Genomic DNA, 57,671 nt, shown 5'->3' on the forward strand with positions numbered 1-57,671 from the left:
GCGGAGGACCCTGAATTTGAGACGTTCTACACGAAGAACATCTTGCTGAACGAGGGCATCCGCGCTTGGATGGCACCTCAAGATCAGCCACACGAAAACTTTGTCTTCCCTGAAGAAGTACTACCTCGTGGTAATGCTCTGTAATTGTGTTTCTGAATGCTAGCTGAGCCGTTTTTGGTCTAGCTAAACCGAAGCCCTTATCTTTAATTAGATAAGGGCTTTTTTGTAGACACACATCTCTGAATTCGTGTGTTATCTTAGCTAAAGGTGAATGCACCCAGAGCTTTAAGCTCTGCCTTCTAAGAATTAATCCGCTTAGGGACCAAAGGAGGTGATGCCCATGCAAGATAGTAGTAAATGCCTGGGTCGTCAGGTTGAAGTTAGCCGGCTGCGTGCCGGGGCTGTTCTCTAACAGTTAGCCACAGTTGATCTAGTCTCTAGAAAAACTGAGTAACTTTAAGTTACTAGGCTGACAGGGAGTCCCTCCCGGCAGTCTGGTTTCAATCTGAAGACCCGCTACACCGCTCTCAGTCTACGGCTGCAATGAGTTTCTCAAAGCGCCTACCTAGTGAGAGCGGATAGTTTTTTAAATGGTTATTTAATTTCTTAGATCTAAGTTTTTGCGATCGCAGCTTAGTATTGCAAAGTTCGGAACCCCAGCGACACATCAACCCAACTTTGCTGAAGTAAATCTTTTGTCTAACTTGTCTAAAATCTTAGAGCGGTTTTATTGAAAACCATCAGATTTCTCATTACGAGGAGTTAGGTATGGCTCCACTACTAAGCCAAGCAGAGATTCAAGCACAGGCTCATCTACTTTCTGGTTGGGCCGTTGAGGGAAAAACTCTTCAGTCTGTTCGTAAGTTCAAAAATTTCGTTGAGGCGATCGCTTTTGTCAATAAATTGGTTGAGCCTGCTGAAACAGCGGGTCATCATCCAGACCTGGAAATCTCCTACAACAAAGTCATAATCACCCTAACAACTCATGACTCAGGTGGACTGACTCAGAAGGATTTTGATCTAGCTCAACAGATTTCTCACATTTAATCTACCGTCTTAACTGCTTATATTTTTTAGTAGTAATTCATAGCAGCCTAGGCGTCTTTCCATATCAAGTTAGGAAATCTTCAAAAGTTCTCGACAATTTTCGGCTGATAAAGTTAACGTTGAATTGAAGAATCCGCTGGTTTTTGCTAAAACTGTAAGCTAAGACACACGATCGTGGTCCTTGTTCAACCATTTTGAGAGATCTGGTAGATCTAATTTCAAAATACTTGGGAACAATTACGAAACGTCGTGAGTCTCTATCGTAGACTAGTAGATAGATGGCTTAGCTTAGTCGTCCTACAGCAGGTGTGAGGAGAACAAAAAGAATGTCAAAGATTCTGTGGAAATCATTATTGGTTAGCCCTGCTCTCTTGGGTACCGTTTTAGCAGTTTCTTCAGGTGCGATCGCCGCAGAAGCTGGAGTAGTTGCTGAAGCAGCTCAACCCCAAGTTACAGCAGCTCAAGATTTGGCTCCCGTAGCTGTTTCTGCTCAGCCAGCAGCTCCAGAAGCAGAAGTAAGCCCCGTTTTTGCGACTGTTCCTAGCCAAGCGCAAGCGCCTACTCAGATTGCGCAAGTTCCAGCCAACACTTCTTCCCTCGATCAAGTTAACAAGTACACCAACGAGGGCAAACAGAATTCTGTTGCTCAAGTTACCTCTGTTTCTCAACTATCTGACGTTCAACCTACCGATTGGGCTTTCCAAGCACTGCAATCCTTGGTTGAGCGGTATGGCTGTATTGCTGGTTATCCCGATGGTACCTACCGTGGCAACCGGGCAATGACTCGTTATGAGTTTGCAGCTGGTCTAAATTCCTGCATGGACCGCGTTAACGAACTCATTGCGGCTGGTACTGCTGACCTAGTTACCAAGGAAGACCTAGCTACCCTACAACGCCTGCAAGAAGAGTTCTCTGCTGAACTAGCTACACTCCGGGGCCGTGTAGATGCTCTAGAAGCTCGCACAGCTGAATTGGAGGCTAATCAGTTCTCCACCACTACTAAGCTAGTTGGTGAAGCAATCTTTGCGGTTACTGATGAGTTCAACCAAAGTGTTTCCAACAACCCTGTTCTGCAAGATCGGGTTCGTCTTGACTTGCAAAGCAGCTTCACGGGTAGAGATGTCCTCCACACCCGTCTTGCTGCTGGTAATGCGACTGGCTTCTCATCAGATTTGGATACCAATGGGCTTGTTGAGGCTGTAACAGCTGAGGGAACACAGCAGTTTAACATCGGTAACACTGGCAACAATGACATCGTTCTAGACTGGCTGTCTTACTACTTCCCTCTAGGAGACAATATCAATGTCTACCTAGCAGGTACGGGTGGAATTCACAGTGACTATGTTTACAGCACTACCAATCCCTACTTAGAAGACTATGACGGCGGTAATGGTGCGCTCTCTGCCTTTGGTCAAGAAAGCCCCATCTACCGGATTGGTGGAGGAGCAGGTGTCGGTATCAACACCAAATTTGGTGATGCTATCGCTCTTAGCCTTGGCTACCTAGGTGGTCCTGATGCTGCTAACCCCTCTGAGAAGAACGGCTTGTTCGATGGTAACTATGCTGCTCTGGGTCAGTTAACCTTCTCCCCTGGCGACAATCTGGAGTTGGGCTTAACCTATGTTCACGGTTATCACAACACCGGAACACCTATTTTCAACTTGGGTAGCGCTACCCAAACCGTCACAGGTAATGCCCTGGCAAACGGTGGTGGATCTGATGGTGGCCCCAGAGTTACCAACTCCTATGGTGCGCAAGCCTCGTTTAAGGTTAGTAATGCCTTGGCTATCAACGGCTTCTTCGGTTACACCAATGTGATCAACCTACAGGAAAATAGCCGTGATGTTTGGTACTACGGTTTAGGTTTGGCTCTGCCTGACTTTGGTAAGAAGGGCAACCTCCTCGGCCTAGTTGCTGGTGTTGAACCTTACTTGGGTAGCAAGAACAATGATGTCGAAGATGACACCTCCCTGCACCTAGAAGGTTTCTACAAGTACCAGTTGAATGACAACATCTCCGTTACCCCAGGTGTAATCTGGATTACAGCTCCTGGTCAAAACGAAGCTAACGATGACATCCTCATCGGTACTGTAAGAACCACTTTCAAGTTCTAAGCCGAAGAAGAGAAGTTTTCATTCTCTTAATCAGCTAATGATTAGCCCCACCGCCTAGTGGGGCTTTTTTTATGTCTTCTTCCAAACTTTACTAATCTACCTTTAGTGGTAGAGTACTTAGATAGGCTACTTAGATTAAGTGGTCTCTAAGTGTGGATGTGCTTTAAAGAACATAAAAATCAATCTAAGAGTGCTAATTTTGCTCTTAGAGTTCTGCTTGGTCTACTGAGACCGTTCTAATTTGGTGTGAGGACGTGGAAGTTGATGTCTAAAATTTTCTGGAATTCTTTATTGATTGCTCCAGCAGTTTTGGGTGCTACCTTGGTCGCTTCTGTTTCTGCGATCGCTTCTGAAGCACCGACTGCCCCTACCTCTGTATCTTCTCTGGATCAACCCATCGCTGTAGAAACCAGCGATAACGGGCTGGCTCAGGTTACTTCAGTATCTCAGCTCTCTGACGTCCAACCTACTGATTGGGCTTTCCAAGCATTGCAATCCTTGGTTGAGCGGTATGGCTGTATCGCTGGCTATCCTGATGGCACCTATCGGGGTAATCGCGCCCTGACTCGTTATGAGTTTGCAGCTGGTGTTAATTCTTGCTTAGACCGGATCAATGAATTGATTGCGGCAGGTACCGCTGACCTGGTTAGCAAAGAAGATTTAGCGACTCTACAGCGGTTGCAAGAGGAGTTCTCTGCTGAACTCGCTACGTTGCGCGGTCGGGTAGATGCATTGGAAGCTCGCACGGCTGAACTAGAAGCGAACCAGTTCTCCACCACTACCAAGCTCACTGGAGAAGCTATTTTCGCTGTCACCAATGCTTTTGGTGATCAAGGGCCAGGTGGTGCAGAGCTAGATGACGAAACTGCTCTGAGCGATCGCGTTCGTCTCAATCTAGATACCAGCTTCACCGGTAAGGATCGCCTAAGAACTCGTTTGCAAGCAGTCAACGTGCCCGAATACGGCACTGATAGAACTGGCACCAACATGACCCGTTTGGGCTTTGATGGTGAAGGCGAAAATGACGTTAACATTCAAAAGTTGTTCTACCGCTTCCCTCTAGGAGACAACACGAACGTTATTCTTGACGCTACAGGTGCTGAGTTCTATGAGAACATCGACACCATTAACCCCCTGTTTACCAGCAGTGGTAGTGGTTCGATCTCTCGGTTTGGGCGCTTCAACCCAATTTACCGCCAAGGGTCGGGTGGAGCAGGTCTTACTGTAAACACTGGTTTTGGCAAAGCAGTCTCTGTATCACTAGGTTACCTAGCAGATAATCCTCAAACTCCTAGTGAAAAGGCAGGATTATTTGACGGTCCTAATGCAGCATTGGCTCAAGTTGCGTTCCGTCCTTTTGAGGCCCTGAGTTTAGGCTTTACGTATGTTCGGGCCTACGACCCAGGATTTGGAGTCGAACTTGATGAAAACGGTGAGCTGGTACCACTAGTTAACGTCACTTCTTCAACAGGTAGCCGCCTTGCGAGAAGACCTTTTGGTAACGTTGCCACCGCAACTGACAACTTTGGCGTTGAAGCTAACTTCCGTCTTGGTTCTAAAATCTCTCTAGGGGGTTGGGTTGGCTACACTGAAGCTCATGCCCAAGCTGGTGCGCTTGAGGGTAGCGATGCAGAAATCTGGAACTGGGCAGCGAATGTAGGTTTCACTGACTTAGGTAAAGAAGGGTCACTGCTTGGTGTCATTGTTGGTATGCCACCTAAGCTAACCGATGTTGATGGCAATCGCGCTGACGATGCCGATACCTCTCTCCATCTAGAGGCGCTGTATCGTTATCCTGTCAACGACAATATCGACATCACTCCTGGTTTGCTTGTGATCTTTAATCCTGAGCATAACGATGCTAACGATACCATCTACGTTGGTACGCTTCGGACTACCTTTAAGTTCTAGTAATTCCTGGGTAGGCTGAAATTGTTTTGAGTGGCCTCGCTGATATGCGGGGCCTTTTTATTGCAATTACTTAAACCTCTAAACCCCAGTGGAGAACCGGGGTATAATGTAAGGATATTAAGCCTTGTTAGTTGCTCTCTATTCCTACTTTGCTTGTGGAACTCTCGTGTAAAAGTGAATATGCCTTGCTAGCTTTATTGGAACTAGCAGCTCATTACGGTAGTAGTGAGCCTTTACAGATTCGGCAGATTGCAGCTCAGCAAAACATTCCTGATCGCTACCTGGAACAATTGCTAGCAACCCTTAGACGTTGTGGCCTAGTTCGCAGTCAAAGAGGAGCCAAGGGAGGTTACTTACTGGCTCGTGAACCTTGGAAGATTACACTTTTAGAAGCCTTAAACTGCATTGAAGGGCTGGACACTCAACCAATGGAGAATGGTTCTACAACCAAAACCGTGGAAAGTTCAGTCATCTGGGACATTTGGCAAGAATCGCGACAGGCTGCTGACGCTGTGCTCCACGGCTATACCCTTCAAGACCTAGCGGAACGGCGAGATTCGCGGCAGCAATTGGACATTATGTATTACATCTAAAACTCTACAGAAGCTCTTGTTGCTTACTTCAGGCAATAAGGCCAAAAGCTTAATTCAAGCTTTAGTCAAGAATATTGCTTTGCTGAGTTATCCAGGTTAGCACTGCTAATATTTGCTCTTTCTACTTCAGTTCTTTAGTCCACTCCTACGTCAACCTCAGAGTTAAGCCATGCGTATCGCTCATGATGTTACAGAATTGGTTGGTCACACTCCTCTCGTGCAGCTCAACCGTGTTCCTCAAGCCGAGGGATGCCTAGCTCGCATTGTGGTCAAAATGGAGGGCATGAACCCGGCGTCGTCTGTGAAAGATCGGATTGGCGTCAATATGATCAATGCAGCAGAACGGGAAGGATTGATTACACCGGGCAAAACTATTTTAGTTGAGCCAACTTCGGGAAATACGGGTATTGCTTTGGCGATGGTAGCCGCCGCTAAAGGATATCGCTTGGTTTTGACCATGCCAGAAACCATGAGTTCGGAGCGACGAGCCATGCTGCGAGCCTATGGAGCGGAATTAGAACTGACGCCTGGTATTGAAGGGATGGGCGGTTGTATTCGCCGAGCGCAACAGATTGTTGACTCTACACCCAATGCCTATATGTTGCAGCAGTTCCGCAATCCTGCGAATCCTCAAATTCACCGGGAAACCACCGCAGAAGAAATTTGGCAGGACACGGATGGCGAAGTAGATTTCCTAGTGTCTGGGATCGGTACGGGGGGTACTTTGACTGGTGTCGCAGAAGTGATTAAACAGCGCAAACCTAGTTTTAAGGCGATCGCGGTGGAACCAGTTAACAGTGCTATTTTGTCTGGAGGCAAACCAGGTCCACACAAAATTCAGGGTATTGGGGCTGGCTTTGTACCTCAAGTCCTCAAAGTTGACTTGATCGATGAAGTGATTGCCGTTGCTGATGAGGATGCGATCGCTTATGGTCGCCGTTTAGCTCGCGAAGAAGGTTTGTTATCAGGAATTTCGAGTGGAGCGGCCCTCTACGCAGCAATTCAGATTGGTAAGCGACCGGAAAATGCAGGACGCTTAATCGTCATGGTGCAACCGAGCTTTGGAGAGCGGTATTTGAGCACACCCCTGTTCCAAGACTTGGAACCCAGTCTCTCGACAGCAGCTACTTAAGCTGTTTTTTGGCTCCAGTTACATCCCAAGCAATGTAGGGCTGCAAGCTAAAATAGCCCTATGGGAAATTCCAATCACTACGACACGCTGGATATTCCTCAGGCGGCGACTCAGGTAGAAATTAAGCAAGCCTATCGCCGCCTAGCGAAGCAATTTCATCCAGATAGTAATCGGGCTGTCACTGACCACGAGCAGATTAGTCGGATCAACGCCGCTTATGAAGTTCTTAGCGATCCGCAGCGTCGTCAGTCTTATGATCAAGAGCTGGCTCATCGGTTATACGGCACCAGATTTGACACGGAGGGAATGTCTCCTGGCGATCGCCAAAGACGAGCTGCCGAAGTGCAGAAGCGTTATCGAGAACAGTACCCTACTGGTCAAGCAGCGGATGAACACCTACAGCTATGGCTGAATCAAGTTTATACACCTGTGAATCGACTGCTATCTCGAATTCTCAGAGCCTTAGCTGAAGAAATAGATGAGCTATCAGCTGATCCTTTTGATGATGAATTGATGGAAGGATTCCAAGAGTATTTGGAAGATTCCCATACTGATTTGAGCCAAGCTCAAAGAACTTTTCGCTCCATGCCCAATCCTCCTAACGTAGCGGGTGTAGCGGCTCATCTCTATCACTGCTTAAACCAGGTGAGTGACGGTTTAGAGGAGCTAGAGCGGTTTACATTCAATTACGACGACCACTACTTGCACACGGGGCAGGAGTTATTCAGAATTGCTACAGGGTTACGCCGAGAAGCTCAGGCTGCGATCAAGAACCTAGCTTGATGGAGCACCCACTAAAAAAGCCTGAAGCTGCACACTCCAGGCTCTGATTAAGTCGGCTCAAGATTGGTTAAACAATTTGTTGAAGTTCAGACTCTAACATACCGATCAACCTTTGATCTCCTAGATTTTTAGCAACTTGCAAGCGTCGCTCTAGGCTACGGTAAATATTTGTCCGATGCGTCTCTTCAACTTCCTTCAGTACCCGCTGTCGTACATTTTGCAGAGGGTTGACTTGGCTAGCAGCCGTTGCGGACTGAGATGCAATTAAATCCTCCACTTGCATTGGGCGATGAGTGGAATAGGCAATGCCTCGATACTTTAGGTCCAAAGGAGTTTGAGGCACGGGAATGTGCTTCGGATAAGGATATTGCAGCCGCAGGTTTTGTCCACGATATTTTCCTACGACATCTCCTTCCAACATTTGAAAGGTAGGTAGCTCAGACTCGTATTGAGCACCACGGTATGACAGTCTCATGCTTTTCGCCTCTAACTTCGTTGCTTAATGGGGTTAGGATGAGGCGCGTTCCTTCGGGATGGCTCCCTACTTCCGTCCCTCTCGATGGCGAAATAGCCAACTCAGCAATAAATGAGACACCAAGAGAGATGAACGTAACTATATTCTGTATCTTAATTTACAGACTAGGCACCAAATGTGATTCTTTAGCAAATTTTATTAATTATAAGTGTTGACCTGCCACTAGCCTTAGACATAGAGCAAGTTGGTATAACTAGAGACAATGTCGGTGGTAGCCATAGAGGCATGTGTCACCATGCCTCTGCTGAGTCTGGTTAGGGATTGGCTGCTCTGAGCACCTGAATCCAATCGAGTAAGAAAAGATTGCCAATTTTTTCTGCCAGTATCTGGGCTTCTTGATAGAAGTCTTTGGCCCAGTCTGACTGCTCCAATTCTGCCCAAATTGCCCCAATATTCGCCAAAGTTGTGATCTCGCCTGGGCGATCCTCTAATTCTCGATAGAGGATCAGGGCTCGATTGTAAAAATCCAAAGATCGCTGAGGTTGTTTCAGGTCTCGGTAGGCAAAGCCAATATTGTTGAGGGTGGTGGCTTGTCCTGGACGATCGCCTAGGGTTTCCCGAATTGCCAGGGCTTGGTGATAGAGATCTAAAGCTTGGTGTAACTGACCTGCATCGCGATAGGCAAAGCCAATGTTATTAAGTGTGGTAGCTTCGCCAAAGCGATCGCCCAAGTCTTGTCGAATCAGCAGAATTTGATTGTGAATCAGCAAAGCTCGCTGAGGCTCACCCAAATCGCTATAGACAGAGCCAATGTTGTTGAGGGCTGTCGCTTCTCCAGTGCGATCGCCTAATTCCTTTTGAATTAGGAGTGCTTGCTTGAAATATTGCAATGCTTTGCGGGGCTGACCCAAGTCACTGTAAATCAAGCCGACATTATTCAGCGTTGCTGCTTCTCCAGCGCGATCGCCCAACTCACGCCGGATCGGTAGGATTTGGTTGCATAACAGTAAAGCTTGCTTCGGCTGACCCAAGCGAATGTAAGCCAAGGCAATGCTGTTTAAGGTAACTGCCTCAACTCGGCGATCGCCCAATTCTCGAAAGATCGCAAGAGCTTGGTTGAAAAACTCTAAAGCTCGTTGGGGTTCTCCTAGCTGGCTATAAACAGAGCCAATATTGTTGAGCGTGGTCGCTTGGCCAAACAAAGGTAAAACCACGGTTTGCGGAAAACACTCTCCTTGGACTTCCAACTGGGGTTGGCCTAAGGCGCGTTGCAGCACTAAAGCTTGCTGAAGAAATTGCAAAGCTTGCTGCGGTTGCCACAACCGAATATGCGCTAACCCGACTTGATTCAGAGCGATCGCTTCCTTGGGCGTGTCACCCAAAGTTCTAGCTAATTCCAGGTTTTGCTCAGAGAGGGTTAGGTATTCCCGAAATTGATTTTTACCGTAGCAAGCGATCGCTTGGTTGCGGTGCTGTTCCCATGCCTGTACAGGACTTGAAGACTTCTCCATTAATGCGCTTCCAGGGGAGATTAGGTGAGCTGACATTACTGCCTTCAGCTTTGCCTGTCAGGGATGTAGAGGAGCGATGCAATAGTATGGCTGAGATTGAGGGCACTTTATAGTAAGTGACCCATTCCCGTAATTTTACATACTTAATGCAGCCTTTGAAGTGCCCTTTCAGTTTGGTGAAACCAGTGTCATCTATCTTAGGGTATAGGAGCAATTTAAAGCATCCGCATACGAAACATACTTTAGCTAGATTGACTAAAGTTTTAATAGTTATTTTGGTTTCGGATTAACAGCTGATTTATTTCTGACTTAATTTATCTCTGCGGTCTAGCCGCCGTTGACCGACCAGTGCGGCGGGTCGCCTAGCAGCTTATACACTCCATAAGAAGCTCCAACTTTCATCAAAGCGGGATTCTCGCCATCGCGAGGAGCAGCAATACTCACTAGTTGACCGCTGCTGTCTCTGATTTGCAGTGTCCCTTCCCAACTAATGAACCAATCGATCGCCAAGCCTTGCGTATGCAGCGATCGCAAAGCTACAGGGTTAGTACCAATTCCGTAGGCATCAATCATTTGCTGAGCCGCTTGCACAGAGCCAGCATTGGTGTAATGCACCCAGTCAATGTCTACCCCCAACATGGTGGTCACATCTTGAGGCCGAATTTGAGAGCGGCTAATTTTGGCAGCAAAATGCATCAGGTAAGCGCGCTCCGGGGGACGCAGCGTATTAGTAATCTCCATTTTTGCCCCTGCTGTTCGCAAGGCTTTCTCAAAGGCCTGAACTCGCTGTCGAAACGGGGAAGCTAAATCTTCAATGGAATTAGTTGCCAAGAAAAACTTCACCCAATGGGGACCACTTAAGCGAAAGCGCAACTTTTTGGCATAGTCATCAATCAAGGCGATCGCCGCATTGAGATCTGTCCCCAGTTTTTGCTGGGTCGTGGCTGCTAACCGCTGTTGCAAGTCATCGCGAAACCGGACATCCCTTTGTTTATAGACTTGGGCTAAGCCTTTGCTGCTCAAAGCTCCAAAATCGCCATCCACGGTGAGGGGAGGATTCAGTTGGGCGATCGCGTTGAGGCTCTTTTGCAAATCCTTGACCTCAGCTATGCCAAAGTTGAGGTAATCCAGCAGTAGAGAGGCAGAGAAATTCGGCACTTTAAATAACAGGCCTTGCTGGAGTGCTAGAGCATAAGTAACCTTGTCCACGACTCCTGTGACAGGCAGATTATTCTTTTGTTGATAGTTGCGAGTTGCTGTATCGGTTAGCCCGCCGAAGTCTTCATCTACTGCTCCGAGCGCAAACTGGGCTCCTTTGAGAAAGCTTTGCCAAGCCCCCACTGCTGGCCCTTCAGACCCATTCTGGAGTACAGGTAATCCTAAAGCAGCAATATTAAATGTCATAAATTTCACCGGACGCTAGGCAATCCAAAGGTTGTCATCTATAAATATGCGTTCAACTCTACTGCACTCCTTTGATAAAACTTCAGACGATTAAAAATTGATCACAAGCGATCGCGAATTCCCTAGAACGGCTCTACTTAATCAACCTCAAACTGAATAGGGCTTTTATGATCAAGGGAAGGAGTTCACTGGTTAACTTTGGGCATGCAACGCATTGTATTGATGGCTGGGTTTGAGTCTTTTAATGCGGACCTATACCGCAAAGCTGCTCAACTGGCGCAAGCTCGTTGTCCAGAGTTAGAGATTTGCGTATTTAGCGATCGCGACCTCACCACCCAATCAGAAGCGATCGCAGCCGCTCTCCAAGGAGCAGATGTCTTCTTTGGCAGCTTGCTGTTCGACTATGACCAAGTGTTGTGGTTGCGCGATCGCGTGCAGCAAATTCCGATTCGCTTGGTGTTTGAGTCAGCGCTGGAATTGATGAGCCTGACCAAGTTGGGCGACTTCGCCATTGGCGACAAGCCCAAAGGCATGCCCAAACCTGTCAAGTTCATTCTCGACAAATTTGGCAGCGGCAAGGAAGAAGACAAACTTGCAGGCTACCTCAGCTTTTTGAAAGTGGGGCCAAAACTCCTCAAATTCGTCCCGATCCAAAAAGTCCAAGACCTCCGCAACTGGCTGATCATCTACGGCTACTGGAATGCAGGCGGCCCAGAGAACGTAGCGTCGATGTTCTGGACGATCGCCGAAAAATATCTCGACTTAGCGATCGGTGAAATTCCTGCCCCGATCGAAACTCCGAATATGGGGCTGTTGCATCCTGACTATGCAGGTTATTTCGAGTCTCCCAAGCAATATCTAGATTGGTATCGCGATCGCGGATCTGTCCCTTCCGGTAAGGGTGGGTTTAGCACCGAATCTTCGGCTAGCAATCCTTTCTCTACAAAACCCGCCCCTACAAACGCTACTCTCCCCGTTGTAGGAATTCTCCTTTACCGCAAACACGTTGTCACCAAACAACCTTACATCCCGCAATTGATTCGCCACTTTGAGCAGGCAGGTTTAATTCCGCTGCCAATTTTCATCAATGGAGTAGAAGGGCATGTGGCGGTACGGGATTGGATGACGACGGCTTACGAGCAAGAACAGCGATCGCAAGGCAATACCGAAACGTTATCCCTCTCGAAAGAGGCTGTAGCAGTGGATGCGATCGTTTCTACAATTGGCTTCCCGTTAGTGGGTGGTCCTGCTGGCTCGATGGAAGCGGGCAGGCAAGTCGAGGTGGCGAAGCGGATTCTCAGTGCCAAAAATGTCCCCTATATCGTCGCGGCTCCCTTACTGATTCAAGATATTCATTCTTGGACGCGGCAGGGAATTGGTGGGCTGCAAAGTGTGGTGCTGTATTTCTTGCCAGAACTTGATGGTGCAATCGATCCGGTGCCACTTGGGGGTTTAGTCGGCGAAGATATTTATCTGATTCCCGAACGAGTCCAACGCCTGACCGGACGATTGAACCGCTGGATCGAACTGAGACGCACTCCGCCTAGCGATCGCAAACTAGCAATCATTCTCTATGGGTTCCCCCCTGGATATGGAGCTGTGGGAACGGCTGCTTTGTTGAATGTGCCGCGATCGCTGCTGAAATTCCTGCAAGCTTTGAAAGACCAAGGTTATACGGTCGGGGACTTGCCGGAAGATGGCGAGGAACTAATTCGTCAGGTCAAAGCCGCCGATGAAGTCTTTACTGATCAGGAGGATACTCCAACTACTTTGGTGAGCGATCGCCAACTAGAGAAATGGTTGGGCTTCCTAAAAACTAGCCGCATTGAGAAACAGTGGAAGTCGCTGACGGATAGCGGCATTAAAACCTGTGGCAATCAGTTCTGCTTAGGTGGCATTCAACTCGGCAATATTTGGATTGGGGTGCAACCACCACTCGGCATCCAAGGCGACCCCATGCGTCTGATGTTTGAGCGCGACCTCACTCCTCATCCCCAGTACGCCGCTTTCTACCAGTGGTTACAACACGACTTTCAAGCTAACGCGATCGTCCACTTCGGGATGCATGGCACCGTGGAGTGGCTACCAGGTTCGCCGCTGGGCAATACAGGCTATTCTTGGTCAGATATTCTGCTGGGCAACCTGCCCAATCTATATATATATGCAGCGAACAATCCGTCTGAGTCGATTTTGGCAAAGCGGCGGGGCTACGGCGTACTGATTTCTCATAATGTGCCACCGTATGGTCGCGCCGGACTCTACAAAGAATTGGTGACGCTACGGGACTTAATCGCCGAATATCGCGAAGACCCCACGAAAAACTACGTGCTCAAGGAAGCGATCCTGAAGAAGATTGCCGACACTGGTTTAGATGCGGATTGCCCTTGCGACGAAGCAAAGAAGCTGGGTATCTCCCTCACTCCAGAAAACGCCAAACTCTTCAGCGCTGAGGTGTTCAATCGCTACTTGCTGAAGCTGTACGAGTATCTGCAAGTTTTAGAAAACCGCCTCTTCTCCACGGGGCTGCATACGTTAGGAGCAGTGCCTAATGCCGAAATCGTAGAAGGCTACTTGAACGCTTACTTGGGCGAAGAATTGCCAGAACAGGCGATCGCTCAAGTTGCTACTGGTGCTGACCTCAAATCGCTGACCCAACAATTTGACCTCAACGGCAAAACTCCCAAACTCGAAGCAGCGGTACAAGTTCGAGACTTACTCGCCCAAACTTCCGATGAGCTAACCAATTTATTGCGAGGCTTAAACGGGGAATATATTCCTCCCGCTCCCGGTGGTGACTTGCTGCGGGATGGCCCTGGTGTCTTGCCCACAGGCCGCAACATCCACGCCCTCGACCCCTACCGGATGCCTTCACCTGCTGCCTATGAACGAGGCCGAGCGATCGCCCAACAAATCATTGCCCAACACCTCCAAGAACACCACGCCTACCCCGAAACTGTGGCCGTGATGCTCTGGGGCTTAGATGCCATCAAAACCAAAGGCGAATCTTTAGGTATTTTGCTAGAACTCGTTGGCGCGGAACCCATCAAAGAAGGCACGGGGCGAATTGTCCGTTACGAACTCAAGCCTGTAGCCGAAGTGGGTCATCCTCGCATTGACGTGCTCGCCAACCTCTCTGGCATTTTCCGCGATAGCTTCGTCAACATTATTGAACTGCTCGATGACTTGTTCCGTCGCGCTGCTGAAGCCGACGAACCCGAAGACCAAAACTTTATCCGCAAACACGCGATCGCCTTGCAAGCCCAAGGTGTCGAAAATGCCTCCGCCCGTTTGTTTTCCAACCCAGCCGGAGACTTTGGTTCCTTAGTCAACGATCGCGTAGTAGATGGCAACTGGGAATCGGGGGATGAACTTGGGGATACCTGGCGCGATCGCAACACCTTCAGCTACGGTCGCCAAGATAAAGGCCAAGCTCGCCCGGAAATTCTCGATACGCTACTCAAAACCACCGAGCGAGTCGTTCAAGAAATCGACTCTTTAGAATATGGCCTCACCGATATTCAGGAGTACTACGCCAACACAGGCGGCTTGAAACGAGCTGCCGAACAAAAACGAGGCAAAAAGGTCACCACTAGTTTTGTGGAAAGCTTCTCGAAAGACAGCACCCCTCGCAGTCTCGAAGATTTACTACGCCTGGAATACCGCACCAAGCTCCTCAACCCCAAATGGGCGGAAGCAATGGCCGCACAAGGTTCTGGGGGTGCTTTCGAAATCTCTCAACGCATGACTGCCCTAATTGGCTGGGCTGGTACTGCCGACTTCCACGAATCTTGGGTCTATGACCAAGCCGCCGATACCTACGCCCTCGACGCAGAAATGGCCGCAAAACTCCGCCAAGCCAATCCCGAAGCTTTCCGTAACATTGTCGCCCGGATGCTCGAAGCCAACGGTCGCGGTTTTTGGAACCCAGACCCCGAAAAACTCGCCCAACTCCATCAACTCTACGAACTCACTGACGAGGAGCTGGAAGGAATAACAGTTAGCTAAGCAGAAGCTTCAGGAGTGGAGTAGCGTTCTAAAAAAGAAATAATCGCGGCACAGAAGCGCACATACTTTCCGTCAGCATCTTTTTGGCTATAGGCTTGTGCTAGCTTCTGGATCTCATCAGTTGACAGCCCCTCTAAAACTGGCAAAATTGCCTGAAGTGCGCTGCGTCTGGATGCTTCAAGTTTGGCGTTATTCAACCCCAGTCGCTTAATTGTCTGACTAGCAGCAGTCTTCATGGCAGGGGAATCAGTTGGCAGAATTTCACCAAAACCTGTGTAGACAAAATAATCAGCGCAGTTTTCCATCAGCGGTGAAACCATCAAGTCTGGCTGATACCAATCTTTTTTCCAGGGTCCACAGTGTTCTGCCTGTGCCCGCAGTTCCTGAGACTGGTCTCGATTTTGGTCATCGCCTTCTCCTGGGCAGGAAGCAAGAAGATTGGAATAGTCCAGCGCCAATGGTGGATAATGTGCGCGAGGTTTTAGATGTTCAATATGGCTATTGTTCTTATCAATCCGCAATCCGCAGTAGCAGCAGAGATAGCCTTGGTCTCGAATTAGTGCCTCATGGACTTTAGGCTTTTGAGGAGATCGAAAGTCATCCCAATGAGGTTTCCAGTTTTCATTTTCAAGGGCTTTCCAGGCAGTAAAGCTCTCTGGCTCCTCGCCTTTCTCGATATACTTCATCGACCAAGAATTTCTTTACGGCGAATTAAAACATCTGCTCTTGCAAATTCTGGTTCATCGTCACCAATTTGCTGCTCAAGCTGGTGTTGCAATTGTCGAGCGCTATCTAAGTTGCCCTCTTCGATCAGCCGGAATAATCGGCGCAAACTATCTTTAATGGTTTGAGGTCGCTCCGGAACACCCATCACATCTTCCAGAATCCGATTGCTGTCTCTTCCGTAAGAGCTTTCAGGATGCCGAGCTATTACACCTTGAGGAGTTCGTTCGAGCAGGTAAATCCCTTCAGGCTTAACTTGACTCACAACTTGCGGCGAATGCGTGGTCACAATAAATTGGCAATTTGGAAATGTTCGGGTTAAAGCGGGAATCACTTCGCGTTGCCAAGCGGGATGTAGGTGTAGCTCAATTTCGTCTATTAAAACAACACCTTCTCCTTGAAGTGGATCTGCCAAACCTGGATTAGCGATCGCTAACCGTCGCGCCAAATCCCCCACCATCGCTAATAAACACTTTTCGCCATCAGAGAGCTGGTTGATGCTCAAATCCTGTCCATACTTTTTCACAGTCATATGAAGAGGAGATCGACGAATTCGAAGATCTGAGAAGCCCTCACCGAGTATCGAGTAGATAGCTTGTCTAACTGCTTTTAACTCATCTTTTTGATAATTCGCGTCGTCTCGCCGAGTTTCATTTTCCAGATCCTCCATAAATCTGAACCATTGAAAAAAACTACCAAAGCTAGAATGTGCACCTGTAAGAGCATTTTCATATGCAGAGGTTTGGTCAAACCAGTTGGTTTGTAGCACCTCAAGAGAAACCTCTAGAACTGCCCGGTTAACTGAGTAGTAGATAGCTAAAGGTACGCTAGCCTCTAGATCTTCTTCACACTGACGACGTTTTTCACCAGTGAATCGGTCTAAATCAGAAAGGCTAACATGTGTATTTGCTGTACTACGTCCAACAAGAGTTTTAGTAAGTGCCCAAGTAACTTTTTGAATTCCAAAAGAGAGTGTAACCTCACCTCTGCTCACCCTCTCTCCATTCTTTACATCGAACTCATCAAAGTTGTGGCCTTCGGCCAGCTCTGACTGTCTTGCAATAACAAGATGTCCATCTTGCTTCCTAGCGAATGACCCTCTACCGTCTGGATCATACTCAATTCTTGTTGTAAGCCAGGAGAGAAGAATTGAGAGACAGTCGAGGATACTTGACTTTCCTACTCCATTAACCCCAATCAAAACTATTGGTTCACTATCACTAAATTCCAATGTCATTTCATCAATGCCACGGAACGATTCCATTCTTAGGCGTTTGACTCTCATCTTCGGAATCTGACCTACCAGCTTCTATGCTTCAATACTACGTTTTCCAGTTTGAGCCTACACACATAAGTGAGCGAGCCTCAGTTCAAGTAGCAGTCCTTCTGTCCAAAGGGCGATCGCTCCTGAACCGCTATTCCTTGTCCAGCTAGCTTGTTTTCCTAGCTACATTTAAGCCCTGGGATAGGGATTCCTCGCGCTGACCAGGTCTAAGCTGGGGCATACCAAAATTGTTTTAGTTGAGGAAACATATATGCCCGGCGGTCATGCTAGCCACAAAGGTGCTTCGATCAAACCGAATACAAATGCTAACGGTGTCATGGATGATGCGAGTAATCCAGGAGTAGACCCTCAGGCAATCCTTGACCAACCAGAAGGTTATCCTTTTGATGCCCAAGGCCAGGGGGAAGAAGAGACCAACCCTGCGGCTCTTGAGCGTGGTCCTAGCCCTTCCGAGGATGCAAAATAATCGTAATTTGCGGTAGAGCGGAATAGTCAGCAGCTCTACCGTACAAATTGCTGTTTTTAGCTAGGTATCGCTGCATTTCTCCGCTTTCCTTGATACTAGATAAAGAAGACTGCCTAGCTCCATTGAGGAAAAGCCGTGCTGCTATCAAAAGGTTTTGAAGTAGAGCTGTACACAGGAACCCCCCAGGGCGACATTGTGGGATTATCCGACAAGATTGTGGCAACCTTAGATGGGTTTGTGCGCGAGCCTGATAGCCGCAATGTTGAGTACACTACTGCTCCGTTGTGCCGCTATGAGCGCTTACTCTGTGACTTAGTGCATCCTCGCGTGTCCCTACGACGCTATCTCAATCAGTTGGGCGACTATACCCTGCTACCAGGTAGCACTTTGTCTTTGGGGGGGAGCGATCGCTTCTGCCGCTCCGATCCTGGCAATCCTTACCACGGCTATATTGAGCGCACTTATGGCACTAAGGTCGTCACAGCCAGCATCCATATCAACATCGGCATTGCTGAGCCAGAGCTGTTGATGCAAGCTTGCCGCTTGATTCGATTAGAAGCTCCTCTATATCTAGCCCTCAGTGCGTCCTCTCCTTTTTTAGATGGTCAGGCGACAGGTTACCACTCTACTCGTTGGGGACTCTTTCCTAAAACTCCCGCTCATGTGCCTCTGTTTGAGAGTCATGCTCATTTCATTCAGTGGACGGAGGCTCAGCTCGTAGCAGGTACGATGCAAAATGTACGGCACCTTTGGGATTCTGTTCGACCGAATGGCGATCGCCGTCCTTATAATCTCAATCGCCTGGAACTCAGAATTTGTGATTTAGTTTCAGATCCGATCGCTCTGCTAGCCATTACCGCGCTCTTAGAAGCTCGCCTGCAACAACTCATTGCTGACCCCAATCTTGATCCGCTCACAGCCAGCACCTTACCCGCTACAACTCGCGCTGAAGATTTAATTGAACTGACGAATGCCAACGAAGCTGCGGTATCCCGAAACAGCCTAGATGCAGAACTGAGGCATTGGCAAGACGGTAGAACAATTTTGGCTAGAGATTGGATTGAGCAGCTTTATCAAGAAGTATGGGCGATCGCTAAACAGCAGGGATTTAGCTGTTTTCTCCTACCGCTGAAAAAAATCTTACGAGAAGGTAATGAAGCGCAACAATGGCTGAAACTGCATGAATCAGGTATAGATAGCCGCACAGTCATTGGTCAAGCTATTCAAGCAATGGCAGAGCAGGAGCGAGCTTTAGAACTTGAGTTATGCCAGCCTATCGCCGCGTAGTTATTCACCTGAGGCATTGCAGCTCTGAACTTAGCGCCTTTAATTTTCCACTGTAGTTATTAAGCAAGGAACATTTCAGCTTCTAAAAGCCAGGACTGCCAGCTTTAGAAATTCTTCTTTTAGCAAAATAATTCTGGCTGAAGACCAAAAGAAATTGTTTGTAGCCCTGAATGCCAAAATAGGGGTATTAAACTATCGAAGATCCGAATCATGAATGAATTGATTGATCAGGATCTTTAATCAACTTGCGTTTTTTCTGGAACTATTAAAAAAATATATAGGTTCGTCTACCAAAAGGTAGACTTTTTTGTGTTTTCAGCGAGTGGTATCAGCACAAATTACTCTTTATGCCCCAAGTTGTCTTAGTTCATCCCCAAATCCCCCAAAATACGGGCAATATCGCCAGAACTTGCGCTGCTACGGGTACAGAATTGCATTTAGTGGCTCCTCTAGGCTTTGAAATCACCGATCGCTATCTGAAGCGAGCAGGTCTGGACTATTGGCCCTACGTTAAGCTGCATTATCACGGCTCTGTAGAGATTTTCCAGGCTTACTCTCGATCTAAGGGAGGCCGCTGGCTAGGTTTTAGCGCTAGAGGAAGCTGTAGTTATATTGAATGCCAGTATCAAGCCGATGATTGGCTGCTGTTTGGCAGTGAAACTCAAGGTCTGCCCGCAGAAGTTTTAGATATGTGTGACCAAGTGCTCTACATTCCTATGGGGCAGCCTCACGTTCGTAGCCTTAACCTATCCGTCAGTGCAGCCGTTGGTTTATTTGAAGCCCGCCGTCAATTGGGTGATCTTAGCGTTAAGCCTGAGCAGCCTTGACAAGTTCATTTTCAGGTAGGCGATCGCTTAATTCTTATATTGCGATTGAGTAGTCATCTCTATTCAATGACTTTACTCTCTATTAGAAATGGAAAATCAGAAAGTAGTTCTATGGTAGGCAGTTAGAGTTGGATAAAATTATTTCGTCGCACAAAATACAAAATCTATCCGGAAGCAATAAGAAATTCCTATAAAGAATTCGATGAGATCACCCAATCTACGCTGTGAATTTTGATCACTTTGTCATGGTCTTATCCTGTTCCATCCGAAAACTGCTGTAGCGATCAAAACAGACGGGTTTGCTCTTGGGAACCTAAATCCCAAATTTTTAGTTACCTTAATCTGGGTGCATGATTCCACGGTTGATGTTCACCAAAACTTCACGTAGAGTCACGTCTGTAGTTAAGTTGAATCCTGTACCCCAGCTCTGAGACGGCTGAAAAAAACCGTTACTGACGCAATGACAAACACTAGTTTTTGGGCGAGTAATCTGAAATCTGCACTTGATTTAGCAAACGAGAGAAGTGCGTTAAACTTCAGTTTGATTAGCTCTTCAAGAGAAACTGCAACTCAATTTCTGAGACAGCAAAACCCCTTGAGCTGGACTCAAAAATCGACTCTTGAATTTTTTGTTAAGTAGTGTAAGCTTGTCTAAACCAAAAAAGCAGGGTAATCTTGCCTAGGTGTAATTGCCGTCAGTGATCTTCGTCTGTTTTCAATGTGATTTGCATCATTGACTGACGACGGATCGAGTGAATTGAGGACAGTTAAGCGCTGGTCATTAGGAGGTCGTTCTTTGAAACGAGCATTTCCGCAGAAGGTCAAGTCTGTTCTTTCCCACACACCAGGAAGTGATGTGGCTGATGAACAAAGCAAGCAGGGGCCAACCGAGGTCAATCGTAAGGCTTGCACCTCTGCTGCCATGATTGGATTAGCAATCTCGATGGGTGCGTCCAGTTTATTACTGCCTCGGCAAAACGATCGAGCTGTGGCAGCAGAACCGTTGACTGTTGAACCATCGGTTGCAACCGTTCCGGCTTACGAAGTTGCAGCTCTCTCAGCTACCCCAGAAATCGAGCCAGCAGCAGCTACACTGCCTGTGCCAGAGTCTTCTGCTATCAAGCACAGTGTGCAACCAGGCCAGACCCTGTGGCAAATTGCTCGACTCTATCAAGTTGATGCTACCGCGATCGCTACCGCTAATGGTATCGCCCCTAGCACCACCCTAGAGGTTGGTCAGATTCTACAGATTCCTTCTGTCTCCTCTACTTCCACCTCTTACGAGGTTGCTTCAGCCCAGTTGGAACCAAGCCCCACGTTTGATCCCACGGCTGAGCTACAAGTAAACGAACCCAGCATTGCTTCTGTAGATCAAGCTGAGGTTTTGAAGGAACAGCAAGACATTGCTCTCGATCGCTTAAAGCAAAAGCGAGATGAGCTGAAAAATAGTCTGGCGGAGTTACGGTCTGAGGAAGGTCAAAGTTTAGTTAATAGCAATCAGGTTGCTACAGCTTTCGCTGAGGAGTCTGATGTCGATGGTGCAGCAAGCCAAGTAACTGCCACTGCATCTCCTGAAACTCCATTGGTAACCGCAGAGGTGGCTCAAAAAACGCAACCTCAAGAGCCTCAAGTTGTTGCAGCGACCGAAGTACCACAAGCAAAACCAGTGGTCACCCTCGCTGAACTTGCTCAAGTACCTACTCCGACTCTGGAGCCTAAGGTGATTGAGTCCAAAACCAATGAGTCCAGCTCTGTAGTAGCGACCGCTCAGGGCACGAAAGCTTTGAAACCAGAAGCTGAGACTCAAGTCATTATCGAGCCTCAGGTAGTTCCCGCTCCCAGCTCTGTAGTGATTCCGGAGGCCATGAGTGAGCCTCAGGTGCCAACAGCGGTTGAGCAAAGCGCTTATCGGGTCGGCCCTGGGGACACCTTGGATGCGATCGCTCGGAATCACGGCATTTCTAGAGCAGAACTGATTCAAGCCAACCGAATCAGCGATCCGAACTATATCCGAGTTAATCAGGTGCTCACAATTCCTCAAGTCAAAGAGGGCACTTTACAAGTCGCTACTACGGCTGATGTCGCCAACGGAACGGCACCAACCTTAGTCGCTTCGACCAGTGGTGTTTCTGTTCCCACCATTCCAGTTGTGGGAGCTAGCCTACCTAGCACCTCTGCTGCTGGCGCTAAATCCGCTGAATTCCGAGGCACGATCGCAGCAGTACCCAAGCAAGCGATCGCTACGGAGAAGGCGGCTGAAGGCCAAGAGGGTACCAAGGTAGCAACAGCTCCACTGAGCAATGCACCTTTTTCTGAGAAGCCAAGCAGCTCAGGAGCCTCGTTTAACCCAGACGCAAGCAACAGCCCTTACATCAACAACTTGAAATCCGAGATTATTAAGTTGCGTGAGAAGTACCGAGCTACTGGGTCATCTAAAGCCACCGCTACTCAGGCTAATGTGCTGAAGACAGTGCCTTCTATCAGCGCTGCTCCATCTCAGAAGCCTAATGCTAGCCCTGTAACGGCTCGGCAGGTCAATCCAGAATTCAGCCCTAGCCGCTACACAGAAGCTCTACAAGCCGAAATTCGGACGCTACAGCAAAAGCGTCAGTCTGGGCAATCTTCAGCTCCTACAGCGTCTAATACGGTCAAGCCAGAAGCTAGTCAAAAGTTGGTTGCGGCCGCTCCCCTAGGTTCAGACTCCTATGATCCCCTGGTGAAGCCTCTAGTAGGACAAACCGTGTCTCCTGATTTGCCACCTTTGGCGGCAGCCGATCGCTATCTGCCAGAAAACGCAGCTAGCTTCAAGGGTTATATTTGGCCCGCGAAGGGAGTTCTAAGCTCAGGTTATGGTTGGCGCTGGGGTCGGATGCACAAAGGAATCGACATTGCGGCTCCTGTAGGAACTCCTGTTGTAGCAGCAGCTTCTGGTGTTGTGATCACTGCTGGTTGGAATGAGGGTGGGTATGGCAATTTAGTCGAGATTCAGCATCCCGACGGTAGCGTTACTCTATATGCCCACAACAACCGGATTCTGGTGCGTTCAGGCCAGCAAGTTGACCAAGGTCAGCAAATTGCCGAAATGGGCAGCACTGGCTATAGCACAGGTCCTCACTCCCACTTTGAGCTCCATGCTGCTGGGCAAGGTGCTGTCAATCCAATGAAGTACCTCGCTAGCCGCTAATTAGCTCAAGCGTTACTTAATCAAAATTGATCATCGGGGAGGTCTTTGGCTTCCCCGATTGCTTTTATGTCTGTAACAGCTAGCCTAAATTTTTTAGATTTTTTCAGATAAGGATAGCGATCGCTAACTTTTTTATGCTATTTTAATAAAGCGAAATCAGTCAGCACTGATGGATGCAGCTCGGCTCAGTAGCTCAGTGGTTAGAGCAGGGGACTCATAAGCCCAAGGTCGCAGGTTCAAATCCCGCCTGAGCCATTCTAGATAAGTCAAAATTAAGGTGATTTTTTTGTGATGCAGCGATCGCTTCTGGCAATAAGCTGGCGATCGCTTTAGACCTTGATGCTGTTCAGCTGCTGCGCTTATTCCTGTTTAGGTTAACAGTTTCTACAGTCCGCAGCACCAAATCAAGACGTTTACGCTGCTTTAGCCACTCTCTGCAAGCATCTTTGGCTAGCTGAATCTCTTCCTCCGTCAAAGTCTCATCTGAGGGGGCAGAAACTAAAATATTGGCTACTTTTGCAGCTTTGTAAAAAGGAACTCCATGCTTGACTAGTTCGGTATGGAATAACTCTTCTTTTTGCTTAGGAGATATTAAAAGCTTTTCCTGCATGATCGTTTAACAACAGGGAATAAATTAGTTTGAATTTGCATTGTTTTATCGCCCATAACCTTACGGCGCCTCTATAACTGCTTACATCTACCTCTGGAAGGGTCACAGAACCTCACTCAACTCTGAATCCATAAAGACGTGTCATCAGCGCTGAAACCAAGCCGTTAAGGCCACTGCCAGGCCGTCTGCCGCATCATCGGGTCTAGGGATGGCATCTAAGTTAAGTTCCCGTGCCACGGCTTGCTGCACCTCTTGCTTGTCGGCTCCACCGTAGCCCGTTAAAGCCTGCTTGATCTGAGCTGGAGTAAATTCCACAAAAGGTACTTTGTGCTGCGCTAGGACCAACATCAACACGCCACGGGCTTGAGCAACGGCGATCGTGTTGCCCATGCGGTAGAAAAACAGCTTTTCGATCGCCACTAGATCGGGTTGCCATTCGTTTAGCAGCGTATGCAGGTCGTCATAAATGGTGCAGAGGCGATCGCCCATTTCTGTATGAGCTGGAGTTTGGATTACCCCAAAATCAAGCAGGGTAGGAGCGTGGTTACCCTCGTCCCTACCCAAAATAATGCCAAAGCCTAGGATCGCCAATCCGGGGTCTAAGCCTAGGACACGTTTTTCCATTGTCGTTTAGCGAGCCTCTAGTTTAGCGAGCTCTGGCTCCAGTGCCGTTAGTCGCAGCCACCGCCTCAGTTTCTGCTTCTTCTAAGCCGAATACGCGATTAAACACTTTTTCCACTTTGTAGCCAGAATCAATGGATTCTAGAGGGTCTTTGCGGAGGCGGTGACGCAGACAAAGCGTGACCACTCGGCGAATGTCATCGACAGTGACTTCGGTGCGACCTTCCAAGGCTGCGATCGCTTTGGCAGCCCGATTGGTCACGATATCGCCTCGGAGCCCATCTACATCTAACTCAGAGCAAACCTGAGAGATATTCACGCGCAGATCGTAGTCCATGCTGACAGATTTGAGGCGTTCTTGCGCTCCCACTAAGCGCTCTTGTAGCTCATCCTGCTGCGCCTGATACTGCTCTAGGAAAGCTTGAGGGTTTTGGTCAAACTCAGTGCGTTGCTCGACGATTTGCACCCGTAGAGATGGCTCTTTGACGGTGCGGATCTCCGCGTGCATCCCGAAGCGGTCGAGCAGTTGGGGTCGGAGTTCACCTTCTTCTGGGTTCCCGGAACCAACCAAGACGAAACGAGCCGGGTGCCGAATCGAAATACCTTCCCGCTCAACTGTATTCCAACCAGAGGCGGCAGAGTCGAGGAGTACGTCTACCAAGTGGTCATCCAGCAAGTTGACTTCATCCACATACAGGATGCCTCGGTTTGCCTTGGCTAACAGGCCAGGTTCAAATGCTTTTACCCCTTCTGATAATGCTTTTTCGATGTCGATCGTGCCACAAACTCGGTCTTCGGTCGCACCAAGGGGCAAGTCAACCATGATGACTTTTTTCTGGGCAACTTTAACACCACCCTGCTGCTCTACCAGTTGTTTGACGGCATCGCTCATCAGCTCCGGATCGGTGGGGTGGCTGTTGAAGGGGTCGTCTGCTACTACTTCAATTTCAGGTAGCAGGTCAGCCAAGGCACGAATGGTGGTGGATTTACCTGTGCCGCGATCGCCCATGATCATGACACCGCCAATCTTAGGGTCAATTACGTTCAGCAGCAGGGCCAGTTTCATTTCCTCCTGACCCACAATGGCTGTGAAGGGAAACACCAGGCGGCGAGTAGCTGATTTTGAATTTGGGCTAGCTTGGGCAGTCAGACTCACAGGATTACCTAGATCTTAAGAATATTTGATGACTGTCTCTCATTTTGCCATACAGCCTAGAGCTAAATGCACTCCCAGTACTCGTATCAAGTTTCTAGCGCTTTAAGATCCCGCAAAACCTCACCAGCAGATTGGTATCGCTCGTTGAAGTAGTAGCAGATCATGCGATCCAAAACCGCCGCAAATTGATCGCTGACCTCAGTAAACTCTCGCCAAATCACAGTGCCCGTTTCAGGATTCGGTGACAGTTGGTAGGGAAAAAACCCGGTTAGGGCTTGAATGGCGATCATTCCCAGCGCATAAACATCGCTGCTGAGACCAGGGTATCCAGCTAGCTGCTCTGGGGGAGCATAGCCACGAGTACCGATCGCAACAGTAAATCCTTCTTCTTGGGCGCTCTGGCGGGAAGCACTATAGTCTTGAGGCTGCATTTGTTTCACAGCTCCAAAATCAATTAGCACTAGTTGTTGATCGAGTTGGCGACGCATGATATTGCTGGGCTTGAGGTCCCGATGAATCACATGACGTTCGTGCAGAAATGCTAAGACTTCTAAGATGGGCCTGAGTAACTCTACAACTTGAGCTTCTAACAACCGCTTGCCGGCAGGTAACTCCTCGCTGAGAGGGTGCCCCGCTATAAATTCCTCTACTAAGTAAAACTCAGCGTTCTCTTCAAATGAAGCTAAAAGTTGCGGAATTTGATCGTGTTTCCCTAGCTTTTCCAAAATTTCAGCTTCAGTTTTGAACAAGCGTCTAGCAGTTTGCAAAAAACGCATATCACTCCGGGCTGGCACTAAATGCTTCACCACGCACAGCGGATTACCGGGTCGCTGAGTATCTTGAGCTAAATAGGTCAAGCTAAACCCCCCGGATGCCAGGACGCGATCAATTTTGTAGCGCCGACTCAACAGGAAGCGAGGGCGATCGCTGATTGGGTCTTCAAGGTCATTAGCAACATGCTGATCTGAATAAGTGCGGGTATTAATGGCCTCAGTTGCATCATTAGACTTGGTGCTACTAGTGGGCACCTGGGTGGTGACACTCCGCTTGGTACTCTGGGTCGGGATTAAGGTGGTGTCACCACTTGCAGCACTGGTCGGAGCGCTAGTTAAAGCAATGGTTGGATCCCCACTTAACAAGGTTTGCAACAGGGCAATCGTTTTTTCTTGGTCTTCAACTTGTTCAGCGATCGTTTTACGCTCTTGATACGCCTGATAAGCAAAGTAAGAAACCAAGCTACCCGCTGTCGTGAGTAGGGCGATCGCAGGCGGTACAAAAGGAATCCAAGCAGACTGGGTAAACCAGCCATAGCAAACCAGATATAAGCCACCGACGGCAGCAATTCCTATCAAACCCAGGTAGACCGGATGCCGAACTCGCCAAGCCAACAAGGCCCCTACCGCCGCCCAGCCCCAAATCCACAATCCTTCAGCCCACTCAGGCCAAAACCAAACTAGCGATCGCTGGCCCAACGCCGCACTGATAAATTGACTGACCATGTGAGCATGAATCAGCACTCCTGGCATTTCTGGGTTGCCCTGCTCAATCGCGCTGTAGGGAGTAGGAAACAAATCTTTGATACTAGGGGCTGTGGTTCCGATCAAGATAATTTTGTCTTTGATCCAGGCTGGATTCACTTGACGCTGCAATACCTGCGTCAATGTCACTTGACGAGCCACTCGCTGGTTCGAGTGATAGCTCAATAAGACTTGATACCCGCCAGCATCACCGTTGCTGTAACCACCGGAATTTGGTTGTAACGGCGTAAACACAGCCTCACCCCAGCGGACTGCCTGGTAACTTTTCCAGGGCTGTTGCGGGGTAATTCCTCGGGGGGCCAAATACTTTGATGCCAACCGCAACGACAAAGAAGCAAATTCAGCGTTATCAGTTTCTCCGAAGAGAAAATTGCGCCGAATCACGTTGTCAGAGTCGAAGACAATATCGTTAAATCCCACCCGCTCACTTGGCACACCCGGCGGAGCCTTGGTCTTGTTGTTGGCTGTGTCCCCCAAGGTCGAGATTGTGACTACATTCGGTGCTTGTAGTTGTTGCAGCAGGGACGTGCGCCCCGGTGGCTGGGGAATTTCCCGCAGGATATCTAAACCAATGGCAGCGGGCTGGTAACGCTGGAGTTCAGCTAAGGCTTGCGCGATCGCCTGATCCGAGATTGGCCACCTATTTTGAGCTTGAATATCTGATTCGGTAATGGCAACTACAAGTAAGCGAGGGTCAGGTCCCAAATCAGGTTGCAGTTGCACTAGGCGATCGTAAGCCGCTAACTCCAGCAGTTGCCATCCTCCCACTTGCCGCACCCCCAGCACCAAACCTGTGACAATCACGCTCGTCACTAGAGCGGGTTGAGTCACCATCGGTATCAGCTTGCGCCAGCGTTCTAAGCTAGGCCGTGTAAAACGGATTTGATGCGCCAGTTTAGAGATCACAGAGGTCAGCCATTGGCTAGAGCATTAACAAGCAGACTTTTACCAAACTCTAACAGCTCTACATGACTAACCCAGCCTAGCTAAGCAATCGAATCACTGCCACTCGTTTAAAATGCGCTTATTCCGTCCAGAGACACGATTTAGATCATGACAAGTCAACTTCCCATTCCGGTTGTTGTTAACGGGGCTGCGGGAAAAATGGGCCGCGAAGTCGTCAAGGCTGTCGCCCAAGCACCTGATCTGACCCTGATTGGGGCTGTCGATCGCAATCCCAAATACATAGGTGAAGACGTAGGGGAAGTGGCTGGATGCGGCCCTTTAGAAGTGCCAATCCTTAACGACTTTGAGCCAGTCCTAGCGATGGCTGGGCAAGAGAAGCAGCTAGGAGTGATGGTCGATTTCACTCACCCAGACGGTGTGTATGACAACGTGAGAGCTGCGATCGCCTATGGTGTTCGTCCCGTTGTCGGCACGACTGGCTTAAGCCCCCAGCAGATTCAAGAATTAGCCGAATTTGCTGACAAAGCCAGTACAGGTTGTCTCATCATTCCTAATTTCTCAATTGGTATGGTGCTGCTGCAACAGGCCGCAATCCAAGCTTCCCAGCACTTCGACCATGTCGAAATCATTGAACTACACCACAACCAAAAAGCAGATGCTCCAAGCGGAACAGCGCTACAAACAGCGCAAATGCTAGCCGAGCTAGGTAAAAGCTTTAACCCAGCAACGGTTGAGGAAACTGAAAAAATACCAGGAGCCAAAGGAGCTTTAGCCGATGAAGGAATTCGTATTCATAGTGTGCGTTTACCCGGTTTAATTGCTCATCAAGAAGTCATTTTTGGCGCAGCTGGGCAAATTTATACCCTGCGGCATGACACGAGCGATCGCGCTTGCTACATGCCCGGAGTCTTGCTTTCAATTCGCAAAGTGATTCAGCTAAAGTCGCTGGTCTATGGCTTAGAAAAAATCCTTTAGACCCAGAAAAATTACCAAAAAAAATTGCCTGACCCTACAAGCCCCCAGGGTCAGGCAATTCACCTGTAAAGACGCTTTCCTAACCAGAAAAACCAAACAAATTTAGTTGCCCCCTACTTGTTTAGTCTTTCTGAACGCCTTATTCAGAATTAAATTCATTCTGCTACTTTTGCTCTATAAAAACTTCGAGGCAACTACGCAATTTTTAGACAGTAAAGATTGAACTTTCTGTGCTCAAATCCGTAGAATTACTCTCCTCTTATTTAAAGTTAAACTCATAAACAGAGGAATACAAAGAAATGAAGCGACCTGCCAACCACTAGAGCAGTACCTTTGGGCAAACTGCTAGTCTATAGCCAATAACCTATAGCCAAGTCTATCACTAGTAAATAAAGCGTCGTGGGTTCGAGTTGCCGCCAAAGTTCCTTCCCTTAAAAACTTCACAATGTTAGGCTCATAATATTAAAGCGATCGCCCACAAACTATTGCCAACTCAAGAATATATAAACTTGTACTAATGCTAGTTCCATTGACTCGCGAGAAATTCGAACAACTGGTTCCGCTCGTTGCCACTTTTCCTCAGTACAAATATCACTGGGGAAAAGTCTCTGACTTCTTAAAGCGACTTCTCATTTCTGTTGTGGGAGGGGTAGTTGTCACCATCGCCTACTCCGTTCTTGGAGAAGGCAGCGCAGGTGGGCTCATCCTCTTTTTCCTAGGAGTGGCAACCAGTCTCTATTGGCTCTGGGCTCCTGTTTTCTGGGCTACCCTCCGAAACCTAGAAGCTCGCAAACCACGCCATAGCGGTTTTTGGCAAGGCCGTGTCTTAGATGCCTACGTCAGCGAAGAACTGATTGGGACAGAAGAAACCGTGAATAAGCGGGGAGAGTTAGTCCTCGTAGAAAACCGCGAACGACGTCTGAACTTAGAAGTAGGCGACGAGAGCGGATTTAGAATTCCCGTCCAAGTGCCGCTGCGTCGGGAGCATAAAGCCATTCGCCCAGACCAAGTCGCTCATATGGTGGTGATGTCGCATTTGCCAGATCTGAGTCGCATTGCCAAAATTTCTGACATTTACATTCCTAGCCAGAATATTTGGGTGAGCGACTACCCACAAGTGCAGCGGGATAATTTCTTGGAAGTTAGCCGACGACTAAGCGCTCAACCCAAGCCTCGCAAATCCCCTCGCCGCCGCGCTGCAATGGACATGTAAGTCTCTGAGCCCATATCTAGACTCAACCCATACCAGGGCTGTCTTGACCGTAGGCTTTCCAAGCCAAATCTACTAAGCCATTCATAATTGCAGCGGCGACAACAGCGCTCCCTTTACGTCCCTCGATGCGAATATGGGGCACCAATGAATCCTGTAAGCGGTGTTTTGCAACTTCAATATCGACAAATCCAGAGGGAGTGCCCACCACTAGGGCGGGGCGAATTTCTTCTGCTTCAATTAAATCCACAATGACCGATAAGGCAGTTTGGGCTTGACCAATCACGAAAATGCCTTCTGGATAGCGACGTGCCAGGGTTTCAATACCCCAAGCAGCGCGAGTTTTATCTCTTTGAGGCCGAGTCAAAGCATCCATGCTGCAATATACCGGATTGGCAAAGGTATTTTGGATATTTGAAGTAATACCAACTTGTACCATCGGCACATCTACCACAATAGTGCTGCGGGCTGCTAAAGCTGCTGCCCCTGCTTGTAGTGCCTGCTCAGAAAAGCGAATCAAGGATTTGTACTCAAAATCAGCAGTGGCATAAATCACTCGACGCACAATTTCATATTCAGCCGGGGAAAACGTGTGTTCACCCATTTCTCGGTCAATGATTCCTAAACTCTGAGCGTCCGTAATATGCCACTCCATGCCTAACTTGTCCCTCAAATGCGTGCTTGGGGTTTGAGATAGTTATACACTCCTAAGCAGTCATACAGCGTAATTGCTATAGGACTGCTTGCACTTTAGGCGATCGCGTTGGTTCTATCCTCAGCGGATTGAAATTCAGTCTTGAGGAAATTTTGCCTGCATTCAAGTTACCACTGGTTAACTTTCAGGGGCGGAGGACTGAGTAAACATTGGTGAAAGATAAGCCACTAAAGCTCCTAGCATAAATCCCACCACGTTTCGAAACAGAGGTAGCCATTCTGAGGTACGCGTCACAACCGGACCAACACCAAAAGCAATAAATAAAATTCCCCACAGAGGCGAGAAAATTAAAGCCCATTGCCAAGCAAACACTTGGCCTTCCTTACGAGGATGAGCGGCAAAGCCGAAAATCACGCCTCCAACCAGTGAAGTAATTAGAGTAAGAATCCACTGTTCTTGAGGCAAACCGGGCACCACTTGGCACCCACCTTTACGTAAGCAGGCTTTGACGGACTCTAGGGCTTGAATGATGGCTTGGTCTTCACCATTTTCGCGCACAAAGAATTGGTTACCATAGCGGGTTTGCAGTTCAATCCAGAAGGTGCGTGGCATCAACTCATAAAAGGCATCCCCAACACTAAAGTTGAGGATATTACCGCCCCGTGCATCCGCAACTAGCAGTAGGCTTTTTTCATCTAGGCCCCAAAAGTCTTTCACCGCTCGCCCTGGAGTTTGATCAAATTGAGTCAAAACTCGAAGTTTCCAGCCTGTTTCTGCTTCAAAGGTTTCTAAATCTTTGGCCAAGGATTCTTCTTGAATGCCCGTAAGATTTTTTGCTAGATCAATGACCGTCGTTGGTTCACTGGGCAGCAGTTGTGGGTTTTCGTAGGCTTGGGCTGCTGGTGCGATCGCCCATATTGACAACGCTAAGCAGAAGGCAGCAAGGAAAGTAAGAAGCCGTCGCGGAGAAAGGTATGGCATTGGCAACGCTAGATTAAATCTAATAAGTGGATGCTATGAGTGACGCTAAAAATGGACAGCGCTCACCTATTTATCTTTACACTTGTTTACTTTAATTTAATCTTACGGACTGAGAGCGAAAGCCGTCAATTGCCATGGTTCGATCAAAATCTGGTGGATTTTCGCTAGTAACTCGTCTTTAGGGGCAACTTATTCGTTGAATTGTGGCGAAACGTGTACTTTGACGAAGCTTAATGGCCAATTTCTGTAAAAACTGATGAAGCTGGCAGCTCATCTGTCGGAACAGCGAGTACTCTCAGATTAAGAAAACCTAATGTTGCTCGCTATAGCCGCGAGTCCCTTCTTGGTTCAGGGCACTCTAGGGATCTGCGCTACTTTATTTGTTCCCTGTCTGACTATGTCTATGACCCAGTCATTTCAGTCATCCCAGGTTCAGCCTCTTTATCCACTTCCTCCAGTCAACTCAGTACGGAACAGACCTCAAGTTCGCCGCCAAGCTGATATTGACCCTCGGCAACGGCGGGAGTATGAAGACGCGATCGCCCGTTGTGATCAAGCGATCGCCCGAAAAGGTGATGATGTGAGCGCTTGGTACCAACGGGGACAGGCTCAAGCCAACTTGGGAGCCTATAATGAAGCGATCGCCAGTTTTAACCAAGCGCTAAGGAGCCAGCCTAATCATGCTGCCGCTCTAGTGTTTCGGGCTGTGGCTTTCATTCACTTAAATTGTTACGAAGAAGCCTTGCTTAGTTGCAATACAGCTTTAACGATTCAGCCTCACCATGCAGAAGCTTGGTTATTTCGAGGGGTAGCACTGCGTTATCTCAACCGCTACAAAGAAGCTTATGCTAGCTACGACCATGCCTTGGGAATTCGCAGACCTGCTAACTGGCTGAACCGGATCTCCAGAATTTTCGGTTGGTTTCGGCAGTAACGCTGCAAGCGCTGACGTTTTTATAGAGTTAGTAGAATAGAAGCTAGTGAATTTGAGGGCCAGTTCTCTGGTTAAGCAAGTCTATAGAAACGATCTACGGCAATCTTCAAGGTCTAAAATCTAGTCAGCTTAAGCAGCTGCAACGTCTGTACCATCAACGGCTACCGGGCGATCGCCTCACCACATCTGAATTTGCCCAACGACTAGCTGCCATTAGTACAGATCTCAACCAGCCTGTTTGTGTCTACATCAACCGACGCGGTCAGGTTATCCGGGTTGGAGTGGGTACGCCCCGTCAAACTCAGATTCCACCTCTAGAACTACCGCGTTACGGGGCCGAACGTCTCAGTGGCATTCGCTGTTTAGCGACCCAATTAAAAATTGAACCACCCAACGAAGCTGCTTTGACTGCTATGGCGATTCAGCGGCTCGATAGCTTGGTAATGATTACCTTGTCAGGTGCAGGATTTGAGCGGCGTGGGGGTGGAGCAACAGGCTATGTTAAGCACGCTTACTTAGCGCATCTAGTCCCACATCCAGAAGCGAACTGGACTGTTTCACCACCAACCGACCTGGATGATTTAGCGGCTCAAGATTTTCTAGATTTAGTAGAAAATTTAGAAGCAGAATTTGAGCGCGAATACGTCGCTCAACAAGTCGATCGCGACCACGATCAGGTGTTGATTGTGGGCTTGATGACCGATGAACGAAAATCTCAGCGCTTCCAAGATGGCTTAGTCGAACTGACTCGCCTAGTGGAAACTGCGGGTGGCACTGTGGTAGAAACCCTAACCCAAAAGCGCTCTCGTCCTCACCCACAAACTGTGGTTGGTGAAGGCAAAGTTCAAGAAATTGCGCTTGCCGCTCAAACAGTGGGTGCAAACCTAATTGCTTTCGATCGTGACTTACACCCAGCCCAAGTGCGTAACTTGGAAACTCAAATCGGCATTCGGGTGGTCGATCGCACTGAAGTAATTTTAGATATTTTTGCGCAACGGGCTCAGTCTAGAGCCGGGAAACTGCAAGTAGAGTTGGCGCAGTTGGAATACATGCTGCCGCGTCTGATCGGGCGGGGACAAGCTATGTCACGCTTGGGCGGTGGGATTGGCACCAGAGGCCCTGGTGAGACCAAGCTAGAAACCGAGCGTCGTGGCATCCAGCGGCGAATTTCTCGGTTGCAGCAAGAAGTCAACCAATTACAAGCTCACCGTTCTCGGTTGCGGCAACGACGCCAGCATCGCGAAGTTCCATCGATCGCGATCGTGGGTTATACCAATGCTGGTAAGTCTACGTTGTTAAACACATTGACCAACGCGGAAGTGTATACCGCTGACCAACTCTTCGCGACGCTCGACCCTACCACCCGACGCCTGATCATTCAAGATGCTGTGACTCAGGAACCCCGCTCTATTTTGCTGACCGACACGGTTGGCTTTATCCACGAGCTACCGCCGTCGTTAGTGGATGCGTTCCGAGCCACTTTGGAGGAAGTCACGGAGGCAGATGCTTTGTTGCATTTGGTGGATCTTTCCCATCCAGCTTGGCAAAACCAAATTCGTTCGGTCATGAAGATTTTGTCCGAGATGCCCATCACGCCGGGACCCGCGTTAGTGGCTTTCAACAAAATTGACCAGGTGGACGGAGATACTTTAGCCCTCGCTCAAGAAGAATTTCCTCAAGCTGTATTTCTCTCGGCCAGCGATCGCCTGGGCCTAGAAACCTTACGTCGGCGACTAGCTCAACTTGTGGACTATGCGGTTTCTTCCTGGGGCTAAACTAAGATCAAGAAACATTGCTTAACGATTGAGGTTGCTATGGCTTCTAAAGTTGAAATTTACACTTGGCGGACCTGCCCTTTCTGTATTCGGGCTAAAGCACTCTTAGACAAAAAAGGAGTTGAATACACCGAATACAGTATCGATGGTGATGAAGCAGCTCGCGCTGAAATGTCCCAACGTGCTAATGGCAAACGTTCTCTGCCCCAAATTTTCATTAACGACCAGCATGTTGGTGGTTGTGACGACATTCATGCCTTAAACGCTCAAGGCAAGCTTGATCAGCTTTTGCAGACTGCTAGCTAATTACTTATAAGTTAGCTAGTACATCGTGTAACGCCAAAAGCGATCGCATTTCCACTCAGTTGTTTCGTTAGTGCAAAAGTAGCCACACCGTTGCAGAGGGTAATTCATTGAAATTCGCATTTATTATTGACCCCATTCAAAAACTTGATCCTTGTCATGACACGAGTGTTGCCCTCATGGAAGCAGCACAAGAACTGGGTCATGAGGTATGGGTAACTCAAGCGAATTTATTGAGTGTGGTGAATGGTAAAGCCTGGGCAATTTTAGAACGGGTCAAGTTGACGCCCATTCAGTTAATAGATGGCCGCTGGGTGGCTGCTGAATCTTGGTATTCCCTAGGGAGTTCCTTGCAAGATTCCACCCAGGCTAAGAGTTTCGGCAATCTACGCCCGCTAGAGGAGATGGACGTAGTATTTATGCGAACCGACCCGCCGGTGACTACGGCTTACCTCTACGCTACTTATATCCTGGACTACATCGACCCCGCTAGAACCTTAGTCGTTAACTCGCCTAGTGGTTTGCGAGCGGCTAACGAAAAAATGTATGCCCTCCAATTTACCGAGGCGATCCCCACTACGATCGTGACTCAAGATAAGCAGGTGATTCGCCAGTTTGTAGAGCAGCAAGGAGCTGCGGTGCTCAAGCCGCTAGGTGGTAAGGCGGGGGAAGGCATCTTGTTCTTGCAACCAGGCGATCGCAACCTGAATTCCATGATCGAAATCAGCACCTTCCAAGGCCAACTGCCGATCATGATTCAGACTTACCTACCGGAAGCAAAAGCAGGTGACAAGCGAATTATCTTGCTAGACGGAGAGCCAATTGGAGCCGTTAACCGCGTGCCCACAGGCAATGAATTCCGGGGCAACATGGCAGTTGGCGGCAGGGTTGAGTCAGTGGATATTACCCCCAGAGAACGAGAAATTTGTGCTCAACTCGCTCCAGTGCTGCGGCGAGATGGCTTGATTTTTGTGGGGATTGATGTGATTGGTGGCTACCTTACTGAAGTTAATGTCACCAGCCCTACAGGAATTCGGGAGATCGATCGCCTGAACCAATCCCGTGTGGGTCATCAAGTGGTGCAGTGGCTAGAGAAAGCTAAAGCTAGCAAGCTCAGCTTCTCCTCCTCTGCCTAGTCGTTCAACACTAAGTGAGAGTTGTGGAGCCGTGATGGGCGAGCTACATCTGCCCGTCATGGTTGAGATTAGGTATTTGGTTAGGCATTAGGCATCGGCCCACTGGCGGAGCAAATTAGCGTGGCTTTTAGAAATTAAGTCGAACTCTGTCGTCTTGCCCTGTTTTTCAAACAAAGCTCGACGAGCCACATCGAGATCAAACAAAATTTCGCGTTTGTGGGGGTCACGCACTAAGCTTTGTACCCAAGCTACAGCAACTAATCGCACGCCTTCAGTCACAGGATTGACCCGATGTAGGGTAGAGGAAGGATAGACGATGGCTGATCCTGCTTCTAGCTTAAATGTAGTTTCTCCCTCAACTCCCTCAATCACTAGCTCACCGCCGCCGTAGCTGGAAGGCGAACTGAGAAATAGTGTTAAGGAAACATCCGATCGCCAAAACTCCTGCCCCCCCATCAAGGCGTTATCAATATGGCTGCCGTAGGACATGCCTGATTCATAGAGGCTAAACAGCATTGAGTGAATCAATCGAGGCTGGACAGCGATTTGAAACAGAGGATTGCGCCTCAGAGCATTTTTGATTGTCTCTTTCAGCTCTTGGCTGTAACTAGCTTCATTTTTGAGTTGGGTATTTTGCTTTACCAACTTTGCGTGCCAACCTGCTGTAGTTTTGCCATCGACAAAATCAGATGCATCGAGGTTAGAAACGACAGAATTTAGTTCTTCCGATGTCAGGACATCAGGGATGGTCAGCATCATTACAAGCAACCTCGAACAGCAGGAATCACAAAAAGGGACAAGCCATAAATTGGCCGAGTTCTAGCTTAATCAGTTCTGGCGGCTTTAGATTGCAATAGACTTAAAAACTTGTAGAATGAGCGACTTATTTATAAAGTACATAAAGAACTGAGGAGAAATACTCAATGCGTGCAAAGTCGGCTGGACTACTACTACTTCTAGGTTTGATCGCTCCCGTAGCAGGATGTGGCACAGAAAACGAAACTGCTCCCCCTGTTGAACAGACGGGTGGAGCAGGTGGTGAGGCAGGAACCACCACTTCTCCTTCCCCAGATGCTCAAGGCAGTGCTGGTGAAGGTGGCGAGGGCGGTGAAGGTGGAGAAGAAGGAACCACCTCTCCTTCTCCCTCTCCTGGCGGTGAAGGTGGCGAAGGCGGCGAAGGTTAAGGTTGAAATTCTCGACCTTTAACTAAACACTGCAAACCTATCTTTGGAGCCGTAACATCCCGATCGCTTTTTGCAGTTTGGGAAGTAGCGGCTCTATATAAGAAGGCCAGCCAACCAAAATGGGTTGCTTGTGGGCTAGCGTATCTGGATCAAGAGCATCTGGAGTAAAGCGGATTGGTTGCCCTTCTAGGTCGCAACAAACTAACCCTGCGGCTTTAGCGATCGCTAAAGGACCCGTCGTATCCCACAGCTTCACCCGTCCATTGAAATAAACATAAAGCCCTGCTCGGCCACAAATTACTTCCATGACCTTAAGGCCAAAACTGCCTAGCGTGTAGAACTGTACATCTGGAATTAGCTTTGCGATCGCTTCCCCAAAGTTGTTTTGATCTTTTGTGCCGATGATCATGGGGCAAAACCCAGATTGAGGTGGCGGTGGCTCTACAGGCTCTAACCGCTCGCTATCCTGTCCTGGTTTTTCTTGAAATAGTCCCCAACCGCAGCCGCCATAATACATTTGGTTCAGCATTGGCGCATAGACCCAACCCGCGATCGGTTGGTATTCCTGCAACAGTCCGACCATAATGGCGAACTCTGCTTTGCCTTTGATAAAATCCTCAGTGCCGTCTAGCGGATCAATCAGCCAAAGCTGCGAGTAGTGATCTCCAAAGGCTTGTCTTGATTGAGTATTCTCCTCCGTAATCAGACCATCGTGAGGAAATAAATTTGAGAAAGCTGTCGTCAATTCTTGATCTAAGGCGCGATCGACATTCGTTACGTAGTCATCCGGACCTTTTTGAGAAACTTGGAAATGCTCTTTCGCCAACCGTTCTACTTGCAAGCCGCAGCTACGAATCACTTGGCGAATTTTTTGATCTTGTTCAGTAGAAGGCAAGGGCATAGCAGGCGATCGCAACAGGGTTGGGACTATCTATCTTGGAAGTCACTCCCGTAAGTCTACACGATTGGCATAAAAAAACGGGCTAACCCGTTTTAGTGGTTAACCCGTAAGCTTGGGAACGCGCAGAGAAATTACTTTTGCAGAACTAGTTTAACGTTGGCATTTTGCAGACCAGGCCGCTTAACTTCTGCCAGAGTCTTATTAACTGCGTACTTTTGATTAATGGAGTTGATGAGTTCAGTTTGGTTGTGCTTCTTAGCAACGCCCCAAAGGTCAGCAATGAGATCGAAAGAACCATCACTATTGCGAGACCAGCCTAGGTCGTATTCACCTTCGAGAACAGCAACGATATCAGAACGAACTCTTTGACCGTTGTAGCCACGGACATCAGCTTCAGTCTTGACCGAGATACCCAAATCACGCAAGGAAGCCTTCAGGATTTCGGCATCAGTGATCTTGGTGCGCAGAGTGCTGAAGTGAGACATTTCGGATTTCCTCCTGGAGAGATTGAGAGAAACGACAACGTTTGATGTGATGAGAGGTTTACCGCGATGGTGGCACGGTATTTTGTCAAACTGCTAGCAACAATTTGCTAGCCTTTCCTCCTGTTGGGAGCAGGAGTGAAAGCCTTTAGAACTCCAGTCGCTGATATTCTGCGACGGAAGATGCAGCAGGTCGCGCGCGCTGCCTTGCCCAGTCTCTTAGGGCTGTCACCTGCTCGTTCATTGTCTTAGACAGAGGCAATGTTGACTTGATCGCAGCGATAATATCGAGCTGAGTAAACTCCCGTTCTTGGGCGAATGCCTCATACATCGCTGCAATCAACGCCTGTTCAATTTCTGCCCCGGAAAAGCCATCGCAAACAGTCGCGAGCTGGTCCAAATCAAACCGAGCAATTTCACGCCGCCGCTTGCTTAAGTGAATACTAAAAATCTCTTTGCGCTCTTCTTTAGTCGGCAGATCAACAAAGAAGATTTCATCAAAGCGCCCTTTTCTCAGAAACTCGCCTGGTAAGCGCTCCACTCGGTTAGCAGTCGCCATCACAAACACCGGAGAAGTCTTCTCTTGCATCCAGGTCAAGAATGAACCAAAAATCCGACTAGAGGTACCGCCATCCGAATCCGCAGAGCCAGTGCTACCTGCAAATGCTTTATCAATCTCATCGATAAACAAAATCGCGGGAGAGATCGATTCAGCGGTTTTTAAGGCATTACGCAAGTTGGCTTCAGAGCGACCTACCATTGAGCCGTCGTAAACTCGGCCCATGTCTAGACGAATTAGTGGCAAACCCCAGAGCCTAGAAGTGGTTTTAGCGATCAACGACTTTCCGCAACCTGGAACTCCTAAGATCAGCATGCCTTTTGGTTGAGGCAAACCATATTCTCTGGCTCTTTCTGTAAAGGCGTTAGAGCGCTGCTTAAGCCAATGCTTGAGTTCTTCTAAACCGCCAACGGAATCAATCGTCTCGTCTTCTTCGATGTACTCTAAGATTCCGTTACGGCGAATAAGTTGCTTCTTTTCAGATAAAACAATGTCTACTTCTGCTTCGGTCAGGCGACCCGCTGTAACTAAGGCTTTACGATAAACTTTTTCGGCTTCATCTCGGGTAAGTCCCAGAGCCGCTTTTAGGAGTTTTTCTCGTGCTTCGGTTGTAATCCGACGGTTGCGAGGTAGTTGGTCTAGTTGGTTGGATAGCACTTGATTTAACTCAGCCATTGTTGGCAGAGTGAAATCGAGGACTACAACTTCCTTTTCTAACTCGATCGGAACTTGCTGCACGGGAGACATCAAAATAATAGTTTTTTGTGTTCCCTTAAATCGGGCGATCGCATCTCGGAGACGTCGTGTAACTGCTGGAGAATCTTTGAAGGGGTGCAAATCCTTAAACAGGAACACGCCAGATGGTTGCCGAATGGCCCAATCAATCGCTGCTTCTGGAGAAACAGTGTTGTTTTGCACAGGACTACGGGACTGTTCGTGCCCTACCATCCCTTCAGTCATTGTCCAGATGAATAACTGAGGACGCTGGGGTGACCTAGCTTGAACAATTGCAGCTACTGCCTGCTCAGCCCGTTCCTCTTCAGAGGTAACTAGATAGATAAGAGGGTATTGAGCTTGAATTAAAATATTGAGCTCTTCTTGCATGACCATCGACCTACTAGAGACGGTGCAGACATTGCTAGATCCGAGTTCACCTGACCTGAAATTAATGCGGCACCCTTGCTAGCATTAACCTACAGGTTAGAGTCTTAACAAGGAACGAGTTCCTCACCCGGCTGATTAGGATTAGAGCCAACCTTTTGAGCTTGCTGAACTGGCAAAGATTGCCCAGCTTCATCTAACACACCTGGCTGGTTCTTGAGAGCAAGCATTTCTCCGTTTTGGACCACAACCGAGCTAGTGCACTCTGGACAGTTGTAGACCTGATGAGATTGGCCGTAGGCTGCTTCCACCTCATCTACCAACTCTGGGTGAGCCAGGTAGAAGACAACAGCTCGTTCAACAATTGTTGACATAGGCTCTGCATCGACTGCTGCCCGAATTTTCAACTTTCGATGCAGCTCCGGTGAAAGATACAACGTAACCTTTTGCTTCTCTTGCATATAACTTCCAGTTCTACCCGGGTATGTATCTGTCAGAATATCGACTCTGATATTTGCTGTCAAGATGGCAAGACGTTATGACGGCATCATTGTTACTTTTATTTACAAAGCAGGGTTGTCCATTCAACGAATGAGAACGAATCAGACAGTGAACCTTTATCGCTCTGGAACTAACCCTAGATCAGTCAGGTTGCCTGCCTTGGCTAGTTTATTGGCTAGCTTGGTTCTCCTAACGAGTTGTCGTAGTTCTGAGATGCCACTTGCAGGGACATGGAAGACTTACCATAACCCGCGCTATAACTTTGAATTTCCCTATCCCAGCAGTTGGACAGCCGAGCCACCCCCCGACAATCAGGATGGACAGGCTTTTCGCGACCCTAAAAATCCTCAAGCTGAAATTCGAGGGTGGGCAGGACATCAAATTAAGCCCATTACTACTAAGCAATCTCAACAGCAAGCGGCTTCTGTACCCCCATCAAAGTCAAACTTCACTACCGCCCAAGGTTTGTCTGGGGCGCTTAACGTCAACATCGGACCCGAAATCAGCTCAATGACCCTATCGCTACAACAAGGCGACATTCGCTACCACTGGCAAGCGCGATCGCCCAGTCAGCAGTTCGACGACTACTACCGCCTCTTCTATTACATTGCTCAGCAATACCGAGTGCCACCTCCATCACAGCAACCTTAGACCCGCAGAAGTGAACTTAGAAAGGGCCATTTCAGAAATTAAGTTAACAAGTAGCTAGAAATTTAAACAGACTGAGTAAAATAGCAAATATCAAGTGCAGCATCTAAACCAAACCCCCTCAGGGCGAGGATTGAGCGCACCCAAGCTGAGCCGTAATTTACACTTCTTCAACCTCATTATCCTTTAGCAGTAGGTCAAAACCGAGTTGTCAACCAGAGCACCTTTAATCGAGAAAAAACAAAATCGTGATTTACCCCAAATCAACGAGCGCATTCGATTTCCTAAGATTCGGGTAATTGATACTGATGGTGCACAACTAGGTATTCTTACCCCTCGGGAAGCGCTGCAAATTGCAGAGGAAAAAGAACTAGATCTCGTACTGGTTAGTGATAAAGCCGATCCTCCGGTTTGCCGGATTATGGATTACGGCAAATTTAAATTTGAGCAAGAGAAAAAAGCTAGAGAAGCTAAAAAGAAGCAGCATACTTCTGATGTGAAGGAAGTAAAGATGCGCTACAAAATCGAAGAACACGATTACAACGTTCGCATTAACCAGGCCGAGCGTTTTCTCAAGGCAGGAGACAAGGTCAAAGCGACAATTATGTTTCGAGGCCGTGAGATTCAACATAGCGACTTGGCTGAAACTCTGTTGATGCGGATGGCGAAAGACTTGCAGGAAATGGCTGAAGTTCAGCAATTTCCTAAAAAAGAGGGACGCAATATGATGATGTTGCTTGCGCCTAAAAAAGCCTAAGTCATCAGCATCCATATAGTCAGTCTCCAGCAAGCCTCACAGCTTCCTTAGCGATTATTACGGTTTCAGTCATAAGGCTGAGGCAGAGGCGATCGCAGAGCCTAGACGTGGATTAACACATCTATATCTCTTCGTAACGTCTCAAACAATATTAAAAATTTCCAAGAACAAGGTTGACTATAAAGCAGCCTTGTTCTTTTGCGTTATATCACTTTATCGATAGAACGATACAAAGATTCGAGCTGCCTGTACTTACTAAAACAGAGTCAAGGTTGGGAACGCTAAAAAAGCAAGGTTCTGCTTAGATTTGCTTCACCACTGTTCTCCTATAGTAATTTTGCTGTTTAAGTAGACACAGCCAGCCCAGCGTAGCCCCAGGAAGCTAATTTGGTGCAGAATCCTGTTCAGAAAGTGTCATCAATTGACATTGGCTCCTGTCTTGGAGCTCGAAGCATGTTTTTACTCTCAAGTCGCCACTTGCAAACCTGCGGTAAGCCGAACTCATTAATAGACTGAGTGCGACGAGCGGAAGAAATCATGTTTAGATGAGAAGCAACTCAACCAGGCTGCGATAGAGGAAATCAACGCTACATGACGCTAAAAAATCGGTGGCTTGCTAAAGATAGCCTTGGCCAAAAGCTACTGCGATGGGTCAACCTCCGCCCGGAAGAAAGCGAACGTACCATGTTGATGTTTGCTTTTTACACCACAACCTCTATAGGGTTGCTGTGGTTAGAAGCAAGTACAGTCGCCCTGTTCTTGAAGGAATACGGAGCCGATAAGCTGCCCTGGATTTATATTGCTAGCGCTGGTATTGGGTCAAGTCTAGGGTTTATCTACTCTTGGATGCAGCGAATTCTACCGTTGCGTCGAGTGATTGTTCTAACTGCGTTATTAATGGCAGTTCCCTTGCTCTTGTTTCGCTTTGGCCTTGATGCAGCAGGCGGGGCCACGATTGGCAGCCTTACGGTTCTAAGTTTGACCGTTTTGTTGATGCGGCTGTGGCTAGAAGCTATCTACGTGCTCAACGACCTCAATACCTCCATTACCGCCAATCAACTTTTTAACATCCGAGAAATTAAACGAACTTTTCCATTAATTAGTAGTGGCGTGTTAGTGGCAGATGTCATTAGCGGGTTTTCGCTGCCATTTCTCCTCTCGTTCATCAAGCTTTCTGATGTCATTCTAATTTCCTGCCTCGTCATGGCTTTGGGGGCAGGGGTTTTGTTCTACCTCAGCCAAAGTTACAACCAGTTTTTTCCAGAGGCTCCACGCAGACGTCTGGAAGAAGCGCATCCTGATCACCTGATTGCCCGTCGCCTCAAAGGGCCGTTACGCCGTTATGTCATCTTGTTGTTTGCCTTCTTCATGATGGCGCAGGTCTTGTTCTTGCTGGTAGATTTTCAATTTCTGAGCCAATTGGAGAACCAGCAATTAGAAGGGCAAGGATTGGTCGGTGGGATTGCTAGCTTTTTAGGCCTCTTTAATGGTGTCCTTGGCATTTTTGAGCTAGCAACGCAGTGGTTTGCCTCTAGCCGAGTTATTGAGCGCATTGGGGTGTTTACGACCGCGATGTTTTTGCCAATAGCAATTATTGCTTTAGGCTCTTTTTCGATGACAGGTCTCGTGCCGCTTTTTGTTGGGTTAGTGATTCTTAAGTTTTTAGATGAGTTACTGCACTACACCTTATTTACCAGCACTGGCCCTGTGCTTTTTCAACCGTTACCTGAAAGTGTCCGCAGTGGGCTGCAATCTTTGGTCCGAGGTGTGGCTGAACCAATCGCCACTGGTTTAACCGGACTCAGCATTTTAGGGATTATTTGGTTTTGTCGGAACACGCAGATAGGCGTACAGCTACAAGATTGGATCTTTTTGGCCCAAATTATTCTTCTGGCAACGATTTGGTTATGCACAGTTTGGTTGCTACGGAGCCGCTATGTTGGGCTACTGGTGGTAGGTGCAGAACGGGGACAACTGAGTATTTCAGATGTCGATTTGCGGGAGCTAAAGCGAGCTGTAATTGAGACACTTAATCGTCCAGGTACAGAAGCAGATAAGCGTTCTTGCATTGAATTACTCAGCCAGATCGATCTCCAAAATGTAGGGGAGGCGCTAGCTCCATTGTTGGCTAATTTGCCACCAGCCTTGCAGCGGCAGAGTTTAGAGGCGATGTTGGTGCATCCCAGTGAATCTTACGTAAACCCAGTTAGAGCCCTAATTGAACAACCTCTGTTTCCAGAAGTGTTGGCAGTAGCGTTGCGCTATATCTGGCTCACAGAGCGAGAGCCAGATATTCGTCAGTTGCGGCCTTACCTACGCCCAGAGGTGGATGCGGTGGTACGAGGCACGGCTGCCTCTCTCATGTTGCGCCGGGGCACACCTCGACAGAAAGCGGAGGCTACCAACACCTTGCGGCAAATGCTCACCCATAAACAAGAGCGGGAGCGGGTGATGGGCTGTCGCGCTTTGGGAGAAGCTGTTTACTTGCAAGCGCTGCGGCTTTACATCCCGACTTTGCTTCAAGATGAATCTTTACGAGTGCGTTGTGCTTTACTGGAGGCGATCGCAGCCACTCATTTAGAAGAATATTATCCTTCTCTATTGCGGGGCTTGCATTACAAATCCACCCGTGAAGCCGCTATGCGGGCACTGGTCAGGCTAGACAATGAGGCGATTCCGCTGTTAGTAGAGCTGGCAGAAGATATTCACAAGCCCGATCTAGTCCGGATGCAAGCTTGGAGCGCCATTGGACAGATTGCGAGTCGAGAGGCCTTAGATGTACTTGTGGCTCATTTGATGACGGCTTGGGGAGCCAACCGACGCAATGTTCTCCGAATCTTGTTGAAAATGCCCCATGAACTCGGAATTGATGCTATATCCGATCGCTTGGGACGAAGTGGGGTTGAAACCCTAATCGATCAAGAAATTCTGTTTATTGGTCAGCTTTACGCTGCCTTAGTCGATCTCAGCTGGGAACAAGTTTTAGGGGCAGAAGCGGATTTACTGCGCCGGGCCTTGACGGATGTGCAAACTGATGCCGTGGAGCGCTTATTCTTGCTCATGAAGGTACTTTATCCTTTAGAAGCGATTCAGGCAGCTTCGATTAATCTACAATCTGCCTCACCATCGAGCGTGGCTCAGGGGCTGGAAATTCTAGACAATACTTTAGATATTGCTAACAAGCGGGCTCTACTCAGTGTGCTCGATCGCCGTCCAGACTTAGATAAACTGCAAAGCCTCTCTGATATGGTGACCTATGAACCGATGAATGCCAGCGATCGCCTGCGCTACTTATTAGATTTGCGATACTTTCTACCCGACTGGCCTTTAGCTTGCTGTTTTCACTTAGCCCGCCAAGCTCGCTGGAGCCTGACGTCTGAGCAGATTTTAGCTTGTCTGCGCTACCCCACAGGGTATGTGCGAGAGGCAGTGCTGACTTATTTGAAAGTTGCCTCTCCGAGAGCACTCAAGGAGCTTTTGCCCAAGCTCACCAATGACCCAGACCGATTGGTAGCCGCTCAAGTACAGCAGATGATGGCAGAATTGGGCTTAAAGCATTCCAGACCTCAACCAAACGGCTCTAAACCACCGGGTCCCGCTGCTAATTTCTCTGATATCGCAGGCTTAGAAACTATTTAACGCTCCAGCGTTGCGCTCTAAACCACGGTAACTTTTAGACCCGTTCTTTAAATCCTCGTTCTCTCGCTGCGTTTCTGCTTCAAACTGGACTGATATGAGCTTATTTGCACCCTAAACTCTATGCTAACTAGCGTCGATCGCCTACTTTTTGTTCGAGGAGTGCCTATCTTTAAAGAGCTACGGGATGATTTTCTCGTGAGATTAGCTTCGATTATGGATGAGCTATCTTTCCCGGCGAAGCACACCATCTTTAAAGAAGGGCAGGAAGGGCGATCGCTTTATATTGTGGTGTCTGGCCGAGTCCGTGTCCACCTGAGCAACCAAGAGCTGGCGCAGCTAGAGAAAGGTGCTTGCTTTGGGGAAATGTCTTTGTTTGATGCTGAGCCACGGTCGGCTTCGGTAAGCACGCTAGAAAATTGTGAGTGTCTGGTCCTAACGCAGCAGCAGCTTTACGATGCCATTGACGAGACTCCTGGCATTGCGCTCAATATCATTCGGTTGCTGTCCCGCCGGATTCGCGAACTAAATCAGAGAATTAATGCCCAAGACGTAGAAAATCAAAAACTATTGTCGTTCTACAACCGCCACATGAATAGCAGGGAGGACAGCCGCTTGCCATCTTCCTACTGAAATTTCGCGATGGGTTGTTGAAACTGAGTACAGGATCGCACAAATCGAGCGGCTAGTTCGGGTCGGCTCCCCCAGTGCAAATGTAAATAGGAGGCATGCACTTGCTGCGATCGCCAGCCTTCTAGACTGGGTGCTTCTTGCGACGATGGGTCATAGCGCCAAGTTTGAAATAAGGGTTGGGGCGTAGTTTCAGTCAGAGTTGAGCGGTGAAATTCGTGGCCGCAAACCGTAGTGCCTGCCGCGATTAAGGAACTGTTTTGTTGCGCGATCGCCCGTCGGTAGCCCAGAGTTAAACGCCCCCCCATCACAGCAGTAGTCGGCAAAATGCCAACCATTGGCCAAGATTGCTGATCAAACCCTTGAATCTGCTGACATAAATACATCAACCCGCCACACTCGGCGTAAGTGGGTAGCCCTGCTTGAATTGCCCGTCGTACCCCATCTCGTCCGCTAGCGTTATCTGCCAACTGCTCGGCAAAGACTTCAGGAAAACCACCGCCCAAATAAAGCCCTTGTACATCTACTGGCAAATGGGGATCGCTGAGAGGACTCCAAGAAACGAGTTCTGCACCTAATTGTTCCAGGCAGTCTAAGTTGTCGGCGTAGTAGAAGTTAAAAGCACGATCGCGGGCCACAGCAATTCGCACTTGAGGCCCAGGAAACAAGTTTTGCTCCTGACCAACTAACGGCTCAGAAGGCTGGGGAGGCGGTGCATCAAGCAACGGCAACAGTTGGGGCCAATCAAAGCAGGTTTCGCCTAAGTCAGCGAGTCGGTCGATCAAGGAGTTGAACTGATCCAATTCTCCAGTCGGAACTAAACCGAGGTGACGGTCGGGAATCGTGATCTCCGCTTGGCGACGTAATACACCCAAAATCGGCAAATTGAGCGGCTCTAAAGCTGACTGCAAGAGTTCTAGATGGCGATCGCTGCCAACTCGGTTCAGGACCACACCCGCTAATTGAATTCGTGGATCGAACGAACGGTATCCGTGGGCGATCGCTGCTACAGAGCGTGACAAACGGCTGCAATCTAGCACTAGCAAAACTGGAATGTTGAGCAGACGGGCAATATGAGCGGTACTAGCACAGTCCTCAGATCCCGTTGCACCATCAAATAGACCCATCACCCCTTCGACTAAGGCACAATCTACCCCCGCAACATGACGAGCGAAACATTGCTGAACATAGGCTTCTGAAGTGAGGACGGGATCAAGGTTGCGACAAGCTCGACCTGTCACCTGCGTATGAAACATCGGGTCAATGTAGTCTGGACCGACCTTAAAAGACTGCACCTGCAACCCTCGCCGCTGCAACGCTGCCAACAGCGCTAAAGTCACTGTGGTCTTCCCAACCCCACTCCTCTCACCTGCGATCGCCAAAGCCATAACTGAACCATAAAAAATAAGGTGCTAGCTAGAAATCACCTCATGATGATCTTGCTAACACCTTAATAAACTAACTCAGGTATTTACTCGGCTGAGTGGTCCCGCAGTTTAGCAATTTGAGCTGATACAGCTAGGCTTTCTTCGTACAGTGCATCCCGACCCCAACTTTGGAGTTGTTGACTGAGCAGATTCTCTGCTTTCTGATCCAATAGAGACGAAACCTGCTGAATTCGGCAGGATTGGGCACCACCCCCCGATTCCATCCGCATACAACCAGAGGTTTCAGAGCAAAGCACTGTACAACAATCGGCATTGGGATTCGTCGAAGTCAGACGCAGGGCCATCAAGTCACCCCCCACATCGCCATAGTCAGCTGTGGGCATTCCGGCTAATTCTGCCTCGATCGGGCGCTGATCAGCCGCGACAAACCGCACTCGCCGCAAATCATAGTCGCCTCCTTCGTACTCATAAGAGACGGGATGCCACTGGAGCCGACTTGCTAACCAACCTAAGAACATTAAAGCTTGGGTCGGATTGCCTTGCTCGTAGTCAATTGTGACGCGATCGACTTCTGTTAAGGCAGCCCGACGCTCCGGGGGGTCAAAAGCCTCCGCAGTTAGTTCCTGCCACGGGGCCAACCGTCGCCAGTTCAGGTCAGCAACATGAGTTCCTTGTTCCAGAAGGCTTTGGACTTTGAGCAGGCCAGTTTCTGCTTCCAAGAAAGTGCTGGAGTCTACGATGACACAGGTAGAAAAACCTGCTAATTGCCTGAACAAGGCTTGGTTAGGCTCAGGTGTCGCCTTCCACCACAGAAACTTTGGCAGGTCACCAATCAACAGGGAAGAAACCAAGCTGCTGGCCCGATCTAGCGCTGTTTCTGTGCCTCGTAGAGTAATGTACTCACAGCAAATCAAAGTACTGCGGCTTTGCTTTTGCACAGGGCAGTAAGCAGAAACTTGAGCTGTCACCCCTTCATCTTCCCCAGAAACTGGGAATAGAGCGATGATGCGGCAAGGGTTTTGACTGGCGATCGCATCTGCCACCCCTGCTCCCCTAGCATCTCTGGCATAGGAAGGACTAACCGAGGAAGATTCGTCACTGGCAGCAACGGTACGCTTTTTGGTGAGTTCTTCCTGCAACTTTTGCAGTATTTCGGAAGTGGCTTTGCCTGTAATAGGTAAACCATAGGTTTCCTGGGCTGTCCTCAGAGCTGCTTCCATACGAGGGCCAGTAATGCCATCAATCGGCCCCGTATAAAAACCGAGATCAGCAAGTAAGTGCTGAGTTTCCTCCGGTTCATAAACGATCAAACTAAAAGTAGCAGCCCTCGTTGCCACAGGAAAGGAGCCATCATCACCTGTAGCACTGTAACTTTGCCAAATCTTGCCAAGTTCACCGTCAATTTCGCTCAGCGAAACATCTTTGGGAGCTTGTAGAGAAACAACAGGAGAAGACTGTTTAGCCATAGGATTTATTGGGGTAGTTAGGGTTCAGGAATCAGCGTTTTGAGGTTAGAGATGTAGTTCAGTGCTCTTGATGCGCTAGCTACCAAAAAACTACGGCCTCCGCCAACGATGGCCATCACGGTTCAGCAACAACTCGGCTTCGGCTGGTTCCCACGTACCCGCTTCGTAAGTAGGGATTGAGGTGGGGTCAGTGGGAGATTCCCAAACTGTCAGGGCAGGAGTCACGACTCGCCAAGCTGCTTCCACTTCATCCGCGCGGGTAAACAGGGTTTGGTCCCCCATCATGCAATCCAGCAATAGGCGATTGTAAGCATCAGCGTTAGAAACACCGAAGGTAGAGCCGTATTGGAAATCCATATCCACTGAGCGACTTCGCAAGCTCGGCCCTGGCATTTTGGCATCAAAGCGCAGAGAAATTCCTTCATTCGGCTGAATTCGTAGCACCAGCACGTTGGGGTTTGCTTGCTGCGTGGCCGACTGGAAAATCAAAAATGGCACTTCCCGAAACTGAATTGCAATCTCTGTCACCTTCTTGGGCAAACGCTTCCCAGTTCGCAGGTAGAAGGGCACTCCTTGCCAGCGCCAGTTATCTACCACTAGCTTCATGGCGACATAGGTCGGCGTGGTTGAGTTGGGATCAACGCCCGGCTCTTCGCGATAACCCGCCACTTGCTTGCCCTTCATCCATCCGGCTGTGTACTGCCCCCGAATCGCGGAAAACTCTAGGTTATGCTCGTCGGCTAAATGCGTCGCCTGAATCACTTTGACTTTTTCGGTGCGGATACTGTCGGCATCAAGAGAGTTGGGAGCTTCCATTGCCGTGAGTGAAAACAGCTGCATCAGGTGGTTTTGCACCATATCTCGCAGCGCCCCAGAGCTTTCATAGTAGCCCGCCCGATCTTCAACCCCAACCGTCTCGCCAACGGTGATCTGTACGTGATCGACAAACTGACGATTCCACAGTGGCTCGAAAATGGCGTTGGCAAAGCGAAACACAAGGAGGTTTTGAACGGTTTCTTTACCCAAGTAGTGGTCGATGCGATAGACCTGCTCTTCTTTGCAAACCTGGCGCACTACTTGGTTAAGAGATTGGGCCGAGCCTAAGTCCCGACCAAAAGGCTTCTCAATCACCAAACGGCTTTTCTGGGGATCGGTCAACATGTTGGCTGTGCCCAACTGCCGAATTGCCTCCCCAAAGAATTTGGGAGCAACCGCTAAGTAGAAGACGCGATTGCCTCTGGTGCCTCTTTTGCCATCAAGCTCCCCTAAAAATTCTTTGAGCTTGAGATAACTGTCTGGATCATCAATGTCACCAGAGAAGTAATACAAACCTTGAGCAAAATCTTGCCAAGCGTCTTCTGAGCCTACCCCATCAGAGAACTGATCGATCCCTTCGCGCATTTGTTCGCGGAAGTAGTCGTGACTCCAAGGCCGACGAGCCACTCCCACAATGGTCATTTCAGCGGGTAGTCGCCGTTCTCGCTTGAGCTGGTAGATAGCAGGCACTAACTTGCGCTGCGCCAAATCCCCTGAGGCACCAAAAATAACCATAATCAGGGGTTCAGGAATTCGTTCCTGCTGCAAACCAACGCGCAGGGGATTTTCGAGCAAAGTCACCATATTAGAATTTGTGATTAATTAATGAGTTAAGAGTTAGTGGTTAGCAATTGGCGGTTAGCGCCTAGCGGGTTGGTGCTTAACGCTTAGCGGTTGGCTGTTAGCTTGAGAAACTCCTAATAATCCGAGAGGCTGATGGAGTGTCCTAATTAAAGGGAGCAAGAAGGCGATCGCTCTAGGTAATTGCCCACAGCGAACCGCCAATCGTCAAAAACTCCTAGAAGCCAACCGCCAGCGCTTTCTACACAGGAGAGAGAAGATTGATTTTCTCTTCCAACGCCTGCATCAGTGAGTGGAAGGGTTGAACGAACTTATCAAGCCCCTCGTGTAATAGTTCAGTCATGACCTGATCGAGATCGATATTGATGTCGGGATCTTTCAGGTTTTCAATCAGGGTATATGCATGGTCTACGTCAGTTTCAATGCGGCTGGCGACATCGCAATGATCCACACAAGCATCAATGGTGCTGGGGGGTAGGGTGTTGACGGTATCTGGCCCCACCAAACCATCTACATACATGACATCGCTATAGTCGGGGTTCTTGGTTCCGGTGCTCGCCCACAACAGACGTTGCACATTCGCACCCTTTTCAGTCAGGGCTTTCCAACGGTCAGTTTGGATGATTTTTTTGTATTCTTGGTAAGCGATTTTGGCATTAGCGATCGCCACTTTACCCTTCACTGCTCTCAGCTTGGCTTCTTTTTCGAGGCGATCGACCCCTGCCTTCAGTTGGTTATCAATCGCTTCGTCCACTTTGATGTCAATGCGGCTTAGGAAGAAACTGGCAACTGACGCTAGTTTGCTGATGTCTCCACCCGTAGCAACTCGCTTTTCCAGACCCCGAATGTAAGCCCAAGCTGTTTCGATATAGCTATCAACCGAGAACAGCAGCGTGACGTTGACGTTGATCCCCTCGCTGATCACCTGCTCAACAGCGGGTAGACCTTCTGCGGTACCGGGGATCTTGATCATGACGTTTTCACGACCAATTTCGCGATAGTAGCGGCGAGCTTCTTCGATCGTCTTTTGCGTATCGTTAGCGATCGTGGGAGGAACTTCAATGCTTACGTAGCCATCTAGGCCACCGGATTCGTCGTACACAGCGCGAAAGATATCGCAAGCATTCCGAATGTCATCAAAGATCAACGATTCATAGATCTCTTGGAGCGGCTTGCCAGCCCGCACTCCTGCTTCAATATCGGCATCGTACATAGCATTGCCGATGATCGCTTTCTCAAAAATGGCTGGGTTGGAAGTGAGTCCGCGAATCCCTTGCTCCTCAATCAACCGCTTCAGTTCACCGGATTGAATCAAATCACGGGCCAAGTTATCCATCCAGATACTTTGGCCTTGATCTTTGATTTCTAGTAAATGGTTTGTGGTCATAACAATCCTTATTTAATTCCTTAAATTTCTTGTGGTAGCAGCAACGCAACTCAGTTTTGTTGCAGAGTAGCCAGTTATCGTTTGGCTGCCATCAGCCTTTCGTCTTGTTCGCGATCGCGCTCCTGAATAAAAGATTCAACTAGCGTCACATCTTCTTTACTGCCAATAATTAGGGGGCTACGAGCATGCAGTTTGTCAGGCACTACATCAAGAATGTCTTGAGTGCCAGCGCTGGCTCTTCCCCCGGCTTGCTCAATCAAAAAAGCGAGCGGAGCAGTCTCATACAGGAGGCGTAACTTACCTTCTGGCTTCTTCACTGTGCCCGGATAAAGAAAAACACCGCCTTGGAACAAAATGCGATGAATATCTCCGACTAAGGCACCGCTATAACGAGCCGTATACCCCTCATGGCGATGCACATAACGGATATAGTCCCGAATTGATTCTTCCCATTGCCAGAAGTTACCTTCGTTGACGCTGTAAACAGGTCCGTGGTGAGGAATGCGAATGTTTTCGTTTGATAAAATAAACTCGCCTAAGCTGGGATCAAGAGTAAACGCATGCACTCCGGTTCCCATCGAGTAAACCAACATCGTGCTAGGGCCATAGAGTACATAACCCGCAGCAATCTGCTTTCGTCCGCTCTGGAGTAGGTCACTCGCGGTACCATCATCTTCCCCTTCTTGTTGGCGAATGGCAAAGATGGAGCCGACATTAATATTGATATCTACATTGGAAGAACCATCAATTGGGTCATAAAGGAGCGTGTAGCGACCAATCGGACAGTTTTCTGGAATGTAGTAAGGCTGCTCCATCTCCTCAGATGCGAGGCGGCAAACCAGCCCACTCTGCTTAAACACAGAGATGAAGACCTCGTTGGCATAGACATCCATCTTCTTGACCGTCTCTCCCTGGACATTGATGTCTCCTGTAACCCCCAGGACGTTTTCCATCAACCCAGCGCGACTGAGACGACGAGCAATCAGCTTCGCCGCTAAGCCAATCCGACCCATGATAGCGCTCAAGTCTTGAGCATCGGCGGAAAAGCTGTGTAATTGCTGTAATACGTGGCGAGATAAAGTCGTGCAATCGCGGTCCAGGCTACGTTCTCCCTGTACCAAAGGTTGTTGAGCATCAACCACGTCTTCTCCTCCTGATCTAGTGAGTGTTAGTAAAGAACTCACTGAGTTCAAAACCTGGCTATTTCTGCCTTCTATATTAGAGAGGGATTCCCAAACTGAAATCTGACTTTAGGTAAACTACAGAAACTGAGATAAAAGTATTCACAGTTTCACGACCCAGGTAGCGATCGTTGTCATAATCCCACTTCAGCTGACTGCACGCATGCTTCTTCGCTTTGTGATTATTAGCAGCCAGCCAAGGGAGAGTCTGCCGCTTCTACCCTGTGTCGTAACTTAGGTGTGAGCAATCACTCACGTCTCTATACTCCTATTCTAGAGAGTGAATTGTCTAACTAGGGTTGCGCACAGTCAGCGGCACCCGCCCAGAGGTTTTCTCTAAGTTGTCAAATGCTAAGCCAGCCAGTGGGAGGTGTAACAGTCACTTCTGCTACAAAATACAAAGTTTTACGCTTTGCAAAGCAAAACTTGAACCAGTGATGGCAGACGCCTTAATACCCTGAAGCGGAATGAAAGTCAACTTTGGCAGCAATCGCAGTGCCCACACCGAAAATTAGTTGCCTCTGCGGCGAAGCCAAAAGCGCTTAACAAAAACTGCCAGCGACATTGCCGAGTACGCAGGTAATCCGTCATTTGAGCGATCGCTTGAGTCTGGAGCTGATTCAAAGTGGTGGAACTTTGATTAGTAGAGGCGATCGCGTAATGAAAGGGATCTTGCCAACGCAGTTGCCCAGCAGCTTGCAACAAAGAGAGGGCGATCGCTCCATCGGGAAACTGGCGTGATACGGCTTCTACGGTGCCTTGGCGAGGAAATTTGTGGATTAATTGGCTAGCAATTTGCTGTTGCGATCGCAGCTTATCAGCAAAAAACTGACGCCGTTGTTTATCTCCTGAATCCAGCCATCCCGTGGGTTCGCTCACCAAGGTCAAGGCGATCGCGGGTTCCCCGTCTCGTCCCGCTCGACCAATCTCTTGCACATATTCCGAGAGCAAGAAGGGAACGTGAAAATGTATTACCCAGCGACAAGCTGGCTTGTTGATCCCCAGGCCAAAAGCAGAGGTGCAAATCACAAATTGGGTGTGTCCGTGCAACCAAGCTTGCTCAATGGCGCGACGCTCCTCTGGGCTTAACCCGGCGTGGTAAGCAGTAGTGGTATAGCCTTCTTGCTGTAGCCAAGTGACCAAGCTCTCACTATCGCGCCGAGTGCGGACATACACTAAACCTGCTTGCTGCGGTCTCGCCTGAATAAACTGCAAGAGCTGCTGTTTGCGGCCTCTGGGAGTCCAAGCGGTCTTGACCAACAAGTGCAAATTATCTCGGTAGGGATTGCAGCGAAAAACCTGTGGTTGTCGCAGTTGCAGAATGTGTTGAATAGTTTTTTGAGCTTGGGGATCAGCCGTAGCGGTAAAAGCTGCGATCGCGATCCGAGTGCCCGGTGGCTTGGTTCGGAGCAGCGCTGGACGGACGGCACCGAGGCGGTAGTAAGCAGGTCGAAAGCTGTCTCCCCACTGAGCTAGACAATGAGCCTCATCGAGTACCAAACTATTGATTTTCAAGTTTGGTTGGCATATTCTCTCCCAGACAGCGGGACTCAACAAAGTTTCTGGCGAGAGGTACAGCAACCGCAGCTTTTGTTGTTCTAGCGCCCACAGCGTTTGTTTGCGCTGTCGAATCGGCAGTTCGCTGTGGAGCAGCGCCGCAGGCAGGCGACGTTGTTGCAGTTCTTGTACTTGGTTCTCCATCAGCGCTACTAAGGGAGAAACCACTAATGTCAACCCAGGTTGCAGCAAGGCTGGCAATTGAAAACAAATTGACTTACCACCCCCGGTCGGCATGATGCTCAGGGAGTCTCGTTGGGCTAACAAGCTCTGCACAACTTCAGCTTGTGACGGTCGAAATGCCGAGTAACCCCAAACTTCTTCTAACGTTTGCTGAGCTTGGTTCCAGAGACTGGGTTGGACTAAATTCATGACTCCGCTCGCGATCGAATACCTGTACCTGTACAGGAACGCACCCTGGCTTAGCATGCCCAGAACTAGAGTTGAGGCTGCGAGCTAGCAAAGAACCTAAGGATTGATTGCTGTAGCTTTTAGGTTCGGACGATGTTGTTCCAAAACGTGGTAGCACTCTGCCACATTCAATTGTTGTTTTAACGCTTCTACCAAAGCTGTATAAGCTTCTTGATGCTGTTGCAATAAATTTCGAGCTTTTAGAACAGCCCATCGTTCTTTTTCTTGTCCTTCTCGCTGTGGACGGCGCAGTTGGACCCAAATAGTACGGAACTTTCGCAGGTCATCTGCGCCTCCCTCGGCATCGCCATAGACCAGCGTTTCTGCCACACCTCCCGCCATCCAAACCGTACAGTAGCGCTCTAGGAGTTGGGCGGAAAGGGTGCCTTGTTGTAACTCCGCATCTAGTTCTTGACAGTCAAAGGTGACTCCGCCTTGACCTACTTGGCCTTGCTTAAAAGCATCCCAAGCACTTAAGGCATACCCTGTGATTGGAATATTGAGCAAATAAGCGACTAGAAAATGTCCTGCTTCGTGATGAATCACGCGATCGCGATGGGCCGGGGATCGCCTAGCAAACCAATCCACGACCAAGGTGCCACCTGTCCCTTGCCAAGCAAAGCGATCCACCGTGACCAAGCTCATCAGCGCCACTACCGCGATCGCAGGCACCAGGGGCGAGAGATGGACGAGCGGCCCTAAGAGGCTGGTCATCGTCACGGTAAACACAGAAATAGCAACCAAGTTAAGCGTGATTTGATTCATGCGGCTGACGGAACCATGAAGTTAAGAACGACTCAAGACTACTCAAGACTACTGGGGGCTATTGGTGCTGCTGGGAGCAGGTGCTAGATTTTTCGCCTTATAAAAAGTTTCTAAACTGGTGCGATCGCCTACAAAGCGCCAATGCCAAGGCTCATAACTCACGTTCTGAGGATTATTTTTGGTAAAAGAAATCTCAAAGTTATAGCGGACAGCATTGTTTTTGAGCCACTGAAAAGCTGTAGTTTCTTCAAAGCTCGTACTCAAGTTAGTCTCTGGAGCATTAGCATCACCAACATCAATCGCATAGCCTGTATGGTGCTCGCTGTAGCCCGGTGGCGCACTCACCTCCGCTCGCTTGGTCGCATCCTGCCCGCGTTCTGCCTTGATATCAAAAAAGACATGCTGTTGGTCTGCTAGGGAGCGAAACCCCGAAATCGGTACGAGTGCCACACCGTCTGCTTGAGCTGCTGCTACCATCGACTCAAAGGCTGCTGCCGCTGCTTTCCTTAACTTGATATTGCCATCCATTGTCAGAGGTTCTAGCTCTGCGGCAGGTGCTTCTGGATAAGGCAAATGCCCCAACAAAGTCTCTCCATTCGGACCGACAGTTGGCTCTGTTTGGGGTGAGGGGGCTGTAGCATTAGCACCTGGACTAGAAGGGGCTGGCTTTTGAGATTGAGAGACGAGCCAAACACTACTTAAGAGCGCGATCGCTCCTAACCCACCTGCTGCTCCTATGAGCCATTGTCGAGGCAGCTTAGGCTGAGGTTGAATCTCTGGGGTTTCCCGCACTGCTTCCGGGATGTCGCCCAATGACGCAGGAACTTGCGGTGGTTTTCCAGGCAGATCGGGGTTATTCAAATTTCAACTCCTGCCTTGAGGTCGCAGCATAACAACTAAACCGATTGCAATATTAAAAATTGTAGACCGGAGCCGATCAATCGACAGTCCAGTCTTTTTGCTTTGATCCCGCTATGCCTAGCCTCGGAATCAGCCTGCTAAAACTTTATTTACCCCTGATGGGATGGGTGTTTTTGGGGCTAGCTCTAGGTCAGCGGCTGCCTCCAGCGACTATGGGCATCCTAGGAAAGTTTCTCTTCTGGATCGGGGTGCCAATTAGCATTGTGGCGTTTTTGCGGCGCGCTAGTTTGAGTGGACCGATTTGGATTGCCCCTGTGACTGCCTGGGCTGCAATTTTTTTGGGAGCAGGTCTGGCTTGGCTTTGGTTACAACACCAACCCCAGGCTTTGGCCCTGAGCAAACCTGATCTCAGCAAACCTGATTTAGGCAAACCTGATCTAAACGAGCCTAATCCGAGTAAACCAACGCGAGGCAGCTTCATACTCGCTGCTATGGTCGGGAATACAGGTTATTTAGGCTATCCTGTCACCCTCACTTTGGTTGGGTCCAAATACTTTGCTTGGGCATTGTTCTACGATCTCTTAGGAACCACGATAGGCGCTTACGGACTAGGAGTCGTTATGGCAGCTCGTTATGGAATGGGGGTGCAGCCTTATGGGTGGCTAGCGCAAGCTCTTGGCAAAAATCCCGCCCTTTGGAGTTTGGGGTTAGGGTTAACGTTTCGGGCAGTGCCCTTACCTCCGCTTTTAGAGCAAAGTTTACAGATAGCAGCTTGGAGCAATGTAGCTCTGTCCTTGATTTTGATTGGGATGCGACTCAGCCAATTGTCTTCTTGGCGCAGTCTACGCCTTGCCTCTATTAGCCTTGGCATCAAAATGTTAGTAGTGCCATTTCTCCTGGGATTGGGGCTATGGCTGGTTGGGGTTCAGGGTCCTGCTCAATTAGTTATTGTGTTGCAGATGGCCATGCCGCCTGCTTTCGCCACCCTTGTGATTGCTGAAGCCTATGATTTGGATCGTGACTTAGCCGTCACGGCTCTAGCAGTGGGTTCTACGGGCCTCTTGTTTACTTTGCCCATTTGGTTATGGCTCT

General features: G+C 48.8%; 47 protein-coding genes, 1 tRNA gene, 1 pseudogene and 1 riboswitch (1 of these 50 running past the window's edge). Of the genes and pseudogenes, 25 read left to right on the plus strand and 24 right to left on the minus strand.

The features are described from left to right. The 7 genes and pseudogenes from H6F72_RS07620 to H6F72_RS07650 all read left to right on the plus strand — a co-directional run. Positions 1-144, plus strand: a pseudogene (locus H6F72_RS07620) (photosystem II protein D2); the annotation flags it as partial. Positions 145-768: 624 nt separating this feature from the next. Then, complete coding sequence (locus tag H6F72_RS07625; RefSeq protein WP_190433409.1) at positions 769-1,047, plus strand: 4a-hydroxytetrahydrobiopterin dehydratase; 279 nt, start codon at positions 769-771, stop codon at positions 1,045-1,047. A gap of 326 nt (positions 1,048-1,373) precedes the next feature. Continuing rightward, positions 1,374-3,161, plus strand: a complete 1,788-nt coding sequence (locus H6F72_RS07630; RefSeq protein WP_190433411.1) for an iron uptake porin — start codon at positions 1,374-1,376, stop codon at positions 3,159-3,161. Positions 3,162-3,425: 264 nt separating this feature from the next. Further along, positions 3,426-5,072: an iron uptake porin gene (locus H6F72_RS07635; RefSeq protein ID WP_190433413.1), complete on the plus strand. Its 1,647-nt coding sequence runs from the start codon at positions 3,426-3,428 to the stop codon at positions 5,070-5,072. A 155-nt stretch (positions 5,073-5,227) separates the two neighbouring features. Further along, on the plus strand, positions 5,228-5,665 hold the full coding sequence (locus tag H6F72_RS07640; protein ID WP_190433415.1) for an Rrf2 family transcriptional regulator: 438 nt from the start codon (positions 5,228-5,230) through the stop codon (positions 5,663-5,665). 169 nt (positions 5,666-5,834) lie between these two features. Then, entirely contained in the window at positions 5,835-6,797 is a 963-nt protein-coding gene (gene cysK / locus H6F72_RS07645) for a cysteine synthase A (protein WP_190433417.1), read from the plus strand. 60 nt (positions 6,798-6,857) lie between these two features. Further along, positions 6,858-7,580 (plus strand): J domain-containing protein, encoded by a 723-nt coding sequence (locus H6F72_RS07650; protein ID WP_190433419.1) that lies wholly within the window; start codon positions 6,858-6,860, stop codon positions 7,578-7,580. Between the two features lie 67 nt (positions 7,581-7,647). On the opposite strand, the gene H6F72_RS07655 is transcribed toward H6F72_RS07650, so the two are convergent. From H6F72_RS07655 to H6F72_RS07665, 3 genes are all read right to left on the minus strand, one after another. Further along, entirely contained in the window at positions 7,648-8,055 is a 408-nt protein-coding gene (locus tag H6F72_RS07655) for a DUF4278 domain-containing protein (RefSeq protein ID WP_190433421.1), read from the minus strand. Between the two features lie 42 nt (positions 8,056-8,097). Continuing rightward, positions 8,098-8,192, minus strand: a riboswitch (Glutamine riboswitch). A gap of 177 nt (positions 8,193-8,369) precedes the next feature. Beyond that, entirely contained in the window at positions 8,370-9,566 is a 1,197-nt protein-coding gene (locus tag H6F72_RS07660; protein WP_190433423.1) for a tetratricopeptide repeat protein, read from the minus strand. 327 nt (positions 9,567-9,893) lie between these two features. Further along, positions 9,894-10,970, minus strand: coding sequence for a peptidoglycan-binding protein (locus H6F72_RS07665; protein WP_190433425.1), 1,077 nt, complete (start codon positions 10,968-10,970; stop codon positions 9,894-9,896). Between the two features lie 204 nt (positions 10,971-11,174). Here H6F72_RS07665 and bchH point away from each other — a divergent pair, with 204 nt between their 5' ends. Then, positions 11,175-14,975, plus strand: coding sequence for a magnesium chelatase subunit H (bchH, locus tag H6F72_RS07670; protein ID WP_190433427.1), 3,801 nt, complete (start codon positions 11,175-11,177; stop codon positions 14,973-14,975). Here bchH and H6F72_RS07675 read toward each other — a convergent pair. Together H6F72_RS07675 and H6F72_RS07680 are read right to left on the minus strand one after the other, a co-directional pair. Next, complete coding sequence (locus H6F72_RS07675) at positions 14,972-15,661, minus strand: retron system putative HNH endonuclease (RefSeq protein WP_190433429.1); 690 nt, start codon at positions 15,659-15,661, stop codon at positions 14,972-14,974. The genes bchH and H6F72_RS07675 overlap by 4 nt on opposite strands. Continuing rightward, positions 15,658-16,983 carry an AAA family ATPase gene (locus tag H6F72_RS07680; protein ID WP_190433430.1) on the minus strand — a complete coding sequence of 442 codons (1,326 nt, stop codon included), beginning with the start codon at positions 16,981-16,983 and terminating at the stop codon, positions 15,658-15,660. Before H6F72_RS07680 ends, H6F72_RS07675 begins: the two co-directional genes overlap by 4 nt. A 250-nt stretch (positions 16,984-17,233) precedes the next feature. On the opposite strand from H6F72_RS07680, the gene H6F72_RS07685 reads away from it, so the two are divergent. From H6F72_RS07685 to H6F72_RS07705, 5 genes are all read left to right on the plus strand, one after another. Continuing rightward, positions 17,234-17,449 (plus strand): hypothetical protein, encoded by a 216-nt coding sequence (locus H6F72_RS07685; RefSeq protein WP_190433432.1) that lies wholly within the window; start codon positions 17,234-17,236, stop codon positions 17,447-17,449. Between the two features lie 135 nt (positions 17,450-17,584). Then, entirely contained in the window at positions 17,585-18,736 is a 1,152-nt protein-coding gene (gene gshA / locus H6F72_RS07690) for a glutamate--cysteine ligase (RefSeq protein ID WP_190433434.1), read from the plus strand. Positions 18,737-19,083: 347 nt separating this feature from the next. Then, on the plus strand, positions 19,084-19,563 hold the full coding sequence (locus H6F72_RS07695) for a tRNA (cytidine(34)-2'-O)-methyltransferase (RefSeq protein ID WP_190433436.1): 480 nt from the start codon (positions 19,084-19,086) through the stop codon (positions 19,561-19,563). Positions 19,564-20,359: 796 nt separating this feature from the next. After that, the gene (locus H6F72_RS31055; protein WP_190433438.1) at positions 20,360-22,747 is read left to right on the plus strand and encodes a peptidoglycan DD-metalloendopeptidase family protein; all 2,388 of its coding nucleotides are present in this window, start codon (positions 20,360-20,362) and stop codon (positions 22,745-22,747) included. 182 nt (positions 22,748-22,929) lie between these two features. Then, a tRNA-Met gene (locus H6F72_RS07705) sits at positions 22,930-23,002 on the plus strand. Positions 23,003-23,093: 91 nt separating this feature from the next. Here the strand turns inward: H6F72_RS07705 and H6F72_RS07710 are convergent. From H6F72_RS07710 to H6F72_RS30140, 4 genes are all read right to left on the minus strand, one after another. Beyond that, positions 23,094-23,357 (minus strand): hypothetical protein, encoded by a 264-nt coding sequence (locus H6F72_RS07710; protein ID WP_190433439.1) that lies wholly within the window; start codon positions 23,355-23,357, stop codon positions 23,094-23,096. 144 nt (positions 23,358-23,501) lie between these two features. After that, positions 23,502-23,981 carry a crossover junction endodeoxyribonuclease RuvC gene (ruvC, locus tag H6F72_RS07715; RefSeq protein WP_190433440.1) on the minus strand — a complete coding sequence of 160 codons (480 nt, stop codon included), beginning with the start codon at positions 23,979-23,981 and terminating at the stop codon, positions 23,502-23,504. A gap of 22 nt (positions 23,982-24,003) precedes the next feature. Beyond that, a complete protein-coding gene (bchI, locus tag H6F72_RS07720; RefSeq protein ID WP_190433441.1) occupies positions 24,004-25,134 on the minus strand; it encodes a magnesium chelatase ATPase subunit I in 1,131 nt (376 codons plus the stop codon). Positions 25,135-25,220: 86 nt separating this feature from the next. Next, positions 25,221-27,578, minus strand: a complete 2,358-nt coding sequence (locus H6F72_RS30140; protein ID WP_348252022.1) for a CHASE2 domain-containing serine/threonine-protein kinase — start codon at positions 27,576-27,578, stop codon at positions 25,221-25,223. Between the two features lie 147 nt (positions 27,579-27,725). On the opposite strand from H6F72_RS30140, the gene dapB reads away from it, so the two are divergent. Together dapB and H6F72_RS07735 are read left to right on the plus strand one after the other, a co-directional pair. Then, positions 27,726-28,553 (plus strand): 4-hydroxy-tetrahydrodipicolinate reductase, encoded by an 828-nt coding sequence (gene dapB / locus H6F72_RS07730; RefSeq protein WP_190433442.1) that lies wholly within the window; start codon positions 27,726-27,728, stop codon positions 28,551-28,553. 517 nt (positions 28,554-29,070) lie between these two features. Beyond that, positions 29,071-29,766: a phosphate ABC transporter permease gene (locus H6F72_RS07735; RefSeq protein ID WP_190433443.1), complete on the plus strand. Its 696-nt coding sequence runs from the start codon at positions 29,071-29,073 to the stop codon at positions 29,764-29,766. A gap of 22 nt (positions 29,767-29,788) precedes the next feature. Here H6F72_RS07735 and H6F72_RS07740 read toward each other — a convergent pair whose 3' ends face one another. Further along, positions 29,789-30,418, minus strand: a complete 630-nt coding sequence (locus H6F72_RS07740) for a precorrin-8X methylmutase (protein ID WP_190433444.1) — start codon at positions 30,416-30,418, stop codon at positions 29,789-29,791. 177 nt (positions 30,419-30,595) lie between these two features. Beyond that, complete coding sequence (locus tag H6F72_RS07745) at positions 30,596-31,399, minus strand: TPM domain-containing protein (RefSeq protein ID WP_190433446.1); 804 nt, start codon at positions 31,397-31,399, stop codon at positions 30,596-30,598. A 403-nt stretch (positions 31,400-31,802) separates the two neighbouring features. Here H6F72_RS07745 and H6F72_RS07750 point away from each other — a divergent pair, with 403 nt between their 5' ends. The 4 genes from H6F72_RS07750 to gshB all read left to right on the plus strand — a co-directional run bounded on the left by H6F72_RS07750 (position 31,803) and on the right by gshB (position 35,547). Next, positions 31,803-32,333, plus strand: a complete 531-nt coding sequence (locus H6F72_RS07750; RefSeq protein WP_190433448.1) for a tetratricopeptide repeat protein — start codon at positions 31,803-31,805, stop codon at positions 32,331-32,333. Positions 32,334-32,614: 281 nt separating this feature from the next. Next, positions 32,615-34,108: a GTPase HflX gene (hflX, locus tag H6F72_RS07755; RefSeq protein ID WP_370527462.1), complete on the plus strand. Its 1,494-nt coding sequence runs from the start codon at positions 32,615-32,617 to the stop codon at positions 34,106-34,108. A gap of 39 nt (positions 34,109-34,147) precedes the next feature. Next, complete coding sequence (gene grxC / locus H6F72_RS07760) at positions 34,148-34,414, plus strand: glutaredoxin 3 (protein ID WP_190433449.1); 267 nt, start codon at positions 34,148-34,150, stop codon at positions 34,412-34,414. Positions 34,415-34,521: 107 nt separating this feature from the next. Further along, complete coding sequence (gene gshB, locus H6F72_RS07765; RefSeq protein ID WP_190433450.1) at positions 34,522-35,547, plus strand: glutathione synthase; 1,026 nt, start codon at positions 34,522-34,524, stop codon at positions 35,545-35,547. An 87-nt stretch (positions 35,548-35,634) separates the two neighbouring features. On the opposite strand, the gene H6F72_RS07770 is transcribed toward gshB, so the two are convergent. Next, entirely contained in the window at positions 35,635-36,306 is a 672-nt protein-coding gene (locus H6F72_RS07770) for a Fe2+-dependent dioxygenase (RefSeq protein WP_190433451.1), read from the minus strand. A 164-nt stretch (positions 36,307-36,470) separates the two neighbouring features. Here H6F72_RS07770 and H6F72_RS07775 point away from each other — a divergent pair, with 164 nt between their 5' ends. Next, the gene (locus tag H6F72_RS07775) at positions 36,471-36,731 is read left to right on the plus strand and encodes a hypothetical protein (RefSeq protein WP_190433452.1); all 261 of its coding nucleotides are present in this window, start codon (positions 36,471-36,473) and stop codon (positions 36,729-36,731) included. Between the two features lie 37 nt (positions 36,732-36,768). Here the strand turns inward: H6F72_RS07775 and H6F72_RS07780 are convergent, their stop codons facing one another. The 4 genes from H6F72_RS07780 to H6F72_RS07795 form a co-directional block, all read right to left on the minus strand. Continuing rightward, on the minus strand, positions 36,769-37,632 hold the full coding sequence (locus H6F72_RS07780; protein WP_190433453.1) for a 3'(2'),5'-bisphosphate nucleotidase CysQ: 864 nt from the start codon (positions 37,630-37,632) through the stop codon (positions 36,769-36,771). A gap of 131 nt (positions 37,633-37,763) precedes the next feature. Further along, positions 37,764-38,117 (minus strand): DUF1257 domain-containing protein, encoded by a 354-nt coding sequence (locus tag H6F72_RS07785; protein ID WP_190433455.1) that lies wholly within the window; start codon positions 38,115-38,117, stop codon positions 37,764-37,766. A 145-nt stretch (positions 38,118-38,262) separates the two neighbouring features. Then, on the minus strand, positions 38,263-39,777 hold the full coding sequence (locus H6F72_RS07790) for an AAA family ATPase (protein ID WP_190433457.1): 1,515 nt from the start codon (positions 39,775-39,777) through the stop codon (positions 38,263-38,265). Positions 39,778-39,881: 104 nt separating this feature from the next. Continuing rightward, complete coding sequence (locus tag H6F72_RS07795) at positions 39,882-40,148, minus strand: hypothetical protein (protein WP_242016837.1); 267 nt, start codon at positions 40,146-40,148, stop codon at positions 39,882-39,884. A gap of 151 nt (positions 40,149-40,299) precedes the next feature. Between H6F72_RS07795 and H6F72_RS07800 the strand changes: the two genes are divergently transcribed. The 4 genes from H6F72_RS07800 to H6F72_RS07815 all read left to right on the plus strand — a co-directional run bounded on the left by H6F72_RS07800 (position 40,300) and on the right by H6F72_RS07815 (position 45,949). Continuing rightward, positions 40,300-40,926, plus strand: coding sequence for a hypothetical protein (locus H6F72_RS07800; RefSeq protein ID WP_199298963.1), 627 nt, complete (start codon positions 40,300-40,302; stop codon positions 40,924-40,926). Between the two features lie 205 nt (positions 40,927-41,131). Further along, on the plus strand, positions 41,132-41,680 hold the full coding sequence (gene infC / locus H6F72_RS07805; RefSeq protein ID WP_190433461.1) for a translation initiation factor IF-3: 549 nt from the start codon (positions 41,132-41,134) through the stop codon (positions 41,678-41,680). Positions 41,681-42,271: 591 nt separating this feature from the next. Further along, positions 42,272-45,319, plus strand: a complete 3,048-nt coding sequence (locus H6F72_RS07810) for a HEAT repeat domain-containing protein (protein WP_190433463.1) — start codon at positions 42,272-42,274, stop codon at positions 45,317-45,319. A gap of 120 nt (positions 45,320-45,439) precedes the next feature. After that, on the plus strand, positions 45,440-45,949 hold the full coding sequence (locus tag H6F72_RS07815) for a Crp/Fnr family transcriptional regulator (protein ID WP_190433465.1): 510 nt from the start codon (positions 45,440-45,442) through the stop codon (positions 45,947-45,949). Here the strand turns inward: H6F72_RS07815 and H6F72_RS07820 are convergent. From H6F72_RS07820 to H6F72_RS07855, 8 genes are all read right to left on the minus strand, one after another. After that, entirely contained in the window at positions 45,943-47,334 is a 1,392-nt protein-coding gene (locus tag H6F72_RS07820) for a cobyrinate a,c-diamide synthase (RefSeq protein WP_190433467.1), read from the minus strand. The genes H6F72_RS07815 and H6F72_RS07820 overlap by 7 nt on opposite strands. Before the next feature lie 83 nt (positions 47,335-47,417). Further along, a complete protein-coding gene (gene opcA / locus H6F72_RS07825; RefSeq protein ID WP_190433469.1) occupies positions 47,418-48,800 on the minus strand; it encodes a glucose-6-phosphate dehydrogenase assembly protein OpcA in 1,383 nt (460 codons plus the stop codon). A gap of 90 nt (positions 48,801-48,890) precedes the next feature. Further along, a complete protein-coding gene (gene zwf / locus H6F72_RS07830) occupies positions 48,891-50,420 on the minus strand; it encodes a glucose-6-phosphate dehydrogenase (protein ID WP_190433471.1) in 1,530 nt (509 codons plus the stop codon). A 238-nt stretch (positions 50,421-50,658) separates the two neighbouring features. Continuing rightward, positions 50,659-51,804 (minus strand): transaldolase, encoded by a 1,146-nt coding sequence (gene tal, locus H6F72_RS07835; protein WP_190433473.1) that lies wholly within the window; start codon positions 51,802-51,804, stop codon positions 50,659-50,661. Positions 51,805-51,878: 74 nt separating this feature from the next. Continuing rightward, positions 51,879-52,946, minus strand: coding sequence for a class 1 fructose-bisphosphatase (gene fbp / locus H6F72_RS07840; protein ID WP_190433474.1), 1,068 nt, complete (start codon positions 52,944-52,946; stop codon positions 51,879-51,881). Between the two features lie 513 nt (positions 52,947-53,459). Continuing rightward, positions 53,460-54,914: an ATP-dependent DNA helicase RecQ gene (locus tag H6F72_RS07845; protein ID WP_190433476.1), complete on the minus strand. Its 1,455-nt coding sequence runs from the start codon at positions 54,912-54,914 to the stop codon at positions 53,460-53,462. Positions 54,915-55,010: 96 nt separating this feature from the next. After that, entirely contained in the window at positions 55,011-55,718 is a 708-nt protein-coding gene (locus H6F72_RS07850; protein WP_190433479.1) for an ATP-dependent Zn protease, read from the minus strand. Positions 55,719-55,766: 48 nt separating this feature from the next. After that, the gene (locus H6F72_RS07855; protein WP_190433481.1) at positions 55,767-56,579 is read right to left on the minus strand and encodes a D-alanyl-D-alanine carboxypeptidase family protein; all 813 of its coding nucleotides are present in this window, start codon (positions 56,577-56,579) and stop codon (positions 55,767-55,769) included. A 113-nt stretch (positions 56,580-56,692) separates the two neighbouring features. Between H6F72_RS07855 and H6F72_RS07860 the strand changes: the two genes are divergently transcribed. Next, positions 56,693-57,671: the 5' portion of an AEC family transporter gene (locus tag H6F72_RS07860; RefSeq protein WP_190433483.1), read on the plus strand. The gene runs 8 nt beyond the window's last position; only the first 979 of its 987 coding nucleotides appear in the window; its start codon is at positions 56,693-56,695; its stop codon lies off the right edge, out of view.

The organism is Trichocoleus sp. FACHB-46 (assembly GCF_014695385.1).
Lineage (GTDB): Bacteria > Cyanobacteriota > Cyanobacteriia > FACHB-46 > FACHB-46 > Trichocoleus.

Excerpts from the sequence above, each read along its gene's own strand:
- H6F72_RS07680 (WP_190433430.1), bottom strand. The coding sequence starts at position 16,983 with ATGAGAGTCAAACGCCTAAGAATGGAATCGTTCCGTGGCATTGATGAA.
- H6F72_RS07850 (WP_190433479.1), bottom strand. The coding sequence starts at position 55,718 with ATGAATCAAATCACGCTTAACTTGGTTGCTATTTCTGTGTTTACCGTG.
- H6F72_RS07675 (WP_190433429.1), bottom strand. The coding sequence starts at position 15,661 with ATGAAGTATATCGAGAAAGGCGAGGAGCCAGAGAGCTTTACTGCCTGG.
- cysK (WP_190433417.1), top strand. The coding sequence starts at position 5,835 with ATGCGTATCGCTCATGATGTTACAGAATTGGTTGGTCACACTCCTCTC.
- H6F72_RS07790 (WP_190433457.1), bottom strand. The coding sequence starts at position 39,777 with ATGCAAGAAGAGCTCAATATTTTAATTCAAGCTCAATACCCTCTTATC.
- H6F72_RS07750 (WP_190433448.1), top strand. The coding sequence starts at position 31,803 with ATGACCCAGTCATTTCAGTCATCCCAGGTTCAGCCTCTTTATCCACTT.
- H6F72_RS07810 (WP_190433463.1), top strand. The coding sequence starts at position 42,272 with ATGACGCTAAAAAATCGGTGGCTTGCTAAAGATAGCCTTGGCCAAAAG.
- H6F72_RS07655 (WP_190433421.1), bottom strand. The coding sequence starts at position 8,055 with ATGAGACTGTCATACCGTGGTGCTCAATACGAGTCTGAGCTACCTACC.
- H6F72_RS07770 (WP_190433451.1), bottom strand. The coding sequence starts at position 36,306 with ATGATGCTGACCATCCCTGATGTCCTGACATCGGAAGAACTAAATTCT.
- H6F72_RS07635 (WP_190433413.1), top strand. The coding sequence starts at position 3,426 with ATGTCTAAAATTTTCTGGAATTCTTTATTGATTGCTCCAGCAGTTTTG.
- H6F72_RS07625 (WP_190433409.1), top strand. The coding sequence starts at position 769 with ATGGCTCCACTACTAAGCCAAGCAGAGATTCAAGCACAGGCTCATCTA.
- H6F72_RS07780 (WP_190433453.1), bottom strand. The coding sequence starts at position 37,632 with ATGCCCTTGCCTTCTACTGAACAAGATCAAAAAATTCGCCAAGTGATT.
- H6F72_RS07685 (WP_190433432.1), top strand. The coding sequence starts at position 17,234 with ATGCCCGGCGGTCATGCTAGCCACAAAGGTGCTTCGATCAAACCGAAT.
- H6F72_RS07665 (WP_190433425.1), bottom strand. The coding sequence starts at position 10,970 with ATGACATTTAATATTGCTGCTTTAGGATTACCTGTACTCCAGAATGGG.
- H6F72_RS07695 (WP_190433436.1), top strand. The coding sequence starts at position 19,084 with ATGCCCCAAGTTGTCTTAGTTCATCCCCAAATCCCCCAAAATACGGGC.
- zwf (WP_190433471.1), bottom strand. The coding sequence starts at position 50,420 with ATGGTGACTTTGCTCGAAAATCCCCTGCGCGTTGGTTTGCAGCAGGAA.
- H6F72_RS07650 (WP_190433419.1), top strand. The coding sequence starts at position 6,858 with ATGGGAAATTCCAATCACTACGACACGCTGGATATTCCTCAGGCGGCG.
- grxC (WP_190433449.1), top strand. The coding sequence starts at position 34,148 with ATGGCTTCTAAAGTTGAAATTTACACTTGGCGGACCTGCCCTTTCTGT.
- H6F72_RS07775 (WP_190433452.1), top strand. The coding sequence starts at position 36,471 with ATGCGTGCAAAGTCGGCTGGACTACTACTACTTCTAGGTTTGATCGCT.
- dapB (WP_190433442.1), top strand. The coding sequence starts at position 27,726 with ATGACAAGTCAACTTCCCATTCCGGTTGTTGTTAACGGGGCTGCGGGA.
- H6F72_RS07800 (WP_199298963.1), top strand. The coding sequence starts at position 40,300 with ATGGCAAGACGTTATGACGGCATCATTGTTACTTTTATTTACAAAGCA.
- bchH (WP_190433427.1), top strand. The coding sequence starts at position 11,175 with ATGCAACGCATTGTATTGATGGCTGGGTTTGAGTCTTTTAATGCGGAC.
- H6F72_RS07815 (WP_190433465.1), top strand. The coding sequence starts at position 45,440 with ATGCTAACTAGCGTCGATCGCCTACTTTTTGTTCGAGGAGTGCCTATC.
- H6F72_RS07795 (WP_242016837.1), bottom strand. The coding sequence starts at position 40,148 with ATGTCAACAATTGTTGAACGAGCTGTTGTCTTCTACCTGGCTCACCCA.
- H6F72_RS07660 (WP_190433423.1), bottom strand. The coding sequence starts at position 9,566 with ATGGAGAAGTCTTCAAGTCCTGTACAGGCATGGGAACAGCACCGCAAC.
- H6F72_RS07740 (WP_190433444.1), bottom strand. The coding sequence starts at position 30,418 with ATGGAGTGGCATATTACGGACGCTCAGAGTTTAGGAATCATTGACCGA.
- H6F72_RS07820 (WP_190433467.1), bottom strand. The coding sequence starts at position 47,334 with ATGGCTTTGGCGATCGCAGGTGAGAGGAGTGGGGTTGGGAAGACCACA.
- H6F72_RS07745 (WP_190433446.1), bottom strand. The coding sequence starts at position 31,399 with ATGCCATACCTTTCTCCGCGACGGCTTCTTACTTTCCTTGCTGCCTTC.
- ruvC (WP_190433440.1), bottom strand. The coding sequence starts at position 23,981 with ATGGAAAAACGTGTCCTAGGCTTAGACCCCGGATTGGCGATCCTAGGC.
- H6F72_RS07845 (WP_190433476.1), bottom strand. The coding sequence starts at position 54,914 with ATGAATTTAGTCCAACCCAGTCTCTGGAACCAAGCTCAGCAAACGTTA.
- opcA (WP_190433469.1), bottom strand. The coding sequence starts at position 48,800 with ATGGCTAAACAGTCTTCTCCTGTTGTTTCTCTACAAGCTCCCAAAGAT.
- H6F72_RS07630 (WP_190433411.1), top strand. The coding sequence starts at position 1,374 with ATGTCAAAGATTCTGTGGAAATCATTATTGGTTAGCCCTGCTCTCTTG.
- H6F72_RS07710 (WP_190433439.1), bottom strand. The coding sequence starts at position 23,357 with ATGCAGGAAAAGCTTTTAATATCTCCTAAGCAAAAAGAAGAGTTATTC.
- H6F72_RS07785 (WP_190433455.1), bottom strand. The coding sequence starts at position 38,117 with ATGTCTCACTTCAGCACTCTGCGCACCAAGATCACTGATGCCGAAATC.
- tal (WP_190433473.1), bottom strand. The coding sequence starts at position 51,804 with ATGACCACAAACCATTTACTAGAAATCAAAGATCAAGGCCAAAGTATC.
- H6F72_RS07735 (WP_190433443.1), top strand. The coding sequence starts at position 29,071 with ATGCTAGTTCCATTGACTCGCGAGAAATTCGAACAACTGGTTCCGCTC.